Origin of the sequence: Streptomyces sp. GESEQ-35 (genome assembly GCF_017948485.1) — a bacterium.
Classification (GTDB): domain Bacteria; phylum Actinomycetota; class Actinomycetes; order Streptomycetales; family Streptomycetaceae; genus Streptomyces.
The window spans coordinates 1-56249 of sequence record NZ_JAFFSX010000025.1 but is presented as its reverse complement, the minus strand read 5'-3'; the positions used below and the strand labels follow the sequence as shown (position 1 = coordinate 56249).

52 protein-coding genes and 1 pseudogene (1 of these 53 running past the window's edge) are annotated in these 56249 nt (G+C 70.7%); 25 read left to right on the top strand and 28 right to left on the bottom strand.

Translation table 11 applies throughout. The features are described 5' to 3' along the window. Positions 1-1073 carry the 5' portion of a lipase maturation factor family protein gene (locus KCH87_RS36300; RefSeq protein ID WP_210592116.1) on the bottom strand. The gene continues 349 nt to the left of window position 1, outside the view, so 1073 of the gene's 1422 nt are visible here — the first part of the coding sequence; it begins with the start codon at positions 1071-1073; the stop codon falls past the left edge of the window. A 137-nt stretch (positions 1074-1210) separates the two neighbouring features. Here KCH87_RS36300 and KCH87_RS36295 point away from each other — a divergent pair, with 137 nt between their 5' ends. The 3 genes from KCH87_RS36295 to KCH87_RS36285 all read left to right on the top strand — a co-directional run bounded on the left by KCH87_RS36295 (position 1211) and on the right by KCH87_RS36285 (position 5408). After that, complete coding sequence (locus KCH87_RS36295) at positions 1211-2368, top strand: DUF6777 domain-containing protein (protein WP_210592115.1); 1158 nt, start codon at positions 1211-1213, stop codon at positions 2366-2368. A gap of 69 nt (positions 2369-2437) precedes the next feature. After that, on the top strand, positions 2438-4513 hold the full coding sequence (locus KCH87_RS36290) for a SpoIIE family protein phosphatase (protein ID WP_210592114.1): 2076 nt from the start codon (positions 2438-2440) through the stop codon (positions 4511-4513). A 31-nt stretch (positions 4514-4544) separates the two neighbouring features. Next, positions 4545-5408, top strand: a complete 864-nt coding sequence (locus tag KCH87_RS36285; protein WP_210592113.1) for an Fpg/Nei family DNA glycosylase — start codon at positions 4545-4547, stop codon at positions 5406-5408. A 10-nt stretch (positions 5409-5418) separates the two neighbouring features. Here the strand turns inward: KCH87_RS36285 and KCH87_RS36280 are convergent, their stop codons facing one another. The 4 genes from KCH87_RS36280 to KCH87_RS36265 form a co-directional block, all read right to left on the bottom strand. Next, on the bottom strand, positions 5419-6216 hold the full coding sequence (locus KCH87_RS36280; RefSeq protein WP_374199079.1) for a PP2C family protein-serine/threonine phosphatase: 798 nt from the start codon (positions 6214-6216) through the stop codon (positions 5419-5421). A 373-nt stretch (positions 6217-6589) separates the two neighbouring features. Next, on the bottom strand, positions 6590-7240 hold the full coding sequence (locus KCH87_RS36275) for a zf-HC2 domain-containing protein (RefSeq protein ID WP_210592112.1): 651 nt from the start codon (positions 7238-7240) through the stop codon (positions 6590-6592). A 151-nt stretch (positions 7241-7391) separates the two neighbouring features. Then, positions 7392-7907 (bottom strand): hypothetical protein, encoded by a 516-nt coding sequence (locus KCH87_RS36270; RefSeq protein WP_210592111.1) that lies wholly within the window; start codon positions 7905-7907, stop codon positions 7392-7394. A 135-nt stretch (positions 7908-8042) separates the two neighbouring features. Then, the gene (locus KCH87_RS36265; RefSeq protein WP_210592110.1) at positions 8043-8588 is read right to left on the bottom strand and encodes a sigma-70 family RNA polymerase sigma factor; all 546 of its coding nucleotides are present in this window, start codon (positions 8586-8588) and stop codon (positions 8043-8045) included. Between the two features lie 211 nt (positions 8589-8799). Between KCH87_RS36265 and KCH87_RS36260 the strand changes: the two genes are divergently transcribed. After that, positions 8800-9957: a CapA family protein gene (locus KCH87_RS36260; protein ID WP_210592109.1), complete on the top strand. Its 1158-nt coding sequence runs from the start codon at positions 8800-8802 to the stop codon at positions 9955-9957. Positions 9958-9974: 17 nt separating this feature from the next. On the opposite strand, the gene KCH87_RS36255 is transcribed toward KCH87_RS36260, so the two are convergent. Further along, positions 9975-10451, bottom strand: a complete 477-nt coding sequence (locus tag KCH87_RS36255) for a universal stress protein (RefSeq protein ID WP_210592108.1) — start codon at positions 10449-10451, stop codon at positions 9975-9977. 182 nt (positions 10452-10633) lie between these two features. On the opposite strand from KCH87_RS36255, the gene KCH87_RS36250 reads away from it, so the two are divergent. Next, positions 10634-11479, top strand: a complete 846-nt coding sequence (locus tag KCH87_RS36250; RefSeq protein WP_210592107.1) for a polysaccharide deacetylase family protein — start codon at positions 10634-10636, stop codon at positions 11477-11479. A gap of 28 nt (positions 11480-11507) precedes the next feature. On the opposite strand, the gene KCH87_RS36245 is transcribed toward KCH87_RS36250, so the two are convergent. Beyond that, a complete protein-coding gene (locus KCH87_RS36245; RefSeq protein WP_210592106.1) occupies positions 11508-12170 on the bottom strand; it encodes a class F sortase in 663 nt (220 codons plus the stop codon). Between the two features lie 565 nt (positions 12171-12735). Here KCH87_RS36245 and KCH87_RS50535 point away from each other — a divergent pair. After that, positions 12736-13259 (top strand): annotated as a pseudogene (locus tag KCH87_RS50535) (hypothetical protein). Between the two features lie 113 nt (positions 13260-13372). On the opposite strand, the gene KCH87_RS36235 reads toward KCH87_RS50535, so the two are convergent. The 3 genes from KCH87_RS36235 to KCH87_RS50210 form a co-directional block, all read right to left on the bottom strand. Next, a complete protein-coding gene (locus KCH87_RS36235) occupies positions 13373-13870 on the bottom strand; it encodes a hypothetical protein (RefSeq protein ID WP_210592104.1) in 498 nt (165 codons plus the stop codon). A 220-nt stretch (positions 13871-14090) separates the two neighbouring features. Continuing rightward, positions 14091-14855, bottom strand: a complete 765-nt coding sequence (locus KCH87_RS36230; RefSeq protein ID WP_210592103.1) for a DUF4239 domain-containing protein — start codon at positions 14853-14855, stop codon at positions 14091-14093. A 16-nt stretch (positions 14856-14871) separates the two neighbouring features. Then, positions 14872-15000 carry a hypothetical protein gene (locus KCH87_RS50210; protein WP_282613038.1) on the bottom strand — a complete coding sequence of 43 codons (129 nt, stop codon included), beginning with the start codon at positions 14998-15000 and terminating at the stop codon, positions 14872-14874. A gap of 28 nt (positions 15001-15028) precedes the next feature. Between KCH87_RS50210 and KCH87_RS36225 the strand changes: the two genes are divergently transcribed. The 4 genes from KCH87_RS36225 (at position 15029) to KCH87_RS36210 (ending at position 20008) form a co-directional block, all read left to right on the top strand. Beyond that, positions 15029-15442 carry a hypothetical protein gene (locus tag KCH87_RS36225; RefSeq protein WP_210592102.1) on the top strand — a complete coding sequence of 138 codons (414 nt, stop codon included), beginning with the start codon at positions 15029-15031 and terminating at the stop codon, positions 15440-15442. 317 nt (positions 15443-15759) lie between these two features. Beyond that, entirely contained in the window at positions 15760-16737 is a 978-nt protein-coding gene (locus KCH87_RS36220) for an SCO0930 family lipoprotein (protein WP_210592180.1), read from the top strand. A 314-nt stretch (positions 16738-17051) separates the two neighbouring features. Beyond that, entirely contained in the window at positions 17052-17864 is an 813-nt protein-coding gene (locus KCH87_RS36215; protein ID WP_210592101.1) for an SAM-dependent methyltransferase, read from the top strand. Then, positions 17861-20008 (top strand): bifunctional diguanylate cyclase/phosphodiesterase, encoded by a 2148-nt coding sequence (locus KCH87_RS36210; RefSeq protein ID WP_210592100.1) that lies wholly within the window; start codon positions 17861-17863, stop codon positions 20006-20008. The genes KCH87_RS36215 and KCH87_RS36210 overlap by 4 nt, the downstream gene beginning before the upstream one ends. A gap of 25 nt (positions 20009-20033) precedes the next feature. Here KCH87_RS36210 and KCH87_RS36205 read toward each other — a convergent pair whose 3' ends face one another. Next, positions 20034-20867, bottom strand: coding sequence for a LysR family transcriptional regulator (locus KCH87_RS36205; protein WP_210592099.1), 834 nt, complete (start codon positions 20865-20867; stop codon positions 20034-20036). A gap of 124 nt (positions 20868-20991) precedes the next feature. On the opposite strand from KCH87_RS36205, the gene KCH87_RS36200 reads away from it, so the two are divergent. Next, a complete protein-coding gene (locus tag KCH87_RS36200; protein ID WP_210592098.1) occupies positions 20992-21882 on the top strand; it encodes an NAD(P)H-binding protein in 891 nt (296 codons plus the stop codon). A gap of 95 nt (positions 21883-21977) precedes the next feature. On the opposite strand, the gene KCH87_RS36195 is transcribed toward KCH87_RS36200, so the two are convergent. Continuing rightward, on the bottom strand, positions 21978-22862 hold the full coding sequence (locus tag KCH87_RS36195; protein ID WP_210592097.1) for a LysR family transcriptional regulator: 885 nt from the start codon (positions 22860-22862) through the stop codon (positions 21978-21980). A gap of 120 nt (positions 22863-22982) precedes the next feature. On the opposite strand from KCH87_RS36195, the gene KCH87_RS36190 reads away from it, so the two are divergent. The 5 genes from KCH87_RS36190 to KCH87_RS36170 all read left to right on the top strand — a co-directional run bounded on the left by KCH87_RS36190 (position 22983) and on the right by KCH87_RS36170 (position 28397). Then, positions 22983-23654, top strand: coding sequence for a succinate dehydrogenase (locus tag KCH87_RS36190; protein WP_210592096.1), 672 nt, complete (start codon positions 22983-22985; stop codon positions 23652-23654). 1 nt (position 23655) lies between these two features. Next, on the top strand, positions 23656-25605 hold the full coding sequence (locus tag KCH87_RS36185; RefSeq protein ID WP_210592095.1) for a fumarate reductase/succinate dehydrogenase flavoprotein subunit: 1950 nt from the start codon (positions 23656-23658) through the stop codon (positions 25603-25605). Then, on the top strand, positions 25602-26351 hold the full coding sequence (locus KCH87_RS36180; protein WP_210592094.1) for a succinate dehydrogenase/fumarate reductase iron-sulfur subunit: 750 nt from the start codon (positions 25602-25604) through the stop codon (positions 26349-26351). The genes KCH87_RS36185 and KCH87_RS36180 overlap by 4 nt, the downstream gene beginning before the upstream one ends. A 229-nt stretch (positions 26352-26580) precedes the next feature. Next, the gene (locus tag KCH87_RS36175) at positions 26581-27354 is read left to right on the top strand and encodes a GNAT family N-acetyltransferase (RefSeq protein WP_210592093.1); all 774 of its coding nucleotides are present in this window, start codon (positions 26581-26583) and stop codon (positions 27352-27354) included. Then, positions 27354-28397: a 1-acyl-sn-glycerol-3-phosphate acyltransferase gene (locus tag KCH87_RS36170; RefSeq protein ID WP_210592092.1), complete on the top strand. Its 1044-nt coding sequence runs from the start codon at positions 27354-27356 to the stop codon at positions 28395-28397. The genes KCH87_RS36175 and KCH87_RS36170 overlap by 1 nt, the downstream gene beginning before the upstream one ends. A gap of 115 nt (positions 28398-28512) precedes the next feature. Here the strand turns inward: KCH87_RS36170 and KCH87_RS36165 are convergent, their stop codons facing one another. The 10 genes from KCH87_RS36165 to egtA form a co-directional block, all read right to left on the bottom strand. Then, complete coding sequence (locus tag KCH87_RS36165; protein ID WP_210592091.1) at positions 28513-30876, bottom strand: excinuclease ABC subunit UvrA; 2364 nt, start codon at positions 30874-30876, stop codon at positions 28513-28515. 9 nt (positions 30877-30885) lie between these two features. Next, positions 30886-31884, bottom strand: a complete 999-nt coding sequence (locus KCH87_RS36160) for an LLM class flavin-dependent oxidoreductase (protein ID WP_210592090.1) — start codon at positions 31882-31884, stop codon at positions 30886-30888. A gap of 59 nt (positions 31885-31943) precedes the next feature. Then, positions 31944-32114, bottom strand: a complete 171-nt coding sequence (rpmF, locus tag KCH87_RS36155; RefSeq protein WP_210592089.1) for a 50S ribosomal protein L32 — start codon at positions 32112-32114, stop codon at positions 31944-31946. Between the two features lie 89 nt (positions 32115-32203). After that, the gene (locus KCH87_RS36150; protein WP_210592088.1) at positions 32204-33805 is read right to left on the bottom strand and encodes a cation acetate symporter; all 1602 of its coding nucleotides are present in this window, start codon (positions 33803-33805) and stop codon (positions 32204-32206) included. Further along, positions 33799-34227, bottom strand: coding sequence for a DUF485 domain-containing protein (locus KCH87_RS36145; protein WP_210592087.1), 429 nt, complete (start codon positions 34225-34227; stop codon positions 33799-33801). Before KCH87_RS36145 ends, KCH87_RS36150 begins: the two co-directional genes overlap by 7 nt. A gap of 401 nt (positions 34228-34628) precedes the next feature. Continuing rightward, complete coding sequence (locus tag KCH87_RS36140) at positions 34629-34844, bottom strand: dodecin (protein WP_210592086.1); 216 nt, start codon at positions 34842-34844, stop codon at positions 34629-34631. Between the two features lie 85 nt (positions 34845-34929). Then, complete coding sequence (gene egtD, locus KCH87_RS36135) at positions 34930-35892, bottom strand: L-histidine N(alpha)-methyltransferase (RefSeq protein WP_210592085.1); 963 nt, start codon at positions 35890-35892, stop codon at positions 34930-34932. Continuing rightward, positions 35889-36674 (bottom strand): ergothioneine biosynthesis protein EgtC, encoded by a 786-nt coding sequence (egtC, locus tag KCH87_RS36130; protein ID WP_210592084.1) that lies wholly within the window; start codon positions 36672-36674, stop codon positions 35889-35891. Before egtC ends, egtD begins: the two co-directional genes overlap by 4 nt. After that, positions 36674-37984, bottom strand: coding sequence for an ergothioneine biosynthesis protein EgtB (gene egtB, locus KCH87_RS36125; RefSeq protein ID WP_210592083.1), 1311 nt, complete (start codon positions 37982-37984; stop codon positions 36674-36676). The genes egtC and egtB overlap by 1 nt, the downstream gene beginning before the upstream one ends. Beyond that, on the bottom strand, positions 37981-39282 hold the full coding sequence (gene egtA, locus KCH87_RS36120) for an ergothioneine biosynthesis glutamate--cysteine ligase EgtA (RefSeq protein WP_210592082.1): 1302 nt from the start codon (positions 39280-39282) through the stop codon (positions 37981-37983). Before egtA ends, egtB begins: the two co-directional genes overlap by 4 nt. A gap of 278 nt (positions 39283-39560) precedes the next feature. Between egtA and KCH87_RS36115 the strand changes: the two genes are divergently transcribed. Continuing rightward, complete coding sequence (locus tag KCH87_RS36115) at positions 39561-40382, top strand: TIGR02452 family protein (RefSeq protein WP_210592081.1); 822 nt, start codon at positions 39561-39563, stop codon at positions 40380-40382. Here KCH87_RS36115 and KCH87_RS36110 read toward each other — a convergent pair. The 4 genes from KCH87_RS36110 to KCH87_RS36095 all read right to left on the bottom strand — a co-directional run bounded on the left by KCH87_RS36110 (position 40367) and on the right by KCH87_RS36095 (position 44154). Beyond that, positions 40367-40813, bottom strand: coding sequence for a type II toxin-antitoxin system PemK/MazF family toxin (locus KCH87_RS36110; protein ID WP_210592080.1), 447 nt, complete (start codon positions 40811-40813; stop codon positions 40367-40369). The genes KCH87_RS36115 and KCH87_RS36110 overlap by 16 nt on opposite strands. Before the next feature lie 43 nt (positions 40814-40856). Beyond that, positions 40857-42326, bottom strand: a complete 1470-nt coding sequence (locus tag KCH87_RS36105) for a flotillin family protein (RefSeq protein ID WP_210592079.1) — start codon at positions 42324-42326, stop codon at positions 40857-40859. A 135-nt stretch (positions 42327-42461) separates the two neighbouring features. Beyond that, positions 42462-42680 (bottom strand): hypothetical protein, encoded by a 219-nt coding sequence (locus KCH87_RS36100; RefSeq protein WP_247197334.1) that lies wholly within the window; start codon positions 42678-42680, stop codon positions 42462-42464. A 49-nt stretch (positions 42681-42729) separates the two neighbouring features. Then, a complete protein-coding gene (locus tag KCH87_RS36095) occupies positions 42730-44154 on the bottom strand; it encodes an amidase (protein WP_210592078.1) in 1425 nt (474 codons plus the stop codon). A 293-nt stretch (positions 44155-44447) separates the two neighbouring features. Here KCH87_RS36095 and KCH87_RS36090 point away from each other — a divergent pair, with 293 nt between their 5' ends. Next, positions 44448-45788 (top strand): glycoside hydrolase family 43 protein, encoded by a 1341-nt coding sequence (locus KCH87_RS36090; RefSeq protein WP_210592178.1) that lies wholly within the window; start codon positions 44448-44450, stop codon positions 45786-45788. A 67-nt stretch (positions 45789-45855) separates the two neighbouring features. Here KCH87_RS36090 and KCH87_RS36085 read toward each other — a convergent pair whose 3' ends face one another. Continuing rightward, the gene (locus tag KCH87_RS36085) at positions 45856-46761 is read right to left on the bottom strand and encodes a 2-hydroxy-3-oxopropionate reductase (RefSeq protein ID WP_210592077.1); all 906 of its coding nucleotides are present in this window, start codon (positions 46759-46761) and stop codon (positions 45856-45858) included. A gap of 235 nt (positions 46762-46996) precedes the next feature. Here KCH87_RS36085 and KCH87_RS36080 point away from each other — a divergent pair, with 235 nt between their 5' ends. From KCH87_RS36080 to KCH87_RS36050, 7 genes are all read left to right on the top strand, one after another. Then, complete coding sequence (locus KCH87_RS36080; protein WP_210592076.1) at positions 46997-48439, top strand: aldehyde dehydrogenase family protein; 1443 nt, start codon at positions 46997-46999, stop codon at positions 48437-48439. A 43-nt stretch (positions 48440-48482) separates the two neighbouring features. Beyond that, complete coding sequence (gene iolD / locus KCH87_RS36075) at positions 48483-50447, top strand: 3D-(3,5/4)-trihydroxycyclohexane-1,2-dione acylhydrolase (decyclizing) (protein WP_210592075.1); 1965 nt, start codon at positions 48483-48485, stop codon at positions 50445-50447. Beyond that, on the top strand, positions 50444-51214 hold the full coding sequence (locus tag KCH87_RS36070) for an HpcH/HpaI aldolase/citrate lyase family protein (protein WP_210592074.1): 771 nt from the start codon (positions 50444-50446) through the stop codon (positions 51212-51214). The genes iolD and KCH87_RS36070 overlap by 4 nt, the downstream gene beginning before the upstream one ends. 84 nt (positions 51215-51298) lie before the next feature. Continuing rightward, entirely contained in the window at positions 51299-52516 is a 1218-nt protein-coding gene (locus KCH87_RS36065; RefSeq protein ID WP_210592073.1) for a Gfo/Idh/MocA family protein, read from the top strand. Between the two features lie 4 nt (positions 52517-52520). Further along, positions 52521-53480: an NAD(P)-dependent oxidoreductase gene (locus tag KCH87_RS36060; protein WP_210592072.1), complete on the top strand. Its 960-nt coding sequence runs from the start codon at positions 52521-52523 to the stop codon at positions 53478-53480. Further along, a complete protein-coding gene (locus KCH87_RS36055; RefSeq protein ID WP_210592071.1) occupies positions 53477-54364 on the top strand; it encodes a sugar phosphate isomerase/epimerase in 888 nt (295 codons plus the stop codon). The genes KCH87_RS36060 and KCH87_RS36055 overlap by 4 nt, the downstream gene beginning before the upstream one ends. A gap of 157 nt (positions 54365-54521) precedes the next feature. Then, a complete protein-coding gene (locus tag KCH87_RS36050) occupies positions 54522-55370 on the top strand; it encodes a sugar phosphate isomerase/epimerase (protein WP_210592070.1) in 849 nt (282 codons plus the stop codon). A gap of 103 nt (positions 55371-55473) precedes the next feature. Here the strand turns inward: KCH87_RS36050 and KCH87_RS36045 are convergent, their stop codons facing one another. Further along, on the bottom strand, positions 55474-56211 hold the full coding sequence (locus KCH87_RS36045; protein ID WP_374199080.1) for a GntR family transcriptional regulator: 738 nt from the start codon (positions 56209-56211) through the stop codon (positions 55474-55476). Positions 56212-56249: the final 38 nt, after the last annotated feature.

Below are 56249 nucleotides of genomic sequence, written 5' to 3'. Positions count from 1 at the left end.
TCGTACTCCCGCCAGTCCGAGTCCTCGTGCGGTACCGGATCGGCCGTGCCCTCGACCACCACCTCGTACCGGATCCGGCTGACACTGCCGAACGCCCCGTACGTGTTGACCAGGTGGAGCGGGTCGAAGGAGCGGTTCATCACCTGGCGGCGGGAGATCATGTTGCGGACGGGGTGGTAGCTCAGGCCCACGAGCAGTGCGGCGACGGCGAGGACGACGACCTCGTACCAGAGCGGGGCGTCGGCGACGGAGGGCGGTGAGCCCGGGAACCGTACGGCCGACAGGGCCAGCACGATCGTGATCCAGTTCAGCCAGGAGAAGTTGCCCGACAGGACCAGCCACAGCTGGGTGACGATCATCAGTGCCGCGGCGGCCGTCGCGATGGGATGCGGGGTGAACAGCAGGACGGGCACGACGAGTTGGGTGAAGTGGTTGGCAGCCACCTCCGCCCGGTGCAGGGGCCGGGGGAGATGGTGGAAGAACCAGCTCAGCGGGCCCGGCATCGGCTGGGTCTCGTGGTGGTGGTCCAGGCACGTCAGGTTCCGCCAGCAGGCGTCACCACGCATCTTGATCAGACCCGCGCCGAACTCCACCCGGAACAGGATCCAGCGCAGCAGGAACAGGACCACGATCGGCGGGGCCACCTCGTCGTTGCCGAGGAAGACCGCGAGAAACCCGACCTCCAGAAGCAGCGACTCCCAGCCGAAGCCGTACCAGGTCTGGCCGACGTTGACGATCGACAGATACAGCACCCACGGCACCAGCCACAGCGCCATGCCGCCCCACAGCGGCAGCAGCGAGTCGAGCCCCGCCACCAGTGCCGCCGACACCGCGCAGCCCGCCCAGGCCGAGGCCGCGAAGAACCGGTCCGAGTAGTGCAGTTGGAACAGGCTCGGCGCCCGCCTGAAGGGCACCCGCGCGACGAACCGCGGGATCGGCAGCATGCCGCGCTCGCCCAGCAGCGCGCGGAACTGGAGCGCCGCCGTGAGGAACGCGACGAGGTACAGGGCGGCCAGAGCCCGCTGGAAGACCAGCCGGCTCAGCCAGTAGTCGGAAGCGGTGAACCAGTCCACAGCCCTGCTTTCCTGACTCCATTGTCGCGCCGGAAACCGATGTCACTCTCCGTGTATATCCTCTCCGCTTGCGTAACCCAAGTGAGCGAAGCAGACAATAGTGACGAACTGCGCCCGGGATGAAGCGGGAGGACGACGTGCGGCTACCCATCCGAACCGTCGTCATGGCCTGCGCGCTCTCGGCGACCCTCCTCGTAGCCGGCTGCGGCGACAGTGACGGCGACACGGACCGGGCCGCGCAGCCGCGCGGCGAGCTCTTCCTCCAGCCGGCCGCGGACAGGGGCCCGGATCCCTTCACGGACTCCACCGCGACCTCGACGGCCACCCCGCCGACGGTCACCCGACCGGCCCCGTCGACACCCACGGTGAACGCCTCCGCTCTGCGCGGAGTGCGGACCTTCTCCGGTGGGACGCCCGGTCTGTACGGCGGTCGGCAGCGGGACGGCAGCTGCGACATGAACCGGCAGATCGCCCTCCTCACCGCCGACCGGGCCAAGGCCGGTGCCTTCGCCCGGGTCACGGGTGTCGCCGAGGCCTCGGTCCCCGCCTACGTGCGCGGTCTGACCCCGGTCATGCTGCGGGCAGACACCCGGGTCACCAACCACGGCTACCGGAGCGGCCGGACGACCGGCTACCAGTCCGTGCTCCAGGCCGGTACGGCCGTCCTCGTCGACAACCGGGGCGTGCCGCGCGTCCGCTGCGCCTGCGGCAACCCGCTCCGGCCGCCGGTCGCGATGCGGGGCAACCCGGGCACCGACGGCCGCCCCTGGTCGGGCTATCGCCCCGCGCAGGTCGTCGTGGTCGCCCCCGCGCCCCGGATCATCACCAGCGTCACGATCATCAGCACCGTCAACCACACCTGGATCGAGCGACGTGTCGGCCATGACGTCCGCCACGACCGCGGCGTGCCCGCGCCGCGCCCGGTGACGCCGACGCCGACCCTCACGCCCAAGCCGACTCCGACCTCACCGCCGAGTGAGTCCAGCACGTCCCCCGGCGAGGAGAGCCGGTCCCCGAGCGGCCGCCCGAGCGCGCCCGTGCCGCCGGACGTCACCACCACCCCGCCGGAAAAGGAGTCCGGCTCCCCACCCGACTCCTCCTCCCCGGAGTCCCCGGAGTCCCCGGAGTCCCCGGAGTCCCCGGAGTCCCCGGAGTCCCCCGAGTCCCCGGACGAGGTCGGCCCCGGGGCCGTGCCGGACACCCCGGACGTGCCCGACGGCGGCGGACTGATCCCCGACGAGCCGGAGAGCACCGACATCATCCTCGGCAGCCCGACGGACGTCTTCGGCAGCTGACCCCCGGACCATTTTCTGGAGCGGTGCTTACCGGTCGAAGAATCTGTCGAATCCTGGCAAGGTGGGCCCATGGTTGATCGGGGAGCGAGCGCCCTGTCACTCCCGGACGACTGGCCCGCCCACCCGGACCCGATCCTGGCGCTCAACCGCATGGGCAGCTTCGACTGGGACCTGGACACCGGCCTGTTCCACATGGACGCCCAGGCCCACGAAGTCTTCGACCTGCGCCCCGACGAATACGACGGACACCCCGAGACCCTGGCCGTCCGGGTCCCGCGCCCGGAGGCCTACCGGCTCGACGGCCTCGTCTCCCAGGCCATGAAGGACGGCAGCGAGAACTACGGCGTCTACTTCCGTATCCGCCGCCGAGACGGCACCCTGCGCTGGACCCACACCCAGGGCTACATCCGCCGCGACGAGACGGGCCGGCCGCGCCGCATCATCGGCATCGTCCGGGACGCCACCCAGGAACTCGCCGAGATCGAGGCCCGCCGCGACCAGGCCGCACAGGACGAGGCCCACCGCCGGCAGACCAACGTCGTCCAGCTCACCACCGCCGCCCTCGCCCACGCCCGTACCGTCCAGGACGTCATCGACGCCCTCAAGGACACCCACGGCCTCATCCACCTCGGCGCCACCAGCCTGGTCATGGGCCTGGTCGAGGCCGGCCGCATCCGGCTGATCGCCGAGGGCCCCGCGGGCAGCTTCGTGCCCGGCACCGACGTCACCCGCATCGACGAGCCCTACCCCATGAGTGAGGTCGTCCGCACCCTCACCCCGAGGTTCATCGAGTCGCCCGAGGAGTTCGCCGAGGGCTATCCCGTGCTGTGGCCGCACATCACCGACCTGGACATCACCTCGGCCGCCTACCTGCCGCTCATCGCCCAGGCCAGGCCGATCGGCGCCGTCGGCCTGCTCTACAGCGACCGGCGCGGCTTCACACCCGACGAACGCAACGTGCTCGTCGCCCTCGGCTCCAGCATCGCGCAGAGCCTCCAGCGGGCCATGCTCTACGAACAGGAGAAGGACCTCGCCACCGGCCTCCAGCAGGCCATGCTGCCGCGCAGCATCCCCAGTGTGCCCGGCGCCGAGGTCGCCGTCCGCTACCGATCCGGCTCCCTGGGCCGGGACATCGGCGGCGACTGGTACGACCTGATACCGCTGCCGGGCGGCCGCGTCGGCGCCGTCATCGGCGACGTCCAGGGCCACGACACACACGCCGCCGCCGTCATGGGCCAGCTGCGCATCGTCCTGCGTGCCTACGCCGCCGAGGGCCACACGCCCGCCACCGTGATGGCCCGCGCCTCCGTCTTCCTGCACGAACTCGACACCGACCGCTTCGCGACCTGTCTGTACGCGGAGGCCGACCTGTCGACCGGAGTCCTCCAGGTGGTCCGGGCCGGGCACATCGACCCGCTGGTCCGGCAGGCCGACGGGACCTGCCGCCGGGTGGCCGTGGAGGGCGGGCTGCCGCTCGGGCTGTCCGCAGAGTTCGGCCGCCTCGAATATCCGGTCGGCACCATCGAGCTCGATCCCGGCCACACCCTGCTGCTGTGCACCGACGGCCTGGTGGAACAGCCCGGCGCCGACCTCGACGACGGCATGCAGACCCTGACAGCAATGATCAAGACCGGCCCGGACGACGTGTACGACCTCGCCGACCTGCTCATCGACGTGGCCGAGGAACGCGGCGGTGACGACGACGTGGCCCTGCTCCTGCTGCGCCGCCGCAGCATGGACGCCCCCAAGTCCGGCGGCCGGCTCCAGCAGCACGTCGCACCCGGCGACCCCGACGCCCTCAGCCAGGCCCGGCACATGATCCGCGCCGCCGTCCGCGCCTGGGGCGCCCGCGAGCGCGCCGACGAGATCGAACTCGTCGCCGACGAACTGATCACCAACGCCCTGATGCACACCGAAGGCTCCGCCGTCGTCACCCTGCGGGTGCTGACCAGCACCGACCGGCGGCTGCGCGTCGAGGTCGAGGACTCCTCCAGTGCCCTGCCACGCCGCCGCGACGCGGGGGAGTCGGGCGTCTCCGGGCGCGGACTGCTCCTCGTCGACCTGCTGACGGACGTGTGGGGCGTGGAGGCGCGGGGCGGCGGCAAATGTGTGTGGTGCGAGTTCGCGGTGCCGGAAGGGGACTGAGTCCGTCGGTCCCGGATGGCACTCTGGACGTATGCCGGAACTCCCCGAGGTGGAAGCGCTCAAGGACTTCCTGACCGAGAACCTGGTCGGCCACGAGATCGTCCGGGTGCTGCCCGTCGCCATCAGCGTCCTGAAGACGTACGACCCCCCGCTCACGGCCGTCGAGGGCCGCGCGGTCACCGCCGTGCAGCGGCACGGCAAGTTCCTCGACCTCGAGACCGACGGTGGCCCGCACTTCGTGACCCACCTCGCCCGGGCCGGCTGGCTGCACTGGAAGGACAGGCTTCCGGACGGCCCGCCCAAGCCCGGCAAGGGCCCTCTCGCGCTGCGCGTCGCCCTGGAGACCGGCGAGGGCTTCGACCTGACGGAGGCCGGCACCCAGAAACGGCTCGCCGTGTACGTCGTACACGATCCCCAGGAGGTCCCGGGTATCGCCCGCCTCGGGCCGGACCCGCTCGCCGACGACTTCGACGAGCCGCGCTTCGCGGCGCTGCTGGGGGAGGAGCGACGGCAGCTCAAGGGCGCCCTGCGCGACCAGAGCCTGATCGCCGGTGTGGGCAACGCCTACAGCGACGAGATCCTGCACGCGGCGAGGATGTCGCCCTTCAAACTGGCCGCGTCCCTGACCTCCGAGGAGACGTCCCGGCTGTACGAGGCGCTGCGCAGCACGCTCACCGAGGCCGTCGAGCGCTCCCGCGGTGTCGCCGCCGGACGCCTCAAGGCCGAGAAGAAGAGCGGCCTGCGCGTGCACGGCAGAACGGGCGAACCCTGTCCGGTGTGCGGCGACACCGTCCGCGAGGTCTCCTTCAGCGACTCCTCGCTCCAGTACTGCCCGACCTGCCAGACCGGCGGCAAACCCCTGGCCGACCGGAGGATGTCCCGGTTGCTGAAGTGAGGTGCCGAGGTCACCGCGTCGGCGGCCACCACTCGAACATCATGATCGTCGCGTCGTCCCGCAGCCGGCCGGGCTGTGCCTCCAGGATCGAGTGGATCAGCCGCCGCAGGGTCTCCGGTGCCAGCTCGCCCGCGGCGGTGGCCCGGATGATGTAGTCGGTGAACCGGGCGAGTCCGAACAGGCCACCGTCGCGGGTGCGTGCCTCGGTGACCCCGTCGGTGTACAGCAGGACCCGGTCGCCGGCCTGGAGGGAGATCTCGTGCGTCCGCCGCGTGCCCTCGGCGAGCAGGGAGGGCAGCCCCAGCGGCGGATCGGCCTCCCGCTCCATCGCGTCTGCGAGGAGCCGTCGGTCCCGGATGAGCAGCGGCGCCGGGTGCCCGCAGTTGGTCCACCGGAGCACGCCACTCGCCAGGTCAAGCTGGGCGAGGATGCCGGTGCAGAACTGGTCCGGCAGCCACTGGGCCAGCGCCCCGTCCACACTCGTGACCAGCTCCGGCAGATCGGCCCCGGTCCGCCGGGCGTTGCGGCAGGCGGCCAGCGACACCGCGGTGGTCAGCCCCGAGGCCAGGTCGTGCCCCATCGCGTCGAGGACCGCGGCATGCAGCGTGGTCTCGGTGAGGGAGTGGTCGAAGGCGTCCCCGCCGAGTTCGTAGGCGGGCTCCAGCACGGCTGTGGACACGACGTGCGCGGTGCCGATCGTGCGGGGCGGCAGGAAGGCGCGCAGCATCTCGGCGGGCAACTGCATCGGTTCGGTCCGGGTCCGCCGTACGAAGGAGTCCTTGTACGCCCGCTTCGATGTGATCATCATGGCCAGCAGGGCGGCGAGGGTCCTGCTGCGGCGCAGCGAGACCGGGGTCAGTGCCGGGCAGTGCGGAGGCGACGTCGGTCAGCGGGACGAGCTGGAGCTGCTGGAGGTCCGCGAGGTAGACCACGGCGTGCTGAAACCCCAGGGCCTTGGAGCAGCGGGCCACCGCGGTGGACAGGTCCAGGGCGGCGTTGTCCGGATCGGCGAGGAATTCCTCCAGCAGGCCGTCACCGGTCTCTGTCGTGGCCACCTCGTCTCCCCTCGTCGGACCGTGGACGCGGCAGGGCTCGTCGCCAGCAGTCTCACACCGGGGCCATCGCGGCGCCCGGTGGTCGGGGCGGGACGGATGACAGGGGTGCGGGGAGGGGGTGTCGCGCTATGTCGGTTCGAGTGTCACCAGATGCTCGCCGTCCGTCGTGCGGACCTCGTACCGGTCGATCTGGTCGGTGTGCATGGACGAGCTGCCGTGCATGGTGTTCTCGCGGGCGTCGTGGCGGGGCGTCATCCAGTTGGTGACCGTCTCCTCCGAGCCGTCACGGCCGAGGACGACCAGGCGGCAGGGGCGCGGCCCGGCCCCGTCCTTGACCTTCAGCTCGATCTGGCTGCCCGAGGCCGCGTTCGCGACCGTGACCTGCGCCCATACGCCCGACCGCTCGTCGGTCGAGGCGATGCTGACCTTGCTGTCGCCGCCGCCCGCCGTGATCGCGACTGCGGGCGCCGCCACCGCGATCGCCACGGAGGCCGCCACGGCGTACAGCACCCGCCTGCGCCCGACCCGTCGCCGTGCCGTCACCTCGCCGAGCAGCCGGTCCAGCAGCCGGGGGCCGGGCTGGGTCAGGGGGTTGACGAAACGCGGTGTGGCTCGCCGGTACAACATCAACTGCCGGGTCGCCGGCCCGAACTCGGTCACGTGTGCCGCGCAACTGGGGCACTCCATGAGGTGGTCCTCGAAGCGGAAGGCGTCCGCCTCGTCCAGCACGCCGAGCGCGTACGCGGCGACGTCGCGATGCCTTTCCAGGGACCTCATGCCGAATCCTCGTGCCGTTGGGTGCGGGTGGGGTTACTCCTTGCTCCCACCGGTACGCACCAGGCCGCCGAATCACTCAAGGCGCTTACCGAATCGTGAACCTTGGGATTCGGAGCGGCCCGGGCCGAGGATTGGTCGGATCCCCGCCAATCTAAAAAAGATGGATGGCGAGATGTCCCAGCGGCAGCCCCAGCTGCCAGGCCGGCGTCCACACCTTCGGTCCTTCGTCCTCGCCGACCACAGCACCACCACCGGGCACCGCGTTCAGGTCGGGCGCGAGGAGTTCGGTTTCTTCCAGCCAGCGCCAGGCCGCCTCGGCCAGCTCCAGGTCGGGCGCGGGGTCCCCGGACGCGATCGCCTCGGCGGCGAGTTTCGCCATACGCTCGCAGACCCAGTCCTGCCACGGCTGGTCGTATGCCGTCAGCGAAAGCCAGGTCTCCAGCTGGGAGACCACCCGGATGCCGGAGAGCTCGCCGTCGGTGTCGGAAAGGAAGATGGTCAGCGCCAGTGCGTCCCGTCCGGCGCGGAACTCGAAGGACGTCGGCGGCATCAGGTCGCCGGTCCGCAGCAGTTCGTCGGCGATGTACTCGGCGTACAACCACGCCATGGGGACGGTCAGTTCACCGCCGCCGGTGCCGTCCGTGCTCTCTTGACCTCTGTGCAGCATCCCTTCCTGCCTTCCTCCGGTGCGTGCGCGTCGCCCGACCCCGGGCCCCAGTCGGGAACACGGATGAAGACAGCAGATTGCTCAACAGGGGTCTTCAGCAAGGCGCTTTACGGAGGCTTGACTCATCCATTGGTTTCACCGCAGGTCGGCCGCGTATCCCGGAAGCACCCTGCGCAGGGCGCGCAGCGCGTAGTACGCGCGGGACTTCACCGTACCGGGAGGAATTCCGAGCGCCGCCGCGGCCTCCGCCACACTCGCACCGTGGAAGTACACGAGCACCAGGACTTCACGGTGCTCGGGAGTGAGTGTCTTCACAGCCTCGCGCACATCCAGTGCCGCGGCCGCCCGCTCGGCGTGGTCGGCGATCACGCGTGCGTTCTCCAGAACCGCGTCCCCGACCTCGGCGGGTCGCGCCTGCCGGGCCCGCCGCGCGTCGATGGCGAGCCGTCGCCCCACGGTCAGCAGCCACGGCCGTACTGACTCGAAGTCATCCGCGCGCAGCGCCTCGGGATGCTGCCAGGCGCGTACGAGCGTCTCCTGCACGAGGTCCTCGGCGCGCTGCCGGTCACCGTCGCAGAGCCGGAGGAGCAGCGCGAAGAGGGGCCGGCCGTGCTCCCGCTGAAGTGCGGCGAGCTCGTGCTCGGCGGTCGTCCCGTTCGTGAGCGTGGTTCCGGCCGTCATGGCCGTATGGCATCGCAGGGTGTCCATGGGGGACAGGGACCCGACCAGGATCTGCGGCGGACGGTCGATCGCGTCGACGAACGGTTCGGTGAACGGTCCCTTCCGCTGCCCGTGACTGCCGGACGGGCTAATGAAACCAGTCGGGTTGTTTGCGGAAGCGTGCAGACTCGTACTTATTTGTCTGTAAATATGATCGCAACGGGGTGAGGCGATGATCGCACGCAAACAGCAGGTTGCCCTGGCCCTCACGGCCGTTCTCGCCGCGGGTGCCGCATGCCAGGCCGAGGCCAACGACCCTGCAGACACGACAGGGCGTCCGGCCCCCTCCGCCGCCGGGACCGGCGGCTTCACGCTCGTCGCATCCGGCGACGTCCTCCCGCACAGCTCGGTCATCGACCGGGCACGCTTCGACGCGGGCGGCGCCGGCTACGACTTCCGCCCGATGTTCGCCGGGATCGAACCCGTCGTCTCCCGTGCCGATCTGGCGCTGTGTCACATGGAGACGGTGTATGGAGAGAACGGCGACTACACCGGCTACCCCACCTTCAAGTCCCCTCCCGAGGTTGCCGCCGGCCTCGCCGTCACCGGCTACGACGGCTGCTCCACCGCCTCCAACCACAGCCTGGACGACGGCGCCGAAGGTGTCCGCCGCACTCTGGACGCCCTCGACCGCGCGGGCGTACGGCACGCCGGATCGGCGCGCAGCGAGGCCGAGGCGCGCACCGCCACCCTCCTGCTCGCGGGGGAGGCGAAGGTCGCCCACCTCGCCTACACGTACGACACGAACGGCTCCCCGCTGCCGCCGGAGCAGCCCTGGGCCGTCAGCCTGATCGACGAGAACAAGATCCTCGCGGACGCCCGCGCGGCCCGGCAGGCCGGTGCCGATGTGGTCGTCGTGTCCATGCACTGGGGCACGGAGTGGCAGGACGTGCCCGACCGGCGGCAACTGGACCTGGCCCGGAAGCTCACCGCCGCCCGCACCGGGGACCGCCCGGCCATCGATCTGATCCTCGGCACCCATGCCCATGTCCCGCAGGCGTACGAGAAGGTCAACGGCACCTGGGTGATCTACGGAATGGGCGATCAGATCGCCGGCCCGATGTTCAACCAGCAGGGTGTGCAGGACCCGCGCGGCAACCAGTCCAGCCTCGGCCGCTTCACCTTCGCGCCGCCCGCCCGGCCCGGCGGCCGCTGGAAGGTGACGAAGGCCGAGTTCGTCCCGCAGCTGTTCGACATCGACGCCGGCCGGGCGGTGAACCTCAACAAGGCGTTGGCGCAGGGCGCCGACGTGCGGGGCGTACGCGACCGGATCCGGGACGTGGTGCTCAGCCGGGGCGCGGCGAGCGATGGGCTGGTGATGGGGGAGTAGGCGCCCTGGGCCGGCGGCTACGGCACCACCGTCACCGGCCACCGCCCCGCCTTGACCAGGCGGATCGCGACGGATCCGATGATCCGGTGGCCGGCCTGCTCGGAGGCGCCCACCACCACGGCGTCCGCCTTGAGTTCGTCGGCCGCCTTGACCATGCCGTTGAAGGGGTCGCCGCGGAACGTGTGGAACTCCCAGCGCACGTGGAATATCCCCTTCATGCGCTCCGTCGCGTCCCGGATCTCCGCGACGAGGTCCTCGGCGATCGAGTCCGTCGTCTCCGCGACCGGCGCCCCGAGCGCCGCGCCCGCGGACATCACGGGCTGCACGTACACGATCGCGAGGAGTGCGTGCTGGCGCCGGGCCAGCCCACCGGCGTAGGACGCGGCCCGCCACGAGGAGTCGGAGCCGTCCACGCCGACCACGATGACCTTCGGCCCGTCCGTGCCCCGCTCGAACCCCTGCGAGTTTGAGTGCGAGTGCTGCTGTTCCGTCACGCCCGTGAGGCTATCGGAAACCGCTGGTCCCGCAGCCGTGGGCGTAGCTCTTCAGCGATCCGCTCACCGATGGGACACCCACCGTTTCCCTGACGGTCCGTCATACGCCGCCCGGGTGGAATCATGCCGCCGCTGAGGTGCCGACGTGGTGCGCCGGGGCCCGGAACGGCGACTGATCAGTCATGAAGAAGGATCAGTTGCTCACCCGGCGCCGGGCGTTGGCCGTCGGCGCCGCCGCTGCCGGGGCGGCCGGCACCGCCGGTCTGCTCGCCGTGCGCGCGGGCGACCAGCCGGTCCGGCCCGCCGCCGGCTCCGCGGGCGCTGCGGGTCCGCAGGCGCGCCGCCCCCTCAAGCCCTCCGCCCACCGTCTTCAGCCGCTGACCGGCCTCGGTCCGCCGCAGGCCGCCTCCAGGCGGCTCCTCGTACGGCGCGAGCCCTTCCTGCGGGTCTCCGGCCGCGGTCGCACCATGGTGCTGACTTTCGACGACGGCCCGGACCCCCGCTACACCCCGGAGATCCTGGACGCGCTGTGGGAGTACGACGTCCGCGCGATGTTCTTCGTGTGCGGCGAGATGGTCACCGAGAACACGGACCTGGTGGAGCGCATGGCCGACGAAGGTCATGTCGTCGGCAACCACACCTGGTCCCACCCCCTGCTCACCCAGCTCACCAGGAAGCAGATCCGCTCCGAGATGGAACGTACCTGCAAGATCATCGAGGAGGGGTGCGGCGAGTGGCCCCGCTGGTTCCGCGCGCCCTACGGGGCCTGGAACCGCGCGGCCTTCCAGCTCGGCGCCGAGCTGGGCATGGAGCCGCTGGCCTGGACGATCGACACCCTCGACTGGACCGAGCCGGGCTCCCGCAGCATCGTCGACCGGGTCGAGAACGGCGCCGCCCCCGGCGTCGTGGTGCTCTCGCACGATGCCGGGGGCGACCGCTCGCAGAGTGTCCGGGCGCTGCGCGACTATCTGCCGCAACTGCTGGACGACGGCTACCACATCACCGTCCCGCGGCGGCGGCGCGTCTGACGGGCCGCGCCCGCCCGGCCGGGACCGCTCAGCGGACCTCGACCAGGCGGGCGAAGACGACGACGTTCCCGTCGTAGCCGTTCTGCTTGGAGAAACCGCCCCCGCAGGTGATGACCCGCAATTCGGGGCTGCCCTTGGAAGCGTAGACACGGTCGCCGGGGAAGTTGTTCTTCTCGAAGACCTCGATGCCGTAGATCTCGAATACGGCCGTTTTTCCGTCCTTGCGCGCGACCTCGACGCGGTATCCCTTCTTGAGGGCCCCGAGTCCGTAGAACACGGCGGGGCCCTGACTGTTGTCGACATGCCCGACGACCACGGCCGTGCCCTTTTCGCCCGGGGAGACGGCGCCGGTGAACCAGCCGGCCAGATTCGGGTCCTCGGGCGGCGGCGCGTCGACCCAGCCGGCGGCGTCCAGGCCGACCGCCATGACGGGTGCGTCGACCTGGATCGCCGGGATCCTGACCCGGTCCGGCATGGCGTACGGCAGCGCATTCGGGGCCTGAAGGAAGGCACCCTGGGGTGCGCGGCTCTCCGCGGCCGCCGCCGTCGCGGGCTGCGGGGGCCCCACGTCGAACTCCCCCGAACCATTCCGAATGAGCGCGAGGCCGGTCAGCAGAACAAGCGCTATCACGCCCCAAGGAGCGCGCTTCTTCCGCTGCTCCTCCTCTTCGGCCAGCTCGTACCCAGACATTCGACTTCCCCTCTCGACGCGGCCGTCGCCACGTCAATAGCGCATAGGAGAACGCTAAGTCCCGCGGACTCGGCCAGCGACGGGGCAGATGCGAATGGGTGGCCCGCACGCCCATGTCGTGCGCCATCCGAGTCGCCGTGAACAGGAATTTTCTGACGGTCCGTGACCTGCGACAATATCCGATTGTGTGGTTTTCCTTCGGCGTGTCTTCTCACCAGGACGGACCATTCTCGAAATGCGGGCACGTGCACAGCAACTGAGGGTCTATCTGGGAGGCGCTTTCTCGCCGATCGACCGGGGACGGGTCCCGGGGCGTCTTCCGCGGAGGATCACATGCGTACTACTCGTGCCCTGGCGGCCTCGGTCGCCGCGGTCGCCGTCCTCGGGCTCGCCGCTCCCACGGCCATCGCCTGGGACGGCATGAACGACCCCAGCGGCGGCGACAGCAGCGGCGGGTTCGGCGGCAATGGTGGCGATCTTGGCGGTGGCTTCGGCGGAGACGGCCGCGATCCCGGCAATGGCTTCGGCGGAGACGGACGCGATCACGGCGGTGGGTTCGGCGGGAATGGCGGTGGCTTCGGCGGCAACGGCGGTGGCTTCGGCGGGAATGGCGGTGGGTTCGGCGGCAATGGCGGCGGCCACGGCGGCCACGGCGGCCACGGTGGTCACGGTGGTAATGGCCGCTTCTTCCCGAGCAATATCGTCGCGCTGCCCAGCGTCATCCCCCGAGGCGGTCACCTGACGGTCACGGTCGATGGCTGCCCCAATGGCGGCACCATGACGTCCCGTGCCTTCCCGAGAGCGAGGCTCGTACCGATCAGAGGCGCCAACGACACGTCGAGGGGTTCCGCGACCATCGACAGCAATGCGCGTCCCGGCTCGTACGACATCACCGTCAACTGCTCCGGCTCCACCCTCACCAGGCCGAACGCCTTCACCGTCATCGGCGGTGTGCGCGGCGGTATCGGCGGCAGCAGCTCCATCGGAGCGACGCCGACCGACATGGTCATCGGCGGCGGGCTGGTGGCCGCGGCCGTCATCGGCGGCGGGGTGTTCTGGATGCGCCGCCGGTCAGAGAAGCAGATCTGAACCGCCGTAAGGAGATCTGACCCAATCTCCCCGGCGTTCCGATCGCACCCGCAGGCCTTCGCCCCGGTCCCTTCTCGGGATCCGGGGCGAAGGCCTGTGCGGGTGGGATGCGGTCAGGCGCCGTCCTCGCCCGTGCGACGTCGTGAGAAGTGGTACGCCGCTCCGACCGAGCCCGCGATGAGCGCGAGGCCCAGCCCGATCTCCTGGAGGTCGAACCCGGCGACACTGCCGCCCTCACCGGCGTGCACGCCCCGCGGCGGGTGGCTCGGGCGGCCACCGGCGATGGTGAGGTCCACTTCCTGCCAGAAGGTGCCGCAGCTGAACTTCACCGAGTACACGGCGCCCTCTTTCGCGTCCCAGTCGACCGCGGCCGTTGCCGACGTCTGGCCTCTTCGGATCGTCACCGTGTCGAAGACCCCCGAGGACACGTACACGTCCTGGTCGCAGCCGATGACGCGCAGGCTCACCTGCCCGCCGGCCGCGATGCTCGTCGGTGCCACGCTGGCCCGGAAGCCGGTGTACTCGTCACCGCGGGCGTGGGCTGCGGGAGCGGCCAGAGCCAGGGCGGTGGCGCCCAGCAATGCGGCCGAAGCGACGCGTATCGCGTGCATGGTGGAACCTCCGGTCCCCGAGGAGCAGCTGCGGACCTTTTCCGCTTGCGCCGGAAATGCACCTCGACGATCGAAACGCTAGGAAGGTGTATGCGGCGGCGCGATCGCTGTCGCGCGAATGGGGTAATCGTGTGGGCCGCACAGGGGACGGCGTTCCTGCGGTCGGGGGACAGCCGCGGCGTGGCGACCGCCCCCCGAGGGGCTGCCGGGTGGCGGCTCGTCAGCCGTCGACGTTCGGGAAGAGGTCCAGGAACGGATCGGCGGACGCCGTGACACCCCGGCTGTAGGGCGCGTCGAAGTCCCAGATGAGGAAGAGCAGGAAGGCGATCAGCGCCGAGAACAGCCCGGCGAGGATCAGCTCGCGTGCCGTGCGCCGGATCTGTAGGGCGAAGATCATCCCGATCGTGACCACGGCCCCGGCGATCAGCCCGAACCACACCACGCCCGGCATCGTCTCCCCGGTCGAGCTGGCGCGGGCGCTGCGCGCCTGGTCCGCCGCGGTGACCTGGTCGACGAGCGGCTGGTAGGCCTGGGCCTCGAAGTCCGTCTTCGGCTCGTAGTCGGTGACGTCCCGGCGGATGCGGTCGAGGAGCTCGGTGCCGCGCTCGGTGACCTTGCCGTCGTCGGACATCTCCTTCCACTCGGTGGTCACGACGTGTCCGACATAGGTGTTGACATCGTCCCGAATGCGGTTACGGACGTCTGGGGGATAGACCCGGACGCGTTCCGAGATCTCGTGCAGGGCGACCGCCTCGGCCTGGACGTGGTCCTGCGCGGCGCTGCGCCCCTCCCAGACGCCCGCGATGGCCAGGCCCAGGACGATGGCGTACACCACGCCGATCCACATCGTCATGTACTCGATGACGTCGGGAGTCTCGTTGGGATCCTCGTCAACCGCCGCGGTGTTGTGGCGAACGACGGTGATGATCACCACCACGGCGCAGACGGCCAGCATCGCGAAGGTGAGAACAAGCCATTCCGGCAAGAGATGCCTCCAGGGATCAGCGCGGACGCAGCGCGGCGACGGCGACAGCCGCGGGCACGGTGATGAGCAGGACGAAGGTGAGCGGCGACGGAGCACTGTGCGTCGGCCGCCTGTGCGGCGCCGTGTGGTACTCCGGATAGCTCACCGGGGTTACGGACGCACGCGGGGTCGGCTTGGCCGACGGCGTCGGTGTGGGTGTGGGTGTGGGTGTGGGCGGGGGTGTCGGCTGCGGGCGCGGGGCCGCGGGCCGCGGAGCCGGCGGCGGAGGTGCGGGCGGCGGTTCGGGGGCAGGCGGCCGCGGCTTCGGAGGTGGCTTCGGAGCAGGGGTGGGCGTGGGCTTCGGCGGCTTCGGTGTCGGGGTCGGCGTTGGTGTCGGCGTCGGCGTGGGAGACGGCGTAGGCGTGGGCGTCGGGCACGACGGGGGGGTGGGCCACGTGGCGCTGCCCACGACTGCCACCGCCTCCGCGCCGCCCGGGCCCGTCGAGGCGTACGCGCAGGTGTCGGCGACCGCCGTGCCCGCCGGGGCGCCGACGAGCAGCCATGCCAGCGTGACCAGGGACAACACCCGTACGGCAACGGCGCCTTGAGTCGGTTCGGGTCCATGCACGACCAAGATCATGGGCCCTTGCGCACCCGGTGCACGCCAGAGCGCCCGGGGATTGCCCCGAAGGAGGGACAGGCCGGGTTGACCGGTTTGATCAGCCCACGCTCGCATGTCCGGTGATCCGCACGCTCATGCGAGCGACGGCGCGGCAGTGTCACAGGTCGCGGGCGGGGTGTGGCACAGGTTTCGGAAAGAAATCCGCGAGGCGGTTGAACACAACGACCGTCACCGTTCGTACCTAGGACCGTGCGCGGCGCAGCAGAGCGCTGCAACATCCTTGCGATGATCTGGGAGTTGAAGATGAAGACCTCCTGGCGGAGCGCCTCACTCGTGGCGAGCGCTGCGGCTGTGCTGGCGCTGACGACGGCGTGCGGTCAGGAAAGCGCGCCGTCCAGCAGTCAGAACGTGGGTGCCACGGCCGCGGCCGGTGACTACGGAACCGCCGGCACCGGCCTCGGAACCGGCGCCCAGAACGAGCAGAGCAACGCGAACCAGGCCAGTGCCGCAGGTCAGTTGGCCGTCTCCGCCAACGCGGAGGTCGGCAACATGGTGACCGACGGCGCGGGCATGACCCTGTACCGATTCGACCAGGACACCGCCGAGCCGCCGAAGTCGAACTGCGACGGCGACTGCGCCACCACCTGGCCGCCGGTTCCGGCGGGCGACGCCACAGCCGGCGCGGGCATCGACAAGGCGCTGCTCGGCGAGGTCACCCGCGCCGACGGCACCAAGCAGCTGACCGTCGGCGGCTGGCCGGCGTACCGGTACGCGAAGGACACCACGGCCGGCGACGTCAAGGGCCAGGGCGTGGGCGGCAAGTGGTACGCGCTGGCGGCCGACGGCAAGAAGGCCCAGCAGGGCGGTGAGGCCGCGGAGGGCGGTGAGGCCGAGCAGGCCGACCTGCCGGGGCTGTCCACCCGTGAGGACCCCACCCTGGGCGAGATCGTGGTCGACAAGAACGGCCACACGGTCTACCGCTTCCTGAAGGACTCGCCCTGGCCGATGAAGACGGCGTGCACCGACGCGTGTCTGGAGAAGTGGCCGGTCATCAAGCCGGTCGACGCCGCGGACACCAAGGGCATCGATCTGAAGGGGTCCGGTCCCACGGGTCAGGGTTACGTGGTCTTCGACCGGCCCGACGGACTGAAGCAGCAGACCATCGACTGTGTGCCGATCTACACCTTCGCCGGCGACAAGAAGCCCGGTGACACCAACGGCCAGGGTGTAGGCGGTACTTGGTACGCCGTTGCGCCCGACGGAAAGGCCGTGAAGGGCTGAGCACGGCCTTCCGGCTTCCGCCGCGAACCCCGGTTCCGCCCCCTCCGCACCGAACGGAGGGGGCGGACCGGTTTTGTGGCGATTCACCACATCTCTTCACACTCTTCGTGACTCTTCACCATGCGTCGCAGCTCTTGGGAACTCTCCGGAATGCCTCGGATACTTTTCGTAGGCGCAGTACAGGGCATCAATTCGGCACGTGCCGCAGGCAGTGACCGGGAACGGACGGTCAATTTCCGTTTCGGCTCGCTCCTTTGGCGGGCGATCAGTAGCCTCAGCTCGAACACCGGATCGCCTACGCCTTGGAGAGATTGATGGAGCGTCCCGCCTGGGCCCCACGTGGCATCGACATCTCGGTGCCGAGCGTGTCCCGGATCTACGACTTCTACCTGGGCGGTTCGCACAACTTCGAGATCGACCGCGAGGCGGCCCGCAGGGCCATGGAGTTCATGCCGGGGCTTCCCAAAATCATGCAGGCGAACAGGGCGTTCATGCGTCGTGCGGTGCGCTTCGCCCTGGATGAGGGCATCACCCAGTTCCTGGACATCGGCTCCGGCATCCCGACCTTCGGCAACGTCCACGAGGTGGCCCAGGCGGCGAGCCCGGGTGCGCAGGTCGTGTACGTCGACCACGACCCGGTGGCCGTGGCGCACGGTCAGGCGGTGCTCGAGGGCAACACCGGCACCGGCGTGGTCGCGGCCGACCTCCGCAAGCCCCAGGAGATCCTTGCCGCTGCGGAAGTACAGCGGCTGATCGACCTGAACCGCCCAGTGGCGCTGCTTCTCGTTGCCATACTGCACTTCGTGGAAGACGAGGACGACCCGTACGGAGCGGTGGCCGAGCTGCGCGACGCGCTTCCGCCCGGCAGCCTGCTGATCCTCACACATGCCTCGTACGAGGGAATCCCTCTTCCGCCGGAGCGGGCCGAGGGCACGGTGGGCGTATACAAGGACATTCGCAACCCGCTGATCATGCGCTCGCGCGACGAGATCGCGCGGTTCTTCGAGGGGTACGACATGGTGGAACCCGGACTGGTGCCTATGCCGCGCTGGCGGCCGGACACCGCGCCGGAGGACGAGGATCCGTATGCCTTCTCCGGTTTCGCCGGCGTGGGGCGCACCGCGTGAGCGCGGAGCCGGACGGGCCGGAGGACAGACTGCGCAGGTTCGCGACGATCTGGAGCCGGGCGGTGTTCCCGGTGACCTCCACGTCGCTGACCCGGCCCGAGCTCGAGGAGCAACTGCTGCCGCTGGCCCGGCGGTTGAGCGAGGCACTGCGGGCCAGGGTCTTCGACGCGGACGAGGCGAGGGCGGTGGGCGCCACGCTGGTCGCCGTGCACTGCACCGACCCGGAGGTGCTCAGCCGCACCTTGGACTGCGTGGACGCCTACCTGGTGCTCTACTGCGGCGAGGACGGCCCCAAGGAGCAACTGCGGGCGCGTGCCTCGCGGTTGCAGCACGGGATGGCCGCCGGGTTCGCCGCGGCGCTGCGCGAGCGGACCCTCACCGAGCAGGAAGCGATCTCCTCGGCCGCCCTGAAGGCGCAGGGCGTGGTCGCGCAGGCCCTGCACGCGACCGAGGCCCGCTTCCGCGCGGTCTTCGAGGGCGCCGCCATAGGGATCGGCATCGCCGACCTGGAGGGCAACATACTTCAGGTCAACGGGGCGTTGGTGCGCATGTTCGGCGGCGCCGAACAGACGGTGCGCACCCGCAACGTCATGGAGTGGACCCACCCTGAGGACGCGCCCCAGGTCTGGCGGCTGTACGAGGAACTCGTGAGTGGCCAGCGCGAGCACTACCACGTGGAGAAGGCGTTCTACCGCCCCGACGGAACGGTCCTGTGGACCAATCTGACGGTCTCGCTGCTCCGCGACCCGGACGGCAACCCCGAGTACCAGCTCGCCCTCATGGAGGACACCACCGAGCGGCGGCTGCTGAACCTCCGGCTGCGCTACGAGGCGACGCACGACGCCCTGACCGGACTGCCCAACCGCACGCTGTTCTTCGAGCGGTTGGAGAAGGCGCTGGGCGGCGCGGGCGAGGGCCAGCGCTTCGGTCTGTGCTATCTCGACCTCGACGGTTTCAAGACCATCAACGACAGCCTCGGTCACGCGGCGGGCGACCGGCTGCTCGTCGAGGTCGCCGACCGGCTACAGTCCTGCGCGACCGCGCCGGGCGAGATGGTCGCCCGGCTCGGCGGCGACGAGTTCGTGGCGCTGACCATCGGCCCGGACACCGAGCGCGAGGTCGACGAGCTCGCCGGGCGCATCATGAACGCGCTGGTCGCCCCGGTCAGCGTCGACGGCCGTGAGCTGACCGTGCGCGGCAGCATCGGCATCGTCGAGGGGCCGGCGGGGGAGCGGAGCGCGGCCGAGGTGCTGCGCAGCGCGGACATCACCATGTACCGGGCCAAGTCGGCGGGCGGCAACCGCTTCGAGCTGGCCGACGCCGAGGCCGACGCCCGCGCCATCACCCGGCACGGACTCACCACGGCGCTGCCGACGGCCCTGGACCGCGGCGAGTTCTTCATCGAGTACCAGCCGCTGGTCCACCTCGGCGACGGCAGTGTCCGTGGCGCCGAGGCCCTGGTGCGCTGGCTGCATCCGCAGCACGGCGTGCTCGGCCCCGACCGGTTCATCCCGCTCGCCGAGCACACGGGGCTGATCGTTCCGCTGGGGCGGTGGGTGCTGGAGCAGTCGGTGCGCCAGGCCCGCGAGTGGCGGGAACGGTACGGCGCGACCGGAGCCGGTGGCCCGCTGCGCATCAACGTGAATCTCTCGCCCTGCCAGCTGACCCACCCCGGGCTCGTCCAGGACACCGTCGACATCCTGGAGCGCGCGGGCGTCGCGCCGGACGCGCTGTGCCTGGAGGTGACCGAGTCGGCGCTGATCGGCGCCGACGACGACCTGCTCAAGCCGCTGCGCCGGCTGGCCGAAATGGGCGTCGACATCGCCCTGGACGACTTCGGTACCGGTTACTCGAACCTCGCCAACCTGCGCCGGCTGCCGGTGAGCATCCTCAAGCTGGACCGGTCCTTCACCCAGAGCATGCAGCGCTTCCCGGCGGATCCCGTCGACCTCAAGATCGTCGAGGGGATCGTTTCTCTCGCCCACGGCCTGAACCTCTCGGTGACGGTGGAGGGCGTGGAGACGGGCGCGCAGGCCGAACAGCTGCGGATACTGGGCTGCGACACGGCACAGGGGTGGTACTACGCCCGCCCGGGCCCACCGGAGCGGTTGCACGAGCTGGCGTTGGTGGACGCGACGGGGTGAGCCGGGGCGGCGGCCGTGGGGGACCTCAGCGCCGGTCTCCCTCGGCCACGCTCGTGGCGGCCCGGACGAGTGCCGCCGTGGCCCTCGAACGTGACTGCTGCGGCCAGGCGATGACGAGAACGGCGGGCGGTGCGTCCGTGACCGGCCGGTAGACGACCCCGGGGCGCGGATAGCGGTCGGCGACGGAGGCGGGCAGCAGCGGGACGACCTCGCCCAGTCCTGCGAGCGTGAGCAGTTGGGCGAGGTCGCGGCCCCTGCCGCGGATCTCGCTCAGGAACTGGTGCACGGTGCCGGAGTCCAGGCCGAGGTCGGCGAGGGCCAGGCGGTCCCGGTCGGCGAGCGGATGGGTGGTGGCGAGGGCCGCGACCCGTGGCTCGGTGGCCAGCGGCTCGCTGTCCAGGCCGGTGCGGTCGAACGGTTCGTAGATCAGGGCCGCGTCGGCTTCGCCCAGGCGCAGCAGCCGAGGCTGTTCGAGCCAGCCGCACAGCTGGACCGAGACCGGTACGGCCGCCTGCTCGGAACCGAAGCGCGCCAGAATCGGCTCCAGCAGCCCTCCGTCCCCGTCGGCCTTGACGGCCAGGATCAGCTTGGGCTCCGGGGCGGCCGCGCGCTGTGCCCGGCGTCCGGCGGCCTCCAGGGAGTCCAGGGCGTCCCGTGCCTCGTCGAGGAGCACTGTGCCGGCCGGTGTGAGGGCCACACGGTGGGTGGTCCGCTCGAAGAGGGTGACGCCCAGGTCCGTCTCCAACTGGCGGATGGCGCGGGAGAGGGGCGGCGGGGAGATGCCCAACCGCTCGGCGGCGCGGGCGAAGTTGAGCTCCTCGGCGACGGCGACGAAATAGCGCAGCGGACGGGACTCCAAGGGCTCTCCCTGGCTTCGGTATTGCCCTCAAGGTAACAAGCGCGAGCCGATCGATCCTTCAGTTCGCGGGCGCCACCCAGCACGCTCGACGGCACCCAGTGAAGTGCCTCTCTTGGAGCTTTTCATGATCGTTCTCACCACCCCGACCGGCCAGATCGGCCGCGAGGTCCTCGACCGTCTCCTCGACGCCCCGGACGGTGCCCCGGGAATCCGGGTGATCGCCCGTGATCCGGACCGCCTCTCCCCGCGAGCGCGTGCACACGTAGAGGTCGTCACGGGATCCCACGCCGACCCCGCCGTGCTGAAGGAGGCGTGCGCGGGGGCCGACCGCGTGTTCTGGCTGGTGCCCCCGACGCCCACGACCGACAGCGTCGAGGGCCACTTCCGTGCATTCACCGAGCCGCTGTGCGAGGTGATCGGGCAACAGGGCATCGAGCGGGTCGTCGCCGTCTCCACCCTGGGCCGCGGCATCGCGAGGAACGCCGGGCTGATATCGGCCTCCATCGCCATGGAGGAGGCGATCAGGGCCACGGGCGTGCACTACCGGGCGCTGTGTCCCCCGGCCCTGATGGAGAACTTCCTGCGCCAGACCGAGTCGATCGCCACTGCCGGCGTTGTGCGCATGGCGCTGGCCCCTGACCGCATCCTGCGCACCTGCGCCGACCGCGACATCGCCGCCACGGCGGCCCGGCTGCTGCTCGACACCTCCTGGACCGGGCAGAACGACATCCCGCTCGTCGGCCCCGACGACCTGACCCCCGAGGGCATGGCACAGGTCATCTCCGAGATACTGCACCGCCCGGTGCGCGTCCAGCCGATCAGCAGCGCGGAACTCAAGGAAACCCTGCTGCGCTTCGGCGCGACCGAGGCCTGGGCGCAGGGCGTGGCCGACATGACGGACGCCCAGAACACCCAGGGCCTCTACGGCGCCACCGTACCGACCACGCCTGAAGAGGCACCCACCTCGTTCCGCCAGTGGTGCGAGGAGGTGCTCAAGCCGGCAGTCCCGGCCTAGGAAGGAGCGCCCCGAAGGGGCGCGGGGAACTGCGCGACCAGCCACGATGGCGCCGCAGCGGACCGACGACACACAGCGGCACCACCAGCGGAGCGTCACCGCTCCAGCAGCATCCGCTGCAACTCCCTTGCGGCCCGCGGCGGAGCCACGTCGCTGCGATGGGCCAGGGCGATCGTGCGAGACAGCCCGGGACGGGCCAGCGGGGTCACCCGCAGCCCGCGCCCGGACCGAGCGGCGACCATACGCGGTACGACGGCCAGCCCCAGCCCCGCCCGCACAAACCCCAACACCGCGTCCATCTCACCGCCCTCCACCGCGAAATCCGGCTCGAACCCAGCGGAGCGACACGCGGCGACGGTCAGTTCCCGCAGGTCGTACCCGTGCCGGAACATCACCAGGCGTTCGCCCTCCAGGTCGGAGATGTGTACGGCACGTCGCCCGTGGCCCGGCTTGGGGGCGTCCGGCGAGGAGACGACGACCAGGTCCTCGCGCAGCAGCTCCACCGTGGTGAGCGCGGGGGAGGGCGTGGGGAGGGGCAGGACGACCAGGGCGAGGTCGAGGGCGCCGCGCGCCAGTTCCCGTACGAGATCGTGTGAGCCGCCCTCCTCGATCATCAGGTGGATGCCGGGATAGCGGTCGTGGAAGGCGCGCAGCACGTCCGGCAGCAGGCCGGTGCACAGGCTCGGGGTGGCGCCCAGCCGGACCCGGCCGCTGCGCAGCTGCACCAGCTCCTGCACCTCGTACCGGGCGGTGTCCGCGTCGGCCAGGATGCGGCGGGCCAGCGGCAGCAGCGCCTCGCCCGCGTCGGTGAGCGTGATGTTGCCGCGCGCCCGCAGGAACAGATCCGCCCCGAGCTCCCGCTCCAGCGCCTTGATCTGCTGGGAGAGGGACGGCTGCGCCACGTGGACCAGGTCGGCGGCCCGGGTGAAGTGGCGGGTCTCGGCGACCGCCACGAAGTACTGGAGCTGCTGGAACTGCATACGGCCACGATAGCCGTCACCTATGGAATCGAGCCGGACCATGTCTTGGACCGATCGGTGGTCGCGGCTCTAGCGTCTCGTGTTATGGCTTTGGCAACGCGGACGGACCGACGGCCGTCCATGGCACGCACCGTGTGGGACAGCTCCGTCGGCAAGAAGACCGTGATGGCGGTCAGCGGTCTGATCATGCTGCTGTATCTGGTCGTCCACATGATCGGAAACCTGAAGATCTTCTTCGGGCCCGGGGAGTTCAACCACTACGCGCACTGGCTGCGCACCGTCGGCGAGCCGTTCATGCACTACGAGTGGACGCTCTGGCTCATCCGCGTCGTCCTGGTGGTCGCCGTCGTCGCCCACGCCACCTCCGCCTACCAGCTCAGCCGCCGCGACATCAAGGCACGCCCCAGCAAGTACGTGCACAGGAAGGCGCGGGCCTCCTACGCGACGCGCACCATGCGCTGGGGCGGGATCATCCTCGGCCTGTTCATCGTCTGGCACATCCTCGACCTGACGACCGGCACCGTGCACTCCGGCGGCTTCCAGGAGGGCCACCCGTACCAGAACGTCGTGGACACCTTCTCCACCTGGTACGGCAACGTCATCTACATCGTCGCGATGCTCGCCCTCGGCCTGCACATCCAGCACGGCTTCTGGAGCGCTGCCCAGACCCTCGGCGTCGGCAGCCGCACCCGCGACCGCGCCCTGAAGACCATCGCAAACGTTCTCGCGCTGCTGCTCACGGTGGGCTTCATCGCCGTACCCGTGGGCGTCATGACCGGAGTGGTGAGCTGAGATGAACTCCTACGTGGATTACGTGACCGGCGAGCCGCTCGTCGACGCCAAGGCCCCGTCCGGGCCGGTCGAAGAGCGCTGGGACAAGCGCCGTTTCGAGGCCAAGCTGGTCAACCCCGCCAACCGGCGCAAGCACACGGTGATCGTCGTCGGCACCGGACTCGCGGGCGGCTCCGCGGGCGCCACGCTCGCCGAACAGGGCTACCACGTCGTCCAGTTCTGCTACCAGGACTCCCCGCGCCGCGCCCACTCGATCGCCGCGCAGGGCGGCATCAACGCCGCGAAGAACTACCGCAACGACGGCGACTCCATCCACCGGCTGTTCTACGACACCGTCAAGGGCGGCGACTTCCGCGCCCGCGAGTCCAACGTGCACCGGCTCGCGCAGATCTCCGTCGAGATCATCGACCAGTGCGTGGCACAGGGCGTGCCGTTCGCGCGGGAGTACGGCGGGCTGCTCGACACCCGCTCCTTCGGCGGCGTCCAGGTGTCGAGGACCTTCTATGCCCGCGGCCAGACGGGCCAGCAGCTCCTGCTCGGCGCGTACCAGGCCCTGTCCCGGCAGATCGCCGCGGGGAACGTCGAGATGCACCCCCGTACCGAGATGCTCGACCTGATCGTCATCGACGGGCGGGCGCGCGGCATCGTGGCACGGGACCTGATCACCGGCAGGATCGACACGTACTTCGCGGACGCCGTCGTACTCGCCAGTGGCGGCTACGGAAACGTCTTCTACCTGTCGACCAACGCCATGAACTCCAACGCCACCGCGATCTGGCGGGCACACCGGCGCGGCGCCTACTTCGCCAACCCGTGCTTCACCCAGATCCACCCCACCTGCATCCCGCGCACCGGCGACCACCAGTCCAAGCTCACGCTGATGAGCGAGTCGCTGCGCAACGACGGCCGGATCTGGGTGCCGAAGGCGCAGGGCGACGATCGTTCGCCGACGGACATCCCCGAGGACGAGCGCGACTACTACCTGGAGCGCATCTACCCGTCCTTCGGCAACCTCGTCCCGCGTGACATCGCCTCCCGCGCCGCGAAGAACGTCTGCGACGAGGGCAGGGGTGTGGGTCCCGGCGGGCAGGGCGTCTATCTCGACTTCGCCGATGCCATCGAGCGGATGGGCCGCAAGGCCGTCGAGGCGAAGTACGGCAACCTCTTCGACATGTACCAGCGGATCACCGACGAGGATCCGTACGAGGTGCCGATGCGGATCTACCCCGCCGTGCACTACACGATGGGCGGCCTCTGGGTCGACTACGACCTCCAGACCACCGTCCCCGGCCTGTTCGCGATCGGCGAGGCCAACTTCTCCGACCACGGCGCCAACCGGCTCGGCGCCTCCGCGCTGATGCAGGGCCTGGCCGACGGCTACTTCGTACTCCCGGCGACGATCAACGACTACCTCGCGCGCAACCCGCACCAGGAGTCCGTCACCGTCGAACACCCCGTCGTACAGGAGGTGCTGGCCGAGACCGAGGACCGGCTCAACCTGCTCCTCTCCGTCGACGGCGACCGCACCCCCGACTCCTTCCACCGCGAACTCGGCGAACTCATGTGGGAGTTCTGCGGCATGGCCCGCACCGACACCGGACTGCGCAAGGCCCTGGAGCGCATCCCGCAGATCCGCGAGGAGTTCTGGCGACGGATCAAGGTGCCCGGAACCGGCGAGGAGTTCAACCAGTCCCTGGAGAAGGCCAACCGGATCGTCGACTACATCGAGCTCGCCGAGCTCATGTGCCTCGACGCGCTGCACCGCTCCGAGTCCTGCGGCGGCCACTTCCGCGAGGAGTCCCAGACCCCCGACGGTGAAGCCGCCCGCAGGGACGACGAGTTCACCTACGCGGCCGCCTGGGAGTTCACGGGGACCGGCGAGGCCCCGGCCCTGCACAAGGAAGACCTGGTCTTCGAGTACGTCCACCCCACTCAGCGGAGCTACGCATGAAGCTCACCCTGCGCGTCTGGCGGCAGCAGAACGCCGACGCCGAAGGCGCCATGTCCACCTACGAGGTGGACGGAATCTCCTCCGACATGTCCTTCCTGGAGATGCTCGACACCCTCAACGAGGAGCTCATCCTCAAGGATGAGGACCCGGTCGCCTTCGACCACGACTGCCGTGAGGGCATCTGCGGTGCCTGTTCGCTCGTCATCAACGGCGACGCCCACGGGCCCGAACGCACCACCACATGTCAGCTCCACATGCGGTCCTTCCAGGACGGCGACACGATCGACATCGAGCCGTGGCGGGCCTCCGCCTTCCCGGTGATCAAGGACCTGGTCGTGGACCGGACGGCCTTCGACCGGATCATCCAGTCCGGCGGCTACGTCACCGCTCCGACCGGCTCCGCGCCGGAGGCCCACGCCACGCCGGTGCCCAAGCCGGACGCCGACTTCGCGTTCGAGCACGCCGAATGCATCGGCTGCGGCGCCTGCGTGGCCGCCTGCCCGAACGGCGCGGCGATGCTCTTCACCTCCGCCAAGGTCAATCACCTGAACGTCCTGCCGCAGGGGGCACCCGAGCGCGAGACCCGCGTCCTCGACATGGTCGCGCAGATGGACGAGGAGGGCTTCGGTGGCTGCACGCTTGCCGGAGAGTGTGCCACCGCGTGTCCAAAGGGCATCCCGCTGGTGTCCATCACGAGCATGAACAAGGAGTGGCTGCGCGCGACCCGGAAGGTGGCCGGGCGCTAGACGCCGCAGCTCAAGGAACGTTCGCCGACAGGGTGCGGACGGGCGGGACCGGGGTGGTGCTCACGTTCGGTCCCGCCAGGCACCCCTGCCATTCAACAAGCCCACACCCGCTCTCCCTTCGCGGGTTACGCGCACGACGCCCGGCATAGGAAGAACTGTTGCGGCCGGACGAACTGAACCGGCCAAGCAAGCCGCTCAGCCGTCCCCGGCCCGTGTTCAGGAGAGTGCCATGACCGGCGTTTCCACGCTCGACCGCCCCCCACAGCCGTCGGCGCCCACCCGCTACACCGTCACCGTGGCCCGTACGGAGGACGACGTACGGGCCGCGCAGCGACTGCGGCACGACGTCTTCGCCGGCGAGATGGGCGCCCTTCTGTCCACCCCGCAGCCGGGGTACGACATCGACGCCTTCGACGCGTACTGCGACCACCTGCTGGTCCGCGACACGATCACCGACCAGGTCGTCGGCACCTACCGGCTGCTGCCGCCGGACCGCGCCGCGGTCGCCGGACGCCTGTACTCGGAGGGCGAGTTCGACCTCTCCCCCCTCGACCCGATCCGCCCGGGCCTCGTCGAGGTCGGCCGCTCCTGCGTCCATCCCGACCACCGGGACGGCGCGGTCATCGGCCTCATCTGGGCCGGCATAGCGCGATACATGGTCGACAACGGCCATGAGTGGCTCGCCGGCTGCTGCTCCATCCCGCTCGCCGACGGCGGGGCCATCGCGGCCGGCACCTGGGACCGGGTGCAGGACAAGTACCTGGCCCCGGAGGAGTACCGGGTACGTCCGCTGCTGCCCTGGAGCGCGGAGGGCGTGGCCCGCCCCGCCACCCGCACCGAGCTGCCGCCCCTGCTGCGCGGCTACCTCCGCCTCGGCGCCTGGGTCTGCGCGGAGCCCGCGCACGACCCGGACTTCGGGGTCGCCGACCTGTACGTGCTGCTGTCGATGCGCCGGGTCAACCCGCGCTATCTGAAGCACTTCCTCTCCCTCGTCCCGGCCTGATGAACGTCATACGTACGGGGCTGCCGCACCGCCTCCGCCCGGGCGCGGCCGTCCTGCCGGCCGGGCGGGCCCCGAGAGCGCGGCGCGAGCGGGGGGCGGCGGCCGTGCCCCGCCCCGTCATACCGAGCAGTGCCTGGCTGCCTGCCGCCCCCTGCTCGCCGCAGGTCTGCGTCACGTCCGTCCGGTCCCTGACGGACGTGCCGCGCGCCGTGCTGCGCATCATGGCCATGCTGGCGGTGCTCCTGTTCGGCATCATGCTGATGCCGGTGTTCGGGAGCATCCCCGCGTCGCGGCGCTCCGGCCTGGTCCGGTACTGGGCCCGGACCGTCGTACAGGCCGCCGGTATCCGCGTCCGCATCACCGGTGCGGCCGCGCCCACCGGGGGTCTGCTGCTCGTCGCCAACCACATCTCGTGGCTGGACATCCCGCTGCTCGCCGCCGTCCGCCCGGCCCGGATGCTCGCCAAGGCGGAGATCCGGAAGTGGCCGGTGGCGGGTGGGCTCACCGCGGCCAGCGGAGCCGTGTTCATCGAGCGGGACCGGCTGCGCGCACTGCCCGAGACGGTCGCCCGTATCGCCGAAGCGCTGCGCGGCGGCGCCGCGGTCGTCGCCTTCCCGGAGGGCAGCACCTGGTGCGGCCGGGCGCAGGGCCACTTCCGCCGGGCGGTGTTCCAGTCCGCGCTCGACGCGGGCGTGCCCGTCCAGCCGGTCCGCGTCCACTACCGGTTCGACGGAGGACCGGCGAGTACCGCGCCCGCCTTCGTCGGCGCGGACTCCCTGCTCTCGTCGCTGTGGCGAGTGGTCACGGCACGTGGACTCGTGGCCGAGGTCGAGATACGGGACGAGATCCCGGCGGGCAGCCACCCCGACCGCCGAGCCCTTGCCCAGGCGGCCCAGCCCGGCCCGATGGGCGGCGAGCTGGAATGGACCCATGTCGCCGTGGTGTCCGAGGAATCGCGGGCGCGGGCCTGCGGGGCGGCTGTGCCTAAGCCGCGGCGGGGCGGAGGGGCGTCGGAGGGGCTGGCGATCCCGCAGCAGAGCTGAGCGCGCTGCGCTCCGCGATGGGCCGTCGGTTGTCTGCGGGTCCGTCGTGGCTGGTCGCGCAGTTCCCCGCGCCCCTTACGGGGCGCTGTACCGCACCGAATTTCACAAGTCCCGCTCAGACCGGTGGCAACGCGCGGGCGAGATACGGAGCCGTCGCGCTCCCCTCCGCCCGCGCCACCGCGGTCGGTGGTCCCGCTGCAACGATCTGCCCGCCCGCGTCGCCGCCGCCCGGCCCCAGGTCGATCACCCAGTCCGCGTCCGCGACGACGGACATGTCGTGCTCGACGACGACCACCGAGTTCCCGGCGTCGACCAGCCCGTGCAGTTGACGCATCAGGACCTCGACGTCGGCGGGGTGGAGTCCGGTCGTCGGCTCGTCGAGGAGGTAGAGGGTGTGGCCGCGTTGCCCGCGTTGCAGCTCGCTCGCCAGCTTGATGCGCTGGGCCTCGCCGCCGGACAGCTCGGTGGCGGGCTGGCCGAGCCGCAGATAGCCGAGCCCGACGTCGAGCAGGGTGCCGAGGCTGCGCGCCACGGCCGGGTTGTCCGCGAACAAATCGGCGGCCGCCTCGACCGTGAGGTCGAGGATCTGCGCGATGTTCCTTCCCCGGTACGTCACTTCGAGCGTCTCCGGGTTGTAGCGCGCGCCGGCGCAGTCCGGGCACGGGGCGTACGTGCTGGGCAGGAACAGCAGCTCGACACTGACGAACCCCTCGCCCTGACAGGTCTCGCACCGCCCTCCCGCGACGTTGAACGAGAACCGCCCGACACCGAAGCCCCGCTCGCGCGCCTCGTCGGTCGCCGCGAACACCTTCCGTACGACGTCGAAGAGCCCGGTGTAGGTCGCCAGATTGGAACGCGGGGTCCGGCCGATCGGCTTCTGGTCGACCGACACGAGTCGCCCCACACCCGTCGGCCCCTCCGTGATCTCCCCGATCAGCGTGGACTTCCCGGACCCTGAGACACCGGTCACCGCGGTGAAGACGCCGAGCGGGAACTCGGCGGTGACTCCACGCAGGTTGTGCCGGGTGACCGGACCGACCTTCAACTGGCCCCGAGGCGTGCGCAGTTGACGTACGGCTGCGGGGGTGCGGTCGAACAGGAAGCGGGCCGTCGCCGACTCGGGTACGGCGGCCAGCTGCGCCACCGGCCCGCTGTGCAGCACCTGCCCGCCGTGCTCCCCGGCGCGCGGGCCCACGTCCACGAGCCAGTCGGCGCCGCGCACCACGTCCAGGTGATGCTCGACCACGAACACCGAGTTGCCGGCCGCCTTGAGCCGCGCCAGCACCGTCAGCAGTGCCTCTGTATCCGCCGGATGCAGCCCCGCGGACGGCTCGTCGAGGACGTACACGACACCGAACAGTCCGGACCGCAGCTGGGTCGCGAGCCGCAGCCGCTGCAACTCGCCCGCCGAGAGGGTGGGCGAGGCGCGGTCGAGGCTGAGGTAGCCGAGGCCGAGTTCCAGGACGGGGGCGATACGGGACGTGAGGTCGGCGGTGAGAACACGCGCCGCCTCCGACCGCCCCTCCAGCGACGCGGCCAGCTCCGCCAGCGGCAACGCGGCGAACTCCGCGATCGTGCGGCCCGCGAAGGTCACGGCCAGGGCCTCCGGACGCAGCCTGCTGCCGCCGCAGGCCGGACAGGGCGCGGCGGCGAGGAACCGCTCCGCCTTGGCCCGCAGCGTCGCGCTCTTGGAGTCCGCGAACGTTTTCATGACATACCGGTGGGCGCTCATGTACGTCCCCTGGTACGGCCGTTGGATACGGTCCGCGTCCCGCACCGGATGGACCGTGACGACCGGCTGCTCGTCGGTGAACAGGATCCACTGACGCTGGTCCGCGGGCAGTTCGCGCCACGGCCGGTCCACGTCGTACCCGAGCGTGTCGAGGATGTCGCGCAGGTTCTTTCCCTGCCAGGCACCCGGCCAGGCGGCGATCGCGCCGTCCCGGATCGACAGCGACGGATCGGGGACCAGCAACTCCTCGCTCGTACGGTGCACTTGCCCCAGCCCGTGGCACTCCGGGCACGCCCCGGCCGCCGTGTTGGGGGAGAAAGAGTCCGAGTCGAGCCGCTCGGCCCCCGGCGGATGGTCGCCGGCCCGGGAGAACAGCATCCGCAGGGAGTTCGACAGGTTCGTCACCGTGCCGACCGACGAGCGGGACGTCGGCGCCGAGCGGCGCTGCTGGAGCGAGACGGCCGGGGGCAGTCCGGTGATCTCCCCGACCTTCGGCGCCCCGACCTGGTGGATCAGCCGACGCGCGTACGGCGCTACCGACTCGAAGTAGCGCCGCTGCGCCTCGGCGTAGATCGTCCCGAACGCCAGCGACGACTTCCCGGACCCGGACACGCCGGTGAACACGGCCAACACGTCCCGCGGGATGTTGACGTCCACACCTTTAAGGTTGTGCTCGCGGGCGCCGCGGACGCGGACGTAGGGGTCGTGGGGATGGTGCGGGGCCTGCGGGCCGTGCGGGTCGTGCATGAGGGGACTCTAGCCCGAGGTGATCCGGGCCAGCCGCAGGTAGGAGTCCAGCAGTGCCGCACGGTCGTACGTGCTGGTGGTGACCAGGACCTCCTGCGCGCCGGTCTCCTTCAGCACCGTCTCCAGTTCGTGGGCGACCTGTTCCTCCGTTCCGGCGAGGTGCCCGGTGAGCCCGGACTCGTAGAAGCCTCGCTCCTTGGCGGTCATGGCGAGGGCCTCGACGCGCTCGGCGGGCGGGAGTGGTGGGAAGGTGCCGTGGGTGCGTGAGTACGCCATCGACCAGGCCTCCGGGATCAGCAGCCGCCGGGCGTCCTCGGGGGTGGCGGCGACGGCGATCGTGCCGGAGATGACGACGTACGGTTCGCTCGCCCAGGCCGACGGCCGGAACGCGGCACGGTAGTGGTCGATGCCGCGCCGCATCTTCTCGCGGTTCCTGAGGTCGCCGATCACCATCGGCAGACCCGCGCGGGCGGCGATCGCGGCGCCCTCGCCCATGGCCAGCACGAACGGCGGCACGGTCAGGCCCTCCGCGGGACGCGCGTGCACACCCGTCGGGGACGTACCGGTGAACCAGCCCAGCAACTCCTCGAGTTGGGCCGCGAAGTCCTCGGCGTCGTCCTTGTCGCGCCCCAGTGCCCTGCGCACGCCGTCCGTGAAGCCGACGGACCGGCCAAGCCCCATGTCGATCCGCCCCGGGAAGAGGGACTCCAGCACCCCGAACTGCTCGGCCACGACCAGGGGCCGGTGATTGGGCAGCATGACACCGCCCGTGCCGACCCGGATCGTCCGCGTGGCACCTGCCACAGCGGCCGCGAGCACGGTGGGCGCGGAACCGGCGACACCGGGGACACCATGGTGCTCCGAGACCCAGAGGCGGTGATAGCCGAGCTCCTCCAGCTGCCGCGCGAACCGTACGGTGTCGCGCAGCGCCTCGGCGTTCGTGCCGCCCTCGCGGGTGCGGGACCGGTCGAGCACGGAGAAGCGGGTCGAGGCGATCAGGGAGCTCATGGCAGGTTCAACGCCCGGGCGACGGTGACATTCCCGCTGTCACCCAGCGTTACGCTCGATCAGGCTTCGGGCCGCAGCAGTCCACGCTCGTAGGCCTTGACCAGGTGCTGCGGTACGAGGTGACGGACGCCGTCGACCGTGACCGGGACCAGCTGCGCGGGCGTGGCCTTCCACTGCGAGCGGCGGTGCCGGGTGTTGCTGCGGGACATCTTCCGCTTGGGGACGGCCATGGGACTCCTACTTCCTGAGCGGTGCGGGGTGCCCCGTGACGGGCACCCCGCGACGCTATATGAAAATGGATCCCATTAACAAACGGGGCTCAGTGTTGTTCCGTGCCGGTGCCCACGAGCATCCGTACCTCGAAGTCCGCGTACGTGGAATCCTGCTCGCGCCGGCCCTGTCGCGAGCCGAGCCAGCCGAGCAGGAAGCCGGCCGGGATGGAGACGATGCCGGGGTTCTGGAGGGGGAACCAGGCGAAATCGGCGGACGGGTAGAGCGAGGACGGCGTGCTGGAGACGACGGGGGAGACGAGGACGAGGCCGACGGAGCAGAGCAGACCGCCCCAGAGGCTCAGCAGCGCGCCGCGCGCGGTGAAGCCCCGCCAGAACAGGGTGTAGACGAGCGTCGGCAGGATCGCCGATGCCGCGATGGCGAAGGCGAGGAACGCCAGCGTCGCGGTGTTCGCTCCCCAGGAGGCCAGGGCGAGCAGCATGCCGAGGACACCGATGAACACCGCGGCCAGCCGGGCGACCGCCAACTCCTCCTGCTGGCTTGCCTGGCCCTTGCGGATCACCTCGGCGTACAGGTCGTGGGCGAGCGACGAGGCCGCGGCGAGCGTGAGCCCGGCCGCGACGGCCAGCAGCGTGACGAAGGCCAGGCAGGACAGAAGGGCCGCGAGGAGGCCGCCGCCCAGGGCGTGGGCGAGGAGCAGGACGGCGGCGTCGCCGTTGTGGTCGGTGCTCGCGATGGTGTCCCGGCCGACGATGGCGGTGGCGCCGAGGCCGAGGATTCCGGCCGCCACGCACACCAGGCCGACCAGGCCCACGGCCCACACGATGGAGGAGCGCAGCACGCTCGCCTTGCGCGGTGCGAGCAGTCGCATCAGCACATGGGGGAGTGCCGCGAGCCCGAGGACGATGGCCAGTTCGAGGCTGAAGAAGTCCAGCTTGTTCCGTGCGCTGCCGCCGTAGCGCAGCCCGGGTTCGAGGAACCGTGTGCCGGTCCCGCTGTGGTCGGCGGCCGCGGTGAGCAGCGCGTCGACGTTCCAGTCGTAGCGGTTCAGCACCATCACCGCGGTGATGGTCACGCCCGCCACCAGCATCACGGCCTTGATGATCTGGATGACCGTGGCTCCGGGCATACCGCCGATGGAGGCGTACACGATCACGATCGTGCCGATCACGACCACGCACAACGTACGTGTGGTGGCGCTGGGTTCGCCCGTGAACTGGGTCAGCAGGGCGATACTGCCGACGAGTTGGGCGACCAGGTAGAGCGTGGCGATGGCCAGGGTGCACACCGCCAGGGCCAGCCGCACCGGTCGCTGCTGCCGGCGCAGGCGCAGGGCGAGGGTGTCCCCCAGGGTGAACTTGCCCGCGCGGTGGAGTGGTTCGGCGATGAGCAGCAGCACCATCATCCAGGCGACGGTCGTGCCCCCGAGGTACAGCAGACCGTCGTACCCGTTCAGGGCGACCAGGCCCGTGCTGCCCAGCAGGGTCGCCGCTGACAGGTAGTCCCCGCACATGGCGAGGCCGTTCATCAGCGGTGACATCGTGCGGTTGCCGAGGTAGAACTCGCTGATCTCGTCGCGCTGCGGAGCCGTCAGCAACGCCATGAACAGGGTGACCACGACGACGGACAGGAACAGGACGAACGTCAGCTGGAGGCTGTTGTCGATCAGGCCGACGGAGATCGTCACCATGTGCGGTACCCCCTGGGGTGCCGGTCCGTCGTCCGGTCGGCCGTACGGTTCCTGCGCTCCTCCTGCTGGCTCAGCTGTGCCCGCAGGCCGCGGGCGAGCGGGTCGACCCGGGTGCTCATGTGCCGGGTGTAGCGCCATGCGGTGAAGGCCATGACGGCGAACTGTCCGAGGCCGAGCGCGAGGCCGAGGGTGAGGTGGCCGAACAGGGGCTGATTCATCACGGCGGGGGCGAAACTCGACAGCAGCACGTACAGCAGGAATCCGCCGACGGACAGCACTGTGGCTTTCGTGCCGAACCGTCGCTGGTTGCGGCGCAGTGAGTGAAAGTCCGGATGGTCGGATATGGATTGCGATGGTGTGCGAGCGGTGTTCGGGGAGTGAAATGCGGGCGCATCGTCGCGCCACGCGAAGTCTTCGGGCATCAATGAACTCACGTCGAAGGAGCGGGAATTGTGGGGGGGGGGTGGGGGGTCGTGAAACCGCATTCCTCGGTGTTGACGAGGTCGGATGCGGAGTATCGCAGTGGGATCTTTCGCTAATCAACCACCTGGATGACTTGATGTCCGGGCATGGCTCATTCACGTTTCGCGCATTTGTGCGCGATACCCTACGGCCTGCGGAAAAGGATCCGCTGAAGAATAGTCCGGACCATTCTTCGTGCCAGGCTGTCTCAAATGCACCGCACAGGAAGCGGAGCTCACCCGCCGACGCCGAGCGAGCCGGTTTCACCGTCGTACGGGCGCGCTGGACCGCCCCTTCCGCCGCGCTGAAGGTGGCGCAGGAGCGGGAGGGGCGGACCTGAGCTTCCTCAGGACCCGGCGTGTCAGCCGGAGTCCTCCAGACGGAAGCCGACCTTCAGGCAGACCTGCCAGTGCGCGATCTGACCGTTCTCGAGTTGCCCCCGGACCTGTGTCACCTCGAACCAGTCGAGGTTGCGCAGGGTCTGTGAGGCGCGGGTGATGCCGTTGCGGACGGCCTGATCGACGCCTTCGTGCGAGCTGCCGACGATCTCGGTGACCCGATAGGTGTGGTCCGTCATGTGGGTGCTCCTCTCCGCGAGGGCGACATGCTTGTCACACGTCATTCCACCGTGCCTCAGGCGGCGCCGGAGCGCGAGCCGTCCGTCACCGCACCACGCTCAGTGACAGCGCGAACCGGCCCTCGCCGTCCGTCCACCAGTGGGCCAGTTCAAGGCCCGCCGCGGACAACTCGGCGCGCACGCCCTCCTTTCGGAACTTCGCCGAGATCTCCGTGCGCAGCTCCTCGCCCGTCGCGAAGTCGATGGCGAGGTCGAGCGCGGGCACTTTCACGGTCTGCGTGGTACGGGAGCGCAGCCGCATCTCGATCCACTCGTTCTCGGCGTCCCAGAGCGCCACATGGTCGAAGGCTCCGGGATCGAAGTCGGCGTCGAGTTCGCGGTTGACGACGGTCAGTACGTTCTTGTTGAACGCGGCCGTCACCCCGGCCGCGTCGTCGTACGCACGCACCAGGACCTGCTCGTCCTTGACCAGGTCCGTGCCGAGCAGCAGCGCGTCGCCGGGGGAGAGCAGGGCCCGGACCGAGGCGAAGAAGTGCGCACGTTCCTCCGGCAGCAGGTTGCCGATCGTGCCGCCCAGGAAGGCCAGCAGCCGCGGGCCCGGGGTGTCCGGCAGCTCCACCCGAGCGGTGAAGTCCGCGATCAGCGCGTGCACGCTCAGCCCCGGCCGCTCCTCGATCAGGGCGTGCCCGGCCTGGGTGAGGGCGCTGTCGCTGACGTCGACCGGGACGTACGTGTCCAGCTCGGTGAGCGCGTCGATGAGGTAGCGGGTCTTCTCGGAGGAGCCGGAGCCCAGTTCGACCAGGGTGCGGGCATGGGTCGCGGCAGCGATCTCATCGGCCCGGGAGATGAGGATCTCCCGTTCGGCGCGGGTCGGGTAGTACTCGGGCAACTCGGTGATCTGCTCGAAGAGTTCGCTGCCGTGGGCGTCGTAGAACCACTTCGGCGGCAGGGTCTTGGGGGTGCGGGTCAGGCCGTGCAGGACGTCGGCGCGCAGGGCGGCCTCGGTGGCGTCCTCGGGCAGGGTGCGGGTGAGAAGGAACGGGCTCACGTACGGGGCTCCTTCGATGGTGCTGATGTCGTGTCGCCGCTCGGGTCCTTGAGCGGGGTGAGCAGCACGTCGGTGCGGCTCGCGGTGAGGAGGGTGCGGTCGGGGACCTCTTGCCAGTGCGGGTCGTCGTCGTAGGGCTCGGAGGCCACGACCGTGCCGGGGCCCGCGCGGTACCAGAGGGTGTCGCCCCAGGCGGTCGCGGCGATCGTCTCGCCGTCCGTGAGGAGCAGGTTGAGCCGGGAGCCGGGGGCGGCCCCGGCGACCTCCGGCACGGTGTCGGACAGGGCCTGCCCCGGATCGTCTCCCGCGCGCAGCCGGGCCAGGACCAGCGCCCAGACGAGCGCCGAGTCGCAGCGGGCCTCCAGGGACAGCAGGTCCGCCGCGGGCAGTTGCCGGGCCAGCGGGGCGAGCGAGCCGGGCCAGCCCTTGACGGCGCCGTTGTGACTGAACAGCCACCGGTCCGCGGCGAACGGTGCCGCCGCCGCCTCCCCGTCCGCGCCCGCCTCGGTCGCGTCGCGGACGGCGGCCAGCAGAGCCGTCGTACGGACGACCCGGGCCAGGTCCGCGAAGGACAGGTCCGCCCAGATGGGCCCGGCCCGACGATAACGCGCCGGGACCGGGTCCCCCTCGGCGTACCAACCGACGCCGAAACCATCGGCGTTGACGGTCCCGTAGCGCTGCCGCCGGGGTGCCCACGACTGGTGGTACAAGCCGTGCGAGGGCTCCACCAGGAGTCGGCCCACCGACATCTGCGGCCCGACGTACGCCAGATGACGGCACATCAGACGTCTCCGGAGCGGGCCGTGCGGAACCCGGAGAAGATCTGCCGCCGGATCGGAAGGTCCCAGTTGCGGAACGTGCCCCGGCAGGCCACCGCGTCCACGGCGAACGCACCGCCGCGCAGCACCTTGTGCTCGGGGCCGAAGAACACCTCCGAGTACTCCTTGTACGGGAACGCCTGGAACCCCGGGTACGGCAGGAAGTCGCTCGCCGTCCACTCCCACACATCGCCGATCAACTGCCGTACGCCGAGCGGCGATTCGCCCTCCGGGTAGCTGCCCGCCGGAGCCGGGCGAAGGTGCCGCTGGCCGAGGTTGGCGTGTTCCGGCGCCGGATCGGCGTCACCCCACGGGTAGCGCATCGAGCGGTCGCCGGCCGGGTCGTGGCGGGCGGCCTTCTCCCACTCCGCCTCGGTCGGCAGCCGCCGCCCGGCCCAGCGGGCGTATGCGTCCGCCTCGTACCAGCTCACGTGCAGTACCGGCTCGTCGGACGGTACGACCTCGGTCACGCCGAAGCGCCGGCGCAGCCACTGCTTGCCGTCGCGGCGCCAGAACAGCGGTGCGTGGATCGAGTGCTGCCGAATGTGGGCCCAGCCGTCCGCGGTCCACCAGCGGGAGTCGTCGTAGCCGCCGTCCTCGATGAACGCCTGGTAGGCGCCGTTCGTCACCGGAGTCGTGTCGATGTAGTAGGGCGCCACCTCGCGCCGGTGCGCCGGACGTTCGTTGTCCAGCGCCCATGGCTCGGTGGAGGTGCCCATGGTGAACGGGCCGCCGGGGACGAGGACTTCGGCCGGTCCGGTGAACAGGGGGACAGGGTCCGGGTCCGGGGCGGTGAGCGCCTGCGGGCCCTTGCGGAGCTGATGGGTGATCAGCATCGTCTCGTCGTGCTGCTGTTCGTGCTGCGCGATCATCCCGAAGGCGAACCCGGCATCGGTGAGCCGGGTCCCGTGGAACGCGGTGCTCTCCAGCACGTCCATGACGCGTCCGCGCACCTCCGCCGCGTACCCGCGGGCCTCGGCGGGCGGCAGCAGGGGCAGCGAGGGGCGCTCGGCGCGCGGGTGCTCGAAAGCGTCGTACAGGCCGTCGATCTCGGGCCGCATCGCCTCGCGCCCGCCGACGGTCCGCAGCAGCCACTGCTCTTCCTGGTTGCCGATGTGGGCGAGGTCCCACACCAGCGGGGACATCAGCGGTGAGTGCTGTGCGGTGAGGTCGGGCTCCTCGACGCAGGAGGTGAGGAGTGTGGTGCGGTCGCGGGCCGTGGTGAGGGTGGCCAGCGCCCGTTCCCGGAGCTTCTCTACATCGGGGTCGGTCATGTGCGGATGTCCTTCTCGTGCGGGGGGTGGCCGGCGCCGTCCAGCCGGTCCAGGAGGTCGTCGGCGGGGCAGCGGCCCTGGCTGACGTAGCGGTCCAGGTACGCCCGGACGGCGTCCGTGACCTGGGTGGTGGCGCCGAGCCGGGGCAGTGCGTCCAGTGCGGCCGAGAAACAGACGACGGCCGCCTCGTGCAGCTCGGGGTCGGCCAGCCCGTACCGGGCCGCGTCGAGCCAGAGCGGATTGTGCGGCGCGGGCAGCGACAGGGCGCGCTCGGCCAGCGGCTTCACGGCTCGGTACGCGGTCTCGGCGGCCTGTGCGTCGTCGAACAGCGCCGTCGTCACGGCGAGCGGCACGATCCACCCGTCGTCGCCGGGCTGCGCGTCGATCATGCGCAGTTCCAGGTGGCCGCGCGGTCTGACCGGCGGGAACAGGGTCGTGAGGTGGTAGTCGAGGTCCTCGTGGGTCGGCGGTCGCGGCGTGGCCGATCTGGTCCACTCCCGGAAGGTCAGTGCCTCCGGGACGTCCCAGGGGCCGCCGTCCTGCCGTACGCACATCACCGGCGCGTCCAGTACATGCCGGGCCCAGGTGGCGCGCGGATCACCGTCCAGCGGGGGCGCTCCCGCGCGGCCCGCACCGATCTCGATCCACAGCAACTGCCGGGTGGAGCGCCATCCGGTGGGCCGCCGTGCGGCGAGCGGGGAGTTGGCGAACGCGGCAAGAAGCACCGCGCCCAGCTGGTGCGCCAGCCACCAGCGCCGCCCGTGGCCCAGCGGACCGGGCTCCTCGTAGCCGGCGTCCAGGCAGACCTGTACCGATGCCGAGGTGCACATCATGGCGCGGCCGGCCGGACCGGTGCGGTCGAAATAGGTCTCCATGGCGTCGTACCGCGGTTCGTGCAGGAACCGGCGGGGCGAGTGCCAGGGGTCCTGGCCGACGCCGACGAGGCCGAGATCGTGCTCGGCGAGCACCGCGCGGACGGCGTCGAGGTCGGCGGAGACGGTACCGATGCACTCCATCAGGGAGGCGGCGGGCGGCGAGCTGAGCTCCAGCTGGCCGCCGGGCTCGACGGTGAGCGCCGACCTCAGAGGCAGGGTATGCAGTGCGGCGTAGGCCGCTTCGAGTCGTTCGGGTGTCACGGGGAGCTGCGGTGTGCGCAGCTCGTGGACGAACCATTCCACTTCCACCCCGAGGGTGCGGGGTGGACCGGTCTTGAAGCAGATGCCGCGGACGAGCGCTTCGACCTCGGCTTCGGAGACAGCTGTACGAGGCCTCGTACAGCCACTTGCCGAATCGGACATGTCGGGATCCTCCTGAGATTCCACCACGCCGCCGGCCCGGCTTTCGGGTGGGCCGGGGCGAACACCCGATCTACCCAAGACCCTCGCGTCGCTCCGCACAAGGGTGCGTTCCGGCACGTTCGGGACCCGTAATCTCTGCGTCCCGAGCGCTTGGCCGAGCGTTTCCGGGGGCGGAAAACTCTGTTGCACCGCATGACCAGCATCGCTCACGATGCGTATATGAGCACGACGGGGGAGCACGCGGGGAGCGCGCTCATGACGCCTACGGGGGTGGCGTCATGAGCGCGCGCCTCCGTGGTGTCGCACGGGAGACGGAGCAGATCGTGGCGGCGGGCGCCTACCGCGCCTCGGACGGACGCGAGGTGTCCGTCGCGGCGGCGGTCGAGGCCGCGCGGGACGGCACACGCATGTATGGGCCGGACCCGGTGCCGGTGGCTCCGTCGACGCCGGTGGACACGTTCTTCGAGGTCACCGGCGAGAGCAGCCTGGAGGCGGCCCGTCGGCTCGGCTCCGGAACGGCCGTACTGAACTTCGCCTCGGCCCGCAACCCCGGCGGCGGCTTCCTGAACGGCGCGCAGGCCCAGGAGGAGGCCCTGTGCCGGGCCTCCGCGCTGTACACGTGCCTGGCCGGCGTCCGGGAGTTCTACGACCACCACCGCGCCCACCGCGACCCCTTCTACACGGACCGCGTCATCCACTCACCGGCCGTACCCGTCTTCCGCGACGACCGCGGCCACCTGCTGGACGAGCCGTACGCCGCCGGATTCCTGACGGCGGCGGCACCGAATGCGGGGGTAGTGCTCCGTACGACGCCGGAGCGCGCGCCTGAGCTGCCGCGAGCCCTGGCGGTGCGGGCCGAGCGGGTGCTGGAGACGGCCGCGGCGAACGGCTACCGGCGGCTGGTGCTGGGCGCCTGGGGCTGCGGGGTGTTCCGCAACGATCCGATGCAGGTGGCGGGCGCGTTCCGCACGCTGCTGGCGGAGGGCCGTTTCGCCGGGTGCTTCGAGCACGTGGTGTTCGGGGTGCTGGACCGCACTCCGGGAGCCGTGGTGCGAGCAGCGTTCGTACGGGCGTTCCCGGAGCGTCAGCTCCAGCCGTAGCGCAACCGCAGCCGGTGCACCACGAGGTTGAACCGCATCCGGTCGAGCGCGCACGCCTCCCGGCGCATGCCCTCCTCGTGCAGGCGGAGGATGCGGTCCACGTCCACCCAGGAGTCGCGGCCCGACCGGTCCCACGGCCCGCTGCCGATGGCGACCCACTCGCGGTCCCCGTCGTGCCGCTTGCTGGAGAGCTGCACGGCGAGGAAGGTCCCGGCGGCCTCCCGGGCGACGACGAGCACGGGGCGATCCTTGCCCCGCCCGTCATTCTCCTCGAAGGGGACCCAGGTCCAGACGATCTCCCCGGGGTCCGGATCGCCGTCGTGCGCGGGCGAGTATTCGGTGCGCACCTTGCCGACCGCGCGGGGGTCGGCCTCGGTGGTGGCGGTGGGGCCGTGGCGGCCCGGAACGTTCTCGTCGGCAAACGTGGTCACGGGGGCACCTTAGAGGCTGCCCCCGTGAGCTACGCGTGAAGGGTCACTTCTCGTCCATCGGCACCTTCTCGGCGAGCCCGTTGAGTGACGAGGTGTCCTGTGGCGTCTGCCCGTTCTGGTTCATCGACGCGAGGAGCTGGCGGGCCAGCCCCAGCCCTGTGCCGCCCATCGTGAGCGTCTTGGCGAGCATGTCGGCCATACCGTCGGCGCCGTTGAGCACCACCATGTTGTCGACACTGCCGAAGGCACTCGCGCCGGCCTTGACGATCTCCGGCCAGTTCTCGGCGAGTTGCTGGGCGACGACGGCCTCCTGGTTCTCCGCCAGGGCGGCGGCCCGCGCCTTGATGGCATCCGCCTCGGCGATGCCCTTCGCCCTGGTCGACTCGGCGAGTGCGAGGCCCTTGGCCTGGGCCGCGGCGGCCTCCGCCTCACCGGTGGCCTTGGTCGCCGTGGCGGCCGCGGCACCCCGCGCCCTGGTCGCCTCGGCCTCGGCGCCCGCGGCCGTCTTGACCCGGGTCGCCTCGGCGGCGGCAGCGAGCTCGGTCTCCTTCGCCTTGGCCTGCGCGGCAGAGATCCGCGCGTCGCGTTCCGCCTCCGCCATCGTGCGCTTCTCGTACGCCTGCGCGTCCGCCGGCTTACGGACGTCCGCCTGGAGCTGCTGCTCGCGGCGGTGCGCCTCCAGCTCGGCGACCCGCGTCTCCTGGACGACGACTTCCTGGCGAGACGCGGCATCGGCGAGCGGTCCAGCCTGACGCGCCTCGGCCGCCGCCTTGTCCCGCTCCGCCTGGTAGCCGGCCTGGAGGATCTCGCTGTCCCGGGTGGCCTCCGACATCCGGGCAGCGGCCTGCTGCTCGGCCTCGGTGGCACGCCGGTTCGCCTCGGCCTGCGCGATGCGCGCGTCCCGCTGGACCGCGGCGGCGTGCGGCATGGCGAGATTCTTGATGTACCCGGTCGGATCCTCGATCTCGTGGATCTGGAGCGAGTCGACGATCAGACCCAGCTTCTCCATCTCGGTGCCGCACGCGGCCCGGGTCTGCCCGGTCAGCTTCTCCCGGTCCCGGATCATGTCCTCGACCGTCAACCCGCCCACGATGGACCGCAGATGACCGGCGAACACGTTGTGCACCCGCTCCGACATCAGCTTCTGCTGGTCCAGGAAGCGGCGGCCCGCGTTGGCGATCGACACGAAGTCGTCGCCGACCTTGAAGATGACCACGCCGCGCACCTTGAGCGGAATGCCCTGGTGGGTCACGCAGTCAACGGACAGTTCGGTCTCGTTCAGGTCGAGGGAGAGCTTGCGCACCGCCTGCACACCGGGCAGCACCAGCGTGCCGCGCCCGGTGACGATGCGGAATCCCATGCCCTCCTCAAGGCCCTCGGTCCGGTGTTTGGAACCGGAGATGATCAGCGCTTCGTTCGGTTCCGCGACCCGCCACATCATCTTGAACAGACCGATCACAACGAGGACGGCAACGACCGCCACCCCCGCAACGACGCCGACAACCATCGGCACACGCCCCCTTTTGCATGGTGCCCTTCAGGCACCGAATGAAGGGGAGTGTGCGCCTGTCCGGGGCCGGGGTGAAGACACTGACGGATCCTTGTCACAACCTTGACGCTTACGGCTCTCACCTGGCCCGGTGCGGGCTCAGCTGTCGTACGCCGCCTGCACGTAGACGGTCCTCGGCGGCAGGTACTCCACGACCATCACCACCGTGCCCCGCTCGATGCGGTCCGTCGCAGAGGCGGGGTACGCGAGAAAGTGCTCGGCGCCCCCGCGCACGCGGACGATCACCTCGCCGACGAGCCCGGGCCCGATCGTCCCGGTGACCCGCCCCATGAGCCCGACCATCGACGCATCGTCCATGGTCACAGCGTACGGGCTGCATGGTCACAGCGTGATGGGCCGAACGCCCTTACGCCGCCGGGGAATCAGCGGTGGCCTGCTGCGGCGGCCACCGCTCGTGCCAGCGCAGGTCCGCCTCCAGTTGGGCCGCGAGGGACACCAGCAGGGGCTCGCTGTTCGCCGGGCCGAGCAGCTGGGCGCCGACCGGCAGGCCGCCGGTGGCGAATCCCGCGGGGACGTTGACGCCGGGCCAGCCCAGCACGTTCCACGGCCAGGCGTACGGACAGGCGGCGATCATCGCACGGTCCGTGGCCAGGCCGCCGAGGTTCAGCATCGCGCCGATGCGCGGCGCGGGAGCGGCTGTCGTGGGCGCGAGGATCACGTCGTACGACTCGAAGAACACGCCGATACGGCGGTGCAGGACCGCCTCGGCACGCCGGGCCGCACGCAGCGGAGGGCCGCCGAGGAGCCTGCCGAGCCGGGCGGCGTCCCGGGTGCGCCGGTCGAGGAGGTCGGGGAAGGGCACGTCGCGGACGCGCTCGGCGATTCCGGCGGTCGCGCGGGGGATGAAGGTCAGGCCGATCTGGCCGTACGGGGGGTCGGCCTCCTCGACGGTGTGCCCCAACCGGCTGAGTTTCTCGGCGAGTTCGACGACCCGGGCCCGCACCTCCGGAAGGAGCCGTGCGGGCAGGGCGGTGAACGGGGGCTTGAGGGAGAGCGCGATGCGCAGCCGTCCGGGGTCGCGGCCCACCGCCTCGGACATGCTCAGCGCGGGCGGCCGGTGCGGGTCCTGCGCGTGGTTGCCGCTCGCCGCGTCGAGGAGCAGGGCGGCGTCGGCGACCGTGCGGGCGAGGGTGCCGTTGACGGTGATCCCCTGGAACGACTCGCCGCGCGGCCAGGTGGAGATGCGCCCGCGCTGCGGCTTGACCCCGATCAGATGGGTCCAGGACGCCGGAATCCGCACCGAACCGGCGCCGTCCGAACCGAGTGCGGCCGGCACCAGACCCGCCGCGACCGCGGCCGCCGAACCGCCGGACGAGCCGCCCGGGGTGTGCTCCGGATGCCACGGATTACGGGTCGCGCCGAAGGACGGTCCCTCCGTGAACGGCCACTGGCCGAGCTCGCAGGTGTTGGTCTTGCCGACGATCACGGCTCCGGCCGCACGCAGCCGCCGTACCGCCTCTCCGTCCTCGGCGACGGGCGGGAACTCACCCGGACAGCCGAAGGCCGTCGGCTCCCCGGCCACGTCCATGTCGTCCTTGACGGCCACCGGCACCCCGAGCAGCGGCCGGCGCACACCGGACGCCAGCTCCTTGTCGGCGGCCTCCGCCTCGGCGAGCGCGGCCTCGGCCCGTACGATCCGAAAGGCGTTCAGGGACCCTTGGCTCGCCTCGATCCGTGCCAGCGCCTCGGTCACCATGGCCCGGGACGTCAGCTCCCCGTCGGCCAGCGCACGGGCGGACTCCGCGAGGCCTGCGGCGCGGTCGAGCGTCATACGGGACACCTCCGGAAGGACGTTGTCTACCGAACGGTAACGTCCGCGGGGCGGTGACGGAACGTCCCTGGCGGAGAGTCACTTCCCGGGATTTCACACCGGGCTCACCGGGTCGTGCCCAAAGCATTGACGGCTCTGCACCTCACCCCTACCTTCTGACCGACTTGCCGAACCATGTTCGGTATTTCGTACACCCGTGTTGTCGGGCCAGTGTCTGGCCAGTGTCTTAGGGAGAGCCGCCCGTGACCACCACACGTCCCCCCACGCCGTCCCGCCGCACCCTCCTGCGCGCGATGGCCGCCCTGCCCGCCTCGGCGCTCGTACTGGGCGAAGTACCCGGCCTGCTCGGCACGGCCGTCGCCGCCGCACCGCCGAGCGGCTCGGCGACCCGCTACACGATCGTGCCGTTCCTCAACAGCAACGACGGCACGGTGAACGTCTATCAGTCGGACGACGCCACGGATTTCCGCCTCGCGAAGGCGTCCGCCTACACCCCGCCGAGCAATCGCGTCCGCGACGCGAGCATCTTCAGACACAGCAACGGCTACTACTACGTCACCTACACCACGCACACCTGGCAGGACACCAGCACCACCATCGGCTTCGCCCGCAGCTCCGACCGCGTCAACTGGACCTTCCTGTACGACTACACGGTCCCGATCGCCGGCCTGTCCCGCGCCTGGGCGCCGGAGTGGTTCGTCGACAGCGACGGCAGTGTGAACGTGATCGTGTCCTGCTCGACGACCAACGACGAGTGGATCTTCACGCCGTATCTGCTGAAGGCGACCAACTCGGCGCTGACGGCGTGGAGTTCACCGGTGGCCCTGGCGGGTATCGGCGCCAACCACATCGACACGTTCCTCGTGAGGATCGGCTCGACGTACCACGCCTTCACGAAGAACGAGACGACGAAGTACATCGAGTACGGCACGGCATCGAGCCTCACCGGCCCCTACACCATCAGCCGGACCGGCAACTGGGCCGGCTGGGGCGGTACCCGCGAGGGCCCGGCGCTGGTGCAGCTCGACAACGGCGGCTGGCGCGTCTTCTTCGACGGCTACGGCGACGGCACGTACTACTACAGCGACAGCTACGACACCTTCGCCACCTGGACCGCCCCGGCCGCGCTGCCCGCCGTCTCCGGTACGGCACGCCACTTCACGGTGATCAAGGAGACGGTCTCCGGCGGCCCGACCCTGGCCAAGGGCATCACCCGCTCCTTCCAGTCGGCCAACTACCCCACCCGCTACTGGCAGACGCAGTCCTCCCTGCTCAACCTCCCCGCGGTGAGCGGCTCCAGCACGACGGCTGAGAAGCAGGCGGCAACCTTCTCGGTGGTCGCGGGCCTGGCCGACGCGAACGGCTACTCCTTCCGCGACACGTCCGGCAACTACCTTCGCCACTACGACTTCCGCGCCCGCTTCGACGCGGGCGACGGCACGACGACCTTCGCCAGGGACGCCACCTTCATCGCACGCACGGGCACGAGCAGCGGTTCGCTGCGCTTCGAGTCCTACAACTACCCCGGCTACCACCTGCGCCACTACAACTACCAGTTGCGCGTGGACCGCTCGGACGGAACGGATGTCTTCCGGCGGGACAGCTCTTTCGTGCCGGTGACGGCCTGGGCCTGAGCTGCACGCGGGTGCCGCTCGGACGAGGCGGCCCACTGCTCTCGTCGGGAGTGGTCGGTCCAACAGCTCAGTCCACGGCTCGCCCCGAGAGCCGTTCCACGCCGCGCAGCAGGGCGGAGTGATCCAGCGTGCCGTCGCCGTTGGCGCGGGCCGAGGCCATCAGCTGGGCGGTGAGGGAGCCGAGGGGGAGGACGGCGCCGACGGAGCGGGCGGCGTCGGTGAGGATGCCCATGTCCTTGTGGTGCAGGTCGATACGGAAGCCGGGCTTGAAGTCCCGGTTCAGCATGGCGTCCTTCTTCCGGGCCAGGACGGTGGAGCCGGCCAGGCCGCCGCCGAGGACCTCCAGCGCGGAGGGGAGGTCGGCGCCCGCCTTCTCCAGGAAGACGACCGCCTCTGCCAGGGCCTGGATGTTGGCCGCGACGATGAGCTGGTTGGCGGCTTTGACGGTCTGGCCCGCGCCGTGCGGGCCTACGTGGACGACGGTCGTCCCGAGGGCACGGAAGAGCGGGTCGGCGTCGGCGAAGTCGTCGGCGTCGCCTCCGACCATGATCGACAGCACGGCATCGATGGCGCCGGCCTCGCCACCGGACACGGGAGCGTCCACGACGCGGACGTCCTTGTCCCGGCCCGCCTCGGCGACGGCGACGGCCGTCTGCGGACTGACGCTGCTCATGTCGATGAGGAGGGTGCCGGGACGGGTGTGCGCCAGGACGCCGTCCGGACCGAGCACGACCTCGGCGACCTGCGGATCCGCGGGGAGCATCGTGATGACCACATCCGCGTCGGTGACGGCGGCCGCGACGCTGTACGCCCCCTGGCCTCCCGCCCGGACGAGGCGGTCCACCGCCGGACGGCTCCGGTTGTATCCGATCACGGTGTGCCCGGCCCGGACGAGGTTGGCGGCCATGGGAGAGCCCATGATGCCGAGGCCGATGAAGCCGATGGTGCGGGACTGGACGGCTGATGTGGCCATGTGGTCTGCGCTTCCTTGGAGGGGTTGTCACGACAGCGTGCCTGATCCTTCCCGGGCGAGCGCACAGGCGTCAGAGGTGATGCAAAAAAGATGTATTCAATGACGCGATAATGATGGTTTCCGCCCCTTCAGTAATGCCCTGCGACCCACTTACCGTTGCGCCCATGTAAACGGCTTGGCCGTTGGCTGATCAGCACTTCGGGCCAGCCTTGACGGTTTCTGGAGGGAGATGGCAATGGCGCCTTTGGAACTACTCATCGGAAGCCGATGGCAAGCGTCCGCAGGGTCGGGACAGACCTGGGACGTCACGTCGCCCTTCGACGGCAAGACCGTCGGCACCGTGGCGGTGGCAGGCCCCGAGGATGTCGAGGTGGCCCTGGCGGCGGCGGAACGGGGTGCCGCCGTGTGGCGGCGTACACCCGCTCACGAGCGCATGACGATCCTGCTGCGTGCGGCGGAGCTCGCCGACCAGCGAGCGGCCGAGATCGCGCAGACCATCAGCTCGGAGTCGGGCAAGACCATCACCGAGGCCACCGGTGAGGCGTCACGATCCGGGGACCTGATCCGTCTCGCGGCCTTCGAGGGCACCCAGCTCTACGGCGAGACTCTGCCGTTGGACGCCAACCGCGGCACCGGGCAGGACAAGGTGGGCTTCACGCTGCGCCAGCCCTGCGGTGTCGTGGTGGCCATCACGCCGTTCAACTACCCCGCGCTGCTCGTGCTGCACAAGCTGGCTCCCGCGCTCGCGGCGGGCAACGCGGTCGTCCTCAAGCCGGCCACCTCGACCCCGCTGACCGCGCTGGCGCTCGCCGAGTGCTTCGTGGACGCCGGGCTGCCCGAGGGCGTGCTCTCGGTGCTCGTCGGCTCCGGCGGGGTGCTGGGGGACGCCCTCGTGACCGACCCCCGGGTACGGAAGATCTCCTTCACCGGTTCCACGGCGACCGGCGAGCACATCGCGCGGGTCGCCGGGGTGAAGAAGCTCTCCCTCGAACTGGGCGCCTCCTGCCCGGTCGTCGTCCTGCCCGACGCCGATCTCGAACTGGCCGCGAGCGCCGTCGCGTTGGGCGGCTACGTCAACGCCGGACAGGTGTGCATCTCCGTCCAGCGAGTGATCACCCATCCCAAGGTCACCGCCGACTTCCTCGACGCCCTCGTCCCCAAGGTCAAGGCCATCAGGACCGGCGACCCGTCGTCCCCCGACACGACCATGGGCGCGCTGATCACGACCGCCGAGGCGGAACGGGTGGAGCGGGCCATCGCGCAGGCCGGGACGGACGGCGCACGCGTCCTGATCGGCGGCCAGCGCGACGGCGCCGTGGTGCAGCCTGCCGTGGTCGCCGACGTGGACCCCGAATCGTCGTTCAGCCAGGACGAGTTGTTCGGTCCGGCGATCGCCGTCAGCTCGGCCGCCGACTGGGAGTCCGCCATCGCCCAGGCCAACGGCACCGCCTACGGCCTCGGCGCCGGCATCTTCACCTCCGACGTCGCCGGCGCGGTCCGCGCCATCCGGGAGATCGACGCCGGTTCCGTCCACATCAACTGGACGCCCCTGTGGCGTGCCGACCTCATGCCGTACGGCGGCCTCAAGGGCAGCGGCTACGGCAAGGAAGGCCCCCGCGCCGCGGTCAGCGAGATGACCGAGGTCAAGACCATCGTCCTGCACGGCCGCCCCTGGTGACCCGGCCGCGTCCCCGTACACATCCCCGATCAGGAGCCGACTCATGACCGACCGGACGCAACAGGGCACGGTGCGCCTCACCGTTGCCCAGGCCGTCGTCACCTATCTCTCCCGCCAGTATTCCGTGGCCGACGGTCACCGCCGCCGCCTAGTACCGGCAGCGCTGGGCATCTTCGGCCACGGCAACGTGGCCGGGCTCGGCCAGGCCCTCGACCAGCTCAGCGATCAACTCCCGTTCGTCCAGGGCCGCAACGAGCAGGCGCTGGTCCACATCGCGACGGCTTACGCCAAGGCATCGCGCAGGCACGCCACCCTGGCGGTCACCGCCTCCATCGGCCCGGGCGCGCTCAACATGGTGACCGGCGCGGGCCTCGCCACCGTGAACCGGCTGCCTGTGCTGCTGCTGCCGGGCGACACCTACGCGACCCGTCACCAGGGGCCCGTACTCCAGCAGTTGCAGCACCCGATCGAGGCCGACGCCTCGGTCAACGACGCCTTCCGCCCGGTCTCCCGCTTCTTCGACCGCATCACCCGGCCCGAGCAGCTCCTCACCGCGCTGCCCGCGGCGATGCGGGCCCTCACCGATGTCGACACCGGCGCGGTCGTGGTCTCCCTCCCGCAGGACATCCAGTCCCACGCGTACGACTATCCGGCGGAGTTCTTCGCCGAGCGCGACTGGCCGATACGTCGTCCGGCGCCGGACGCCGACGAGGTCGCGGTGGTCGCACGGATGCTCGCCGAGGCGGAGAAGCCGCTGATCATCGCCGGTGGCGGGGTGGTGTACTCCGGCGCCACCGAGGAGTTGGAGGCGCTGGCCGAGGCGGCGGGCACTCCCGTCGCGGAGACGTTCGCCGGCAAGGGCGCCGTCCAGCGCCGCGCCTGGTGGCAGCTCGGCGGCATCGGCCTGGAGGGCACTCCGGCGGTCAACGTCCTTGCCCGGGAAGCCGACTTCGTGCTCACGGTGGGCTCGCGTCTGACGGACTTCGCCACCGCCTCGCACTCCATCTTCGAGAACCCGGACGTGCGCTTCGCCAGCATCAACGTCAACGTGCACGACGCGGGCCGCCTGGGCGCGACCGGCATCGTGGCCGACGCCAAGCGCGCCCTCGCCGCCCTGACGGACGCCGTACGGGCGAACGGCACCACCACCACTGCCAGTTGGCAGGAGAAGGTGCGCGCCCTGGACGAGCAGTGGCGGGACCAACGTGCCGCCGCGCTCGACCCGGCCATCCCCTTCGACTTCGCGTCGCTGCCCGAGGACTCCGACGTCGTACGCGACACCGGAGCGGCCCTCACCCAGGGCCAGTTGATCGGCCTGCTCCAGGAGCACATGCGGTCGGGCGACACGATCATCGCCGCCGCCGGCGGTCCGCCCGGTGACCTTCAGAAGGTGTGGGACGCCACCGAAGGCCGTTTCGCCCACCTGGAGTTCGGCTTCTCCTGCATGGGCTACGAACTGCCCGCCGCGATCGGCGTCCGCTTCGCCGAGCCGGACCCGTCGAAGCGGGTGCTGTCCCTGCTGGGCGACGGAACCTTCCTCATGGCGCCGACCGAGCTGGTCACGGCCGCCCAGGAGAGGCTCCCGGTCACGATCGTGATCCCCGAGAACCACGGCTACCAGGTCATCCACCGACTCCAAATGGGCCGTAGCGGACGGGAGTTCGGCAACGAGTTCCGCTACCGCGACGGCAGCCTGGAGATCGGCTCGGGCAAGCCCGCCCGCCTGGAGGGCGACTATCTCCAGGTCGACCTCGTCAAGACCGCGGAGGGCCTCGGCGCCCGCGCCATGCGCGCCACGACCGCCGACGAGGTGCGTGCCGCGCTGGCCGAGACCCGCGACCACAACGGCCCGGTCGTCCTGGTCGTCCCCGTGATCCCGCACGCCGACCTTCCCGGCGCCGGTGTGTGGTGGGACGTGGCCCCGGCCGAGGTCTCCGAGCAGGAAGCCGTCGCGCAGTTGCGCGGCGAGTACGAAGACGGTCTCGCGTCCCAGAGGTGGTACGGATGAATCGCTCTCCCTTGGATCACGGCCGCCTGCGCGCCCGGCTCGGCGCCGGCGAGGCCACCCTGGGCACCTTCGTCGGCCTCGCCTCCCCGGTCTCGGCCGAGGTGTGCGCCGCCAGCGGAGCCGACTGGGTGCTGCTCGACCTCGAACACGGCGCCGGAGGCGAGGAGCAGGTCCGTACGACCGTCCCCGCCGCGGCGGCCTACGGGGTGCCGACCGTCGTACGTGTCGAGTCCGTGGCCCGGATCCGCATCGGCCGCGTCCTCGACCTCGGCGTCGCCGGAGTCATGCTGCCGCGCCTCGACACGGCGGCCGAAGTCCAGGAAGCCGTACGGCACTTGAGGTACCCGCCTGCGGGGGATCGAGGCGTGGCCACCTACAACCGGGCCTGCCGTTTCGGACTCGACGCCGAAGCCCTGGACCGTGAGGGGGAGATCCTCGGCGTGATCCAGATCGAGTCGGCGAGCGCGCTGAACGAGGTCGAGGCCATCGCGGCCCTCGACGGCGTCGACGTGCTGTTCGTCGGCCCCCGCGACCTCAGCCATGACCTCGGCGTGCCGGGCGAGTTCGGTGCCCCGGTCTACCGGGATGCGCTGGAGCGCGTCCGCAAGGCCGCCGCCGACCACGGCAAGGCGTGCGGGCTCCTCGTCCCCGACGGCGCGGCCGCGGCCGCCAAGCGAGCCGAGGGCTGGGCGTTCATCGGTATCGGTTCCGACTCGACGCTGCTCGCCGCGGCGTTGTCCGAGGCCTTGTCCGTTGCGCGGGCCTGAGCGTTTTCGTCTGCGGCGCCGTCGTGGCTGGTCGCGCAGTTCCCCGCGCCCCTACGGGGCGCTCGGCATCCCCAGGAGACATCAATGACCCCCAACACCCCGGGCGCCGCCCGCGAGATAGGCGTCGGACTGATCAGCGTCGGCTGGATGGGCAAGTTGCACAGCCGCGCCTACCAGGCGCTGCCGTCCGTCTACCCCGAACTCGGCATCAAGCCCCGCCTGGTGCACGCCGCCGACACGGCCGAGGACCGCGCGGCCTACGCCCGTGACGTACTCGGCTACGAGAAGGCCGGCACCGACTACCACGCAGTCCTCGACGACCCGGACGTCGACGTCGTCTCGATCTGCGCGCCCAACCTCCTCCACCACGAGATCGGCATCGCCGCCGCCAAGGCCGGCAAGCCGTTCTGGATCGAGAAGCCCGTCGGGCGCGGTGCCGAGGAGACCGCCGAGGTCGCCGCCGCGGCCCGCGCCGCCGGGGTCGTCACCTCCATCGGCTACAACTACCGCCACGCCCCCGCCGTGGAGCGGGCCCGCGAGCTGATCGCCGAGGGACGACTCGGCCGTATCACCAACGTCCGTGCCACCTTCTTCTCCGGCTACGCCTCCGAGCCCAAGGGCGCTCTGTCCTGGCGCTTCAAGCGGGACCTGGCCGGTCACGGCGCGCTCGGCGACCTGCTGAGCCACGTCGTGGACCTGGTCAGCTACGTCGTCGCCCCGATCGACGAGGTATCCGCCCTCACCAGCACCGTCTACACCGAGCGCCCGATCCTCCCCATGGGCTCGGGCACGCACTTCGCGGTGATCGAGGACGGCGAGATGGCGGCCGTGGAGAACGACGACTACAGCGCCGCCCTCGTCCGCTTCAGCGGCGGAGCCGTCGGCACCCTGGAGGCGTCCCGCATCATCGTCGGCCCGCAGTGCGGCATCGGCTTCGAGATCTACGGCACCGACGGCTCGGTCACCTGGAACTTCGAGCGCATGAACGAGCTGCGCGTCGCCCTCGACCGCAGCGGCCCCCACCAGGGCTACACCACCGTGCTCGGCAACGGCCACATGGGCGACTACGCCAGTTTCCAGCCCGGCCCCGGCAACAGCATGGGCTACGACGACCTCAAGGTGATCGAGGCCAAGAAGTTCCTGGCCGCCGTGGCCGGCATCGAGCACCACAACTCCACGATCGATGACGCGCACGCCGTCGCCGAGGTCATCGCGGCGGCCGCCGCCTCCGCGGAGAGCGGCTCCTGGCAGTCGGTGCTCGAGGTACCCGGGGCCAACTTCGGTCATCCGGTGCGGAGTTGATCGTATGACCAAGGATGTCACCGAGCATGTCGTAGTGGCCCTCGGTCCCGTCGACGCCGACACCGTGGGTCCCGTTCTCGGCGAGCGGGTCACGTTCGTCACCGACCCCACCCCCGCGGACCTCGCGGTCGCCGAAGGCGCCATCGTCCGCGCCGACCGGCACATCGACGAGGACTTCCTCCAGCGGACCCCACGGCTGCGGGTCATCGCCCGCACCGGCGTCGGTGTCGACCTGGTCGACGTGACGGCGGCCTCCGCCCGCGGGATCGCCGTGGTGATCACCCCGGGCAGCGGCAGCCGGGCTGTGGCCGAGGGCGTCTTCGCCATGGCCCTGCACCTGACCAAGCGGCTGAAACCGCTGACCGAGCTGGTACGGGACGGCCGCTGGGCCGAGCGGAACGCCGTACCGGTAGGTGACCTGGACGGCGCCACCCTGGGGATCGTCGGCTACGGACGCATCGGCCGCCGGGTGGGCGAACTCGCCGCCGTCTTCGGGATGCGGACGCTCGCCTATGACCCGTTCAGCCCGCCACCCGCCGAGTTCGCCTGCACCGACCTCGGTGAACTGGCCGAGTCGAGCGACGTGCTCACGCTGCACGCGCCGCTCGTCGAGGAGACCCGGCACCTCGTGGACGAGCGGCTGCTGTCCCGCGTCAAGCAGGGAGCAATTCTGATCAACTGCGGCCGCGGTGGTCTGCTCGACGCGGACGCAGCCCTGGCCGCCCTGGAGTCGGGCCGGCTGTCGGGGGTAGGACTGGACGTGTTCGATCCCGAGCCGGCCCTCTACCACCCGCTGTTCGACCACCCCGATGTCGTCATGACCCCGCACCTGATGGGCATGACGCGCCGGGCGATGACCCTGACCTTCGTCGACGCCGCCCGCGGTGTCGCGGACGTCCTCGCGGGCCGCCCGCCGGCCGCGGTCGCCAACCCCGACTGGAACCACCGAAAGGTCACGGCATGACCACCTCACCCCTGAACAGGATCGCCGGCGCGCCCATCTCCTGGGGCGTGTGCGAAGTCCCCGGCTGGGGCTACCAGTTGACGCCCGAGCGGGTGCTGAACGAGATGCGCGAAGTCGGCCTGGCCGCCACCGAGATCGGCCCCGAGGGCTTCCTGCCCGGCGAGCCGGACGCCATGGCCCGCACCCTCGCCGACCACGACCTCCACGCGGTCGGCGGCTTCACCCCGCTGCTGCTGCACGTGCCCGGACACGACCCGCTGCCCGAGACCGAACAGCTCCTGGAAAGCTACGCCGCCTCGAACGCGGAGGTTCTCGTCCTGTCGGCCATCACCGGCCAGGACGGCTACGACTCCCGCCCCGAGCTCGACGTCGACGGCTGGAAGCTGCTGCTGTCCAACCTCGACCGGCTCTCCTCGCTGGCCGCCGAGCGCGGCGTACGCGCCGTGCTGCACCCGCACGTCGGCACGATGATCGAGAACGGCGACGAGGTCCGACGCGTCCTGGAGCACTCGGCGATCTCGCTCTGCCTCGACACCGGGCACCTGCTCATCGGCGGCACCGACCCCGCCGAGCTCACCCGCCAGGCGCCCGAGCGCATCGCCCACACCCACATGAAGGACGTGGACGCCTCCCTCGCCGCCAAGGTCCAGTCCGGAAAGTTCAGCTACACCGAGGCCGTGCGCAAGGGCATGTACCGCCCGCTGGGCGCGGGAGACGTGGATGTCCAGGCCATCGTCACCCACCTCAGCGCACGCGGCTACGACGGCTGGTACGTCCTGGAACAGGACACCATCCTGACCGAGGAGCCCACGGCAAAGGGACCGGTCGAGGATGTGTGGGCCAGCGCCGAGCATCTGCGCTCGGTGCTGCGCGGTGTCGCTTAGTCGTATACGGGCCTGATGTGTTTTTGATGGCTTCTGAGGGATTGACCGGCATGCGCGGGGCATCCAAGAATGCCGAGGCGACGTGCGCCTATTCTTGTATTTGTCATTCGTTGCGTGCCGGCGTCTTTTCCGAACATGAGGAATCCAGGAAACAGAAATGACCGCTGACGAATTTCTGGCCACGTGTTGGACCACCGCGGGCGACACCGCTCCCGATGAGGAAGACCTGCGCAGTCCGCTGAACCTGAGAGAACGGGTGGAAGCGGCGCGCGACGCCGGATTCACGGCCTTCGGGCTGCTGTACTGGGACTTGGTGGAGGCCGAGCGCGAGTACGGGCTCGGCGGCATCCGGTCTCTCTTCGCGGACAACGGAATCAACCACATCGAGTTGGAGCTGCTGACCGACTGGTGGGCCGACGGACCCCGGCGGGCCGCGTCGGACACCGTCCGTGCCGGAATGCTGCGGGCCATCGAGGCACTGGGCGCACGCACCTTCAAGATCGGCCCCGACGTGGCGGACGAGCCCTGGGACCTGGATGTCTGGGCCAAGGAGTTCGCCACGCTGGCGGCGCAGGCCGACGGGGTGGGCGCCCGGCTCGGGGTCGAGCCCCTGCCCTGGTCCAACCTCAAGACCGTGCACGACGGGCTCCGGCTCGTCGAGACCGCCGGTCACCCGGCGGGCGGCCTCATCATCGACGTCTGGCACACCGAGCGCGCCCACACCCCGCCTGCCGACCTGGCGGACGTACCCGGGTCGCGGATCGTGGGTGTGGAGCTCAACGACGCCGACAGCCAGGTCATCGGCACTCTTTTCGAGGACACCGTCCATCGCCGTCGGCTGTGCGGAGAGGGCTCTTTCGACCTTCCGGAGATCATCGCCGCGCTCCGTACGGCCGGCTTTCGCGGCCCCTGGGGTGTGGAGATCCTCTCCGACGCGCACCGTGCGCTGCCGGTGCGGGAGGCCGCCGCAGCGGCGTACCGGACTGCCGCGGCGGTGGTGGAGTAGACGCCGGTGAAGTAGATGCCACAGGGGTGGTGGGGACGAAACCACGGTCGTCCCCGCCACCCCTGTCTCCATCCGTCGGCGCGGATCGACGGAACAAGGCCCCCTACTGCCGCATGAGCAGCCGGAACTCGAACACGTAGCGCGCGGCGTTGTAGAGATGCGTGCCGTACTCCACGGCTTCCCCAGCGGCGTTGTACGTCGTGCGCCGCAGACTGAGCAGGGGCGCGCCCTCGGGTTCCCCGAGGTGGTCGCCCTCCTCAGCGGTGGCCGAATGGGCGCCGATCGCCTGATGCGCGCTGTGCAGCCTGATGTGGGCCGCGTCCAGCAGCCGGTACAGCCCCGTGGCCTCCAGCAGCTGTGTGTCGAGATCGAGCAGCAGGTCGGTCGGCAAGTGGTTGCGCAGGACGGCCACGGCGAGTCCGTTCGCGTACCGGATCCGCTCCAATCGGACCACGCTGTCGCCCTGTCTGATACCCAGAGCTGCCGCGACCTCGGCGGACGCGGGCACGACATCGTTGTGCACCACCCGTGTGCTCGGTGCCTGCCCGGCCTCCTCCAGGTCGTCGTAGAGGCTGGTGAGTTCCAGAGGGCGCTTGACCGTGCTGTGCACGACCTGGGTGCCGACGCCCCGACGCCGTACCAACAGTCCCTTCTCGACCAGGGACTTGATGCCCTGCCGGACGGTCGGCCGTGACAGACCGAGCCGTTCGGCAAGTTCGACCTCGTTGCCGAGCAGGGCGCCCGGAAGGAGCAGGCCGTGCTCGATGGCCTGCTCCAACTGCTGGGCGAACTGGTGGTACAGCGGTACCGGGCTCATGCGGTCGATGGCGATGTCGAGCACAGTCGTAGCGTCGGCCGTCTTCCGGCGCCCGGCCCTCA

Excerpts from the sequence above, each read along its gene's own strand:
- KCH87_RS36290 (WP_210592114.1), top strand. The coding sequence starts at position 2,438 with ATGGTTGATCGGGGAGCGAGCGCCCTGTCACTCCCGGACGACTGGCCC.
- KCH87_RS36285 (WP_210592113.1), top strand. The coding sequence starts at position 4,545 with ATGCCGGAACTCCCCGAGGTGGAAGCGCTCAAGGACTTCCTGACCGAG.
- KCH87_RS36280 (WP_374199079.1), bottom strand. The coding sequence starts at position 6,216 with ATGATGATCACATCGAAGCGGGCGTACAAGGACTCCTTCGTACGGCGG.
- KCH87_RS36275 (WP_210592112.1), bottom strand. The coding sequence starts at position 7,240 with ATGAGGTCCCTGGAAAGGCATCGCGACGTCGCCGCGTACGCGCTCGGC.
- KCH87_RS36270 (WP_210592111.1), bottom strand. The coding sequence starts at position 7,907 with ATGCTGCACAGAGGTCAAGAGAGCACGGACGGCACCGGCGGCGGTGAA.
- KCH87_RS36265 (WP_210592110.1), bottom strand. The coding sequence starts at position 8,588 with ATGACGGCCGGAACCACGCTCACGAACGGGACGACCGCCGAGCACGAG.
- KCH87_RS36260 (WP_210592109.1), top strand. The coding sequence starts at position 8,800 with ATGATCGCACGCAAACAGCAGGTTGCCCTGGCCCTCACGGCCGTTCTC.
- KCH87_RS36250 (WP_210592107.1), top strand. The coding sequence starts at position 10,634 with ATGAAGAAGGATCAGTTGCTCACCCGGCGCCGGGCGTTGGCCGTCGGC.
- KCH87_RS36245 (WP_210592106.1), bottom strand. The coding sequence starts at position 12,170 with ATGTCTGGGTACGAGCTGGCCGAAGAGGAGGAGCAGCGGAAGAAGCGC.
- KCH87_RS36235 (WP_210592104.1), bottom strand. The coding sequence starts at position 13,870 with ATGCACGCGATACGCGTCGCTTCGGCCGCATTGCTGGGCGCCACCGCC.
- KCH87_RS36220 (WP_210592180.1), top strand. The coding sequence starts at position 15,760 with ATGAAGACCTCCTGGCGGAGCGCCTCACTCGTGGCGAGCGCTGCGGCT.
- KCH87_RS36215 (WP_210592101.1), top strand. The coding sequence starts at position 17,052 with ATGGAGCGTCCCGCCTGGGCCCCACGTGGCATCGACATCTCGGTGCCG.
- KCH87_RS36200 (WP_210592098.1), top strand. The coding sequence starts at position 20,992 with ATGATCGTTCTCACCACCCCGACCGGCCAGATCGGCCGCGAGGTCCTC.
- KCH87_RS36195 (WP_210592097.1), bottom strand. The coding sequence starts at position 22,862 with ATGCAGTTCCAGCAGCTCCAGTACTTCGTGGCGGTCGCCGAGACCCGC.
- KCH87_RS36190 (WP_210592096.1), top strand. The coding sequence starts at position 22,983 with ATGGCACGCACCGTGTGGGACAGCTCCGTCGGCAAGAAGACCGTGATG.
- KCH87_RS36185 (WP_210592095.1), top strand. The coding sequence starts at position 23,656 with ATGAACTCCTACGTGGATTACGTGACCGGCGAGCCGCTCGTCGACGCC.
- KCH87_RS36180 (WP_210592094.1), top strand. The coding sequence starts at position 25,602 with ATGAAGCTCACCCTGCGCGTCTGGCGGCAGCAGAACGCCGACGCCGAA.
- KCH87_RS36175 (WP_210592093.1), top strand. The coding sequence starts at position 26,581 with ATGACCGGCGTTTCCACGCTCGACCGCCCCCCACAGCCGTCGGCGCCC.
- KCH87_RS36170 (WP_210592092.1), top strand. The coding sequence starts at position 27,354 with ATGAACGTCATACGTACGGGGCTGCCGCACCGCCTCCGCCCGGGCGCG.
- KCH87_RS36165 (WP_210592091.1), bottom strand. The coding sequence starts at position 30,876 with ATGCACGACCCGCACGGCCCGCAGGCCCCGCACCATCCCCACGACCCC.
- KCH87_RS36160 (WP_210592090.1), bottom strand. The coding sequence starts at position 31,884 with ATGAGCTCCCTGATCGCCTCGACCCGCTTCTCCGTGCTCGACCGGTCC.
- rpmF (WP_210592089.1), bottom strand. The coding sequence starts at position 32,114 with ATGGCCGTCCCCAAGCGGAAGATGTCCCGCAGCAACACCCGGCACCGC.
- KCH87_RS36150 (WP_210592088.1), bottom strand. The coding sequence starts at position 33,805 with ATGGTGACGATCTCCGTCGGCCTGATCGACAACAGCCTCCAGCTGACG.
- KCH87_RS36145 (WP_210592087.1), bottom strand. The coding sequence starts at position 34,227 with ATGCCCGAAGACTTCGCGTGGCGCGACGATGCGCCCGCATTTCACTCC.
- KCH87_RS36140 (WP_210592086.1), bottom strand. The coding sequence starts at position 34,844 with ATGACGGACCACACCTATCGGGTCACCGAGATCGTCGGCAGCTCGCAC.
- egtC (WP_210592084.1), bottom strand. The coding sequence starts at position 36,674 with ATGTGCCGTCATCTGGCGTACGTCGGGCCGCAGATGTCGGTGGGCCGA.
- egtB (WP_210592083.1), bottom strand. The coding sequence starts at position 37,984 with ATGACCGACCCCGATGTAGAGAAGCTCCGGGAACGGGCGCTGGCCACC.
- egtA (WP_210592082.1), bottom strand. The coding sequence starts at position 39,282 with ATGTCCGATTCGGCAAGTGGCTGTACGAGGCCTCGTACAGCTGTCTCC.
- KCH87_RS36115 (WP_210592081.1), top strand. The coding sequence starts at position 39,561 with ATGAGCGCGCGCCTCCGTGGTGTCGCACGGGAGACGGAGCAGATCGTG.
- KCH87_RS36100 (WP_247197334.1), bottom strand. The coding sequence starts at position 42,680 with ATGGACGATGCGTCGATGGTCGGGCTCATGGGGCGGGTCACCGGGACG.
- KCH87_RS36095 (WP_210592078.1), bottom strand. The coding sequence starts at position 44,154 with ATGACGCTCGACCGCGCCGCAGGCCTCGCGGAGTCCGCCCGTGCGCTG.
- KCH87_RS36090 (WP_210592178.1), top strand. The coding sequence starts at position 44,448 with ATGGCCGCCCTGCCCGCCTCGGCGCTCGTACTGGGCGAAGTACCCGGC.
- KCH87_RS36085 (WP_210592077.1), bottom strand. The coding sequence starts at position 46,761 with ATGGCCACATCAGCCGTCCAGTCCCGCACCATCGGCTTCATCGGCCTC.
- KCH87_RS36080 (WP_210592076.1), top strand. The coding sequence starts at position 46,997 with ATGGCGCCTTTGGAACTACTCATCGGAAGCCGATGGCAAGCGTCCGCA.
- iolD (WP_210592075.1), top strand. The coding sequence starts at position 48,483 with ATGACCGACCGGACGCAACAGGGCACGGTGCGCCTCACCGTTGCCCAG.
- KCH87_RS36070 (WP_210592074.1), top strand. The coding sequence starts at position 50,444 with ATGAATCGCTCTCCCTTGGATCACGGCCGCCTGCGCGCCCGGCTCGGC.
- KCH87_RS36065 (WP_210592073.1), top strand. The coding sequence starts at position 51,299 with ATGACCCCCAACACCCCGGGCGCCGCCCGCGAGATAGGCGTCGGACTG.
- KCH87_RS36060 (WP_210592072.1), top strand. The coding sequence starts at position 52,521 with ATGACCAAGGATGTCACCGAGCATGTCGTAGTGGCCCTCGGTCCCGTC.
- KCH87_RS36055 (WP_210592071.1), top strand. The coding sequence starts at position 53,477 with ATGACCACCTCACCCCTGAACAGGATCGCCGGCGCGCCCATCTCCTGG.
- KCH87_RS36050 (WP_210592070.1), top strand. The coding sequence starts at position 54,522 with ATGACCGCTGACGAATTTCTGGCCACGTGTTGGACCACCGCGGGCGAC.